This is a genomic window from Thermoactinomyces mirandus (assembly GCF_013868055.1).
In the GTDB taxonomy this organism is placed as follows: domain Bacteria; phylum Bacillota; class Bacilli; order Thermoactinomycetales; family Thermoactinomycetaceae; genus Thermoactinomyces; species Thermoactinomyces mirandus.
This window is the reverse complement of record NZ_JACEOL010000007.1, coordinates 1-57,671: the sequence shown is the minus strand read 5'-3', so window position 1 is coordinate 57,671 and position 57,671 is coordinate 1. Positions and strand designations below refer to the sequence as shown.

The following is a 57,671-nucleotide window of genomic DNA, read 5'->3' as shown; positions in this document are numbered from 1 at the left end:
ATAAAGACAACCAATAGTGATACAATCGGCAACAAATAGGCCGAATAGCGGGACTGGGCCACGGTGGCGTCAATGGTCTTGTGAATAATTTTTCTTTCTTCCATGGTATTGGCCATTTCGCTCAGGACTTTGGCCAAATCCCCGCCGGCACGCCGCTGAATGATCAGGGCATTGACAAAGACCTGCATATCGCGGGATGGAACCCGCTCAAGCATCTCTTTCAGTGATGTTTCGAGATTCCTTCCCAACTGCAATTCCTTAACAACGATACCAAGTTCCTCTTTGATGGGACCATGCATCTCTTTCTCAACCAGTTCCAAGCCCTGCGGAATAGACAAACCTGCACGCGCCGCACTGCTTAACAGGCGGCAGGCTTCGGACAAATGGTCTTCAATTTTTCGCACATAAAGGAATTTACGGGAATTAATCAGCATTTTCGACCCAAAAGGGACAAGGAAAGAAGCAATCAGTAAACTGAGGAAGAACGGGGCATCAAATCCTATAATCAATAAAAAGATCAGCCCGATTTCTGCAAGCAGCAAAAGTGCCCCATACTCCGACGGACGCAAGTTGATGCTTGCCCTTTTCAATTCCGGTTCCAGTTTTTTCGCCCAGGATTGTTGATCGAGGCGGTCTGCCAGGCGGTCCGACCAGCTGATTTCTTCCTTGTTTCCAATATATTTTTCAAGAACCTCCGCCGTTTGGCTTTTGGCGACTCTCATCTGCAGCCAGAAACAGATGGCAATCATGAAACAAAAAACAGCGGCTGTTCCAAAGATGGCTATAATCATAAATGTTCCCTCCCTGGTGAAACGGGACGGAAAATATCTTTATTTACACTGACACCATATGCCTTGAGCCGTTCATAACATCTGGGAATGGTTCCGGTAGCACTGAAATATCCTTCTACCTTCCCGTCAGGGGAAATGTTGGTCTGGACGAAACGGAAAATATCGTTCATCCGTACCATTCCGTCTTCCTTCTGCTCCATTTCGGAGATGGCCAACATTTTCCGTTTTCCATCTGGCAGACGGCCAATCTGCACAATATAGTCAACCGCCCCAACAATATACTGGCGAATCACTTCAGACGGAAGATCAAGACCCGACATCATGACCATTCCTTCCAGACGGCTCATCGCGTCAGAAGGGGAATTGGCGTGGACGGTGGTAATTGATCCTTCATGTCCGGTATTCATCGCCTGGAGCATGTCGAACGCTTCCGCCCCGCGAACTTCTCCCACAATAATCCGGTCGGGACGCATCCTGAGCGCATTTCTCACCAGTTGCCGGATGGAGACTTCCCCTTTTCCTTCGACGTTGGCCGGACGTCCTTCCATTCCCACCACGTGATTATGGGGAATACGCAGTTCCGCCATATCCTCAATCGTGATAATCCGCTCATCGGGCGGAATAAAACAGGCCAAGGCATTCAGCAGAGTCGTTTTTCCGCTTCCGGTTCCCCCGGAAATAATGATGTTTAACCTGGCATGAACCAGGCTTGTCAGGAACTGCCCCATTTCTTCTGTCAGACTTCCAAATGAAATTAAATCATTCAGGCGAATCGGTTCTTTGCGAAATTTCCGGATTGAAACTACGGACCCTTTTAAACTGATGGGGGGAATCACCGCGTTAACCCGGCTGCCATCAGGAAGGCGGGCATCCACCATTGGGGAACTCACGTCGATCCGCCGCCCAATCGGAGCGACAATCCGGTCGATGACATGACGAAGGGCTTCCTCATCCCGAAATTGAATATCCGTTTTGTGAAGTTTCCCGTTTTTCTCATAAAACACTTCATATGGACCATTGACCATGATTTCCGTTATTTCGTCATCATTCAGCAAAGCTTCCAGAGGCCCATACCCCACCGATTCGTTAATGATCCGGTTAATCACCCGGTTGCGTTCTTCATTTGTCAAAACCACCTGCTCATCAGCCAGGTACCGGCTGACCAAACGATCCAGCGTAATACGCAATTCAGATGAAGACATTCGGGTCAGTTTTTCCAAATCGGTTTCCCTGAGCAACCGCGCCTTGAAATGCTGGGCCAATTCATTGACACGATTGTTATCCACTGACTTCTTTTTCGCTGTCTCTTGCTCGTTTTTCCGTTTTATATGTTTTGTTAACCGCTTGTTTTGCGAAAAAATCGCCATAAAACCTCTCTCCCGATGATCGTTTTAATCTGCTATATTGGGGGCTTTCAAAATCCGGATACTTGCCGCAGTGTTTTGCAGGCTGACAAAATCGGCTGCCTGCTCAAGAGTCATTTCCAGTCCCAAACCGGTCACGGACTTGTCATCCTTCGCCAAAGACACAATGGGGATTCCTCTGTACTTATAAATATGTCCTTTCCCGTTTCGATCGACATAAACAATATCGACCCGGTCTCCGTAATTAAATACATCATCAAATCCCACCATATCGGAGCGGTAAATCATCACCATCCGTTTGTCGCCTGAGCCAAGCTCCATCCGGGGTTTGAGTATGTTTGTGGTCAGTGCCTCCCCTTCCCCCAAAGGAACTACGGAAACCAGATCAGCAATTTGATACCGTCTTCCTTCCAATTCAATCATGTTTAAATCCGTCACCGCAGATTTTTGGACATACTGCTTTGGAATTTCCACAACCTCAAAATCTTCCGGACTCAGTTCTTCCCGGGCATTAATCCCCTCCTTGGCAACATAGACCGGCTCAAAATTCCCCAATCTCGCATCAATCGCACTCACCTTCTGCATAAACAGGATTCCAGCCACCAGGGAAAGTATTAATGCAATTACCAGAAACAATATCGCTCTTCTTTTTGCATCTTGCATAAGTTCGAACACCTGCTTATAATTAGAGTTTTTTATCCCCCAAACGGGAATTTCCACAGATAACACACCAAAGTAGCAAGAAGGATAAAGGGTGCAAACGGAAATTCCGTATGCCAGCCAATCTTTTTCCATCGCACCAGTTTCAGGATCACCAGATATAGGGCCGCCAACATGTGTGAACCAAAATAAATTACTAAAAAAGGCTCAAAACCAACGGCCAGCCCCAACATGCCAAACAGCTTTACATCTCCGCCACCAATGGAACGTTCATTGGTCACAACCGCAATGACATACAGAAACAGAAAGGAGACAACCCCTGTCAGAAGGTAATTCCACCACGGTTCCGTTCGCTCAAAAAAGCGGACCAACACAGTAGCTGCAATTCCAATGACAATAAAGCGGTCATAAATCAAGCGTTCTCTTATGTCAGTTACCGCAGCGGCAATTAAAAGACCGATCAGGACTAAATATAAAATGGGTTCAAGTTCCACGTCTGATCATCCTTTTATGATTTGGCGGCTGCTATGCTTTTTGTTTTGCCTAGCATCATGCGGGCAAATTTTTGCACATCTTTGGCAAATGGCGAAATATTTCGTTCATTGCGGACTGTACGAAGCGGTTTGCCCCGGTTTACTGCCTGATCGATTTTTTTCAAATCATCTCGAAATTCCCCGGCAATTTCAAAAGCAAACCGCTGCCGAATTTCCCTGGCTCCTATTTCTGAATCGCGGTTCACACGATTTAACAGTAACTGGAGACGGTCCGTCGGGTCTATGCCAATCATGTTAAACGCCCCCAATACACGATTGAGAATACGTAAAGACAGTGCATCAGGTGTCAACAAGTAATAAATTTTATCTGCTTCTTCCAGGGTCGTATAGGTCAGATCGGTCATTTTCGAAGGCAAATCGACAAGTATGTAATCATAGTAAAGCCGGGCAGCCCGAAGCAAACGTTCCACATGTTCTTCCGTGATTTGCTCCGCAATTTCCAAGTCAGCCGGACTGGTTAAAACCTCTACTTGCGAATAGGGTTCTACCACCGTTACACTGCGGATGTGGTTATCATTCAGCTCACGCAAAACCGGAGTCAGATCATACAGGTTGCGATTGCTTTCCAATTGGAGATACGTCTCAATCCCCCCGTATTGAAGGTTGAGATCAACGAGCAACACACTGCAACTTGATTCCAGCTGCAGTGACTGGGCCAGGGTAGAGGCGATCAAACTTTTGCCTGCTCCGCCTTTCCCGCTATAAAAGGCAATCACCTGCCCCCGGCCCCATGTAAATTCAGCAATATCGCGATTCCGGGCACTCACCGCTTTCAGTGCCTTGACTGCACGGGACAATACGTCAACGATGGCATTGATTTCATCAGGAAAAAACAGCACGTCAAAGGCTCCGGCACGGCTCGCATCGCGTATGCGAATCGAATCTTTGGATTCCGTAAGGTAAATGATTTCAACATGGGTGACTTCCCTTGAAATGTATGGAATCAGCTGCATGCCAATTCCATCCGCTCCCTCGTGCAATAGAACGATATCCGGCTGAATACGAGAAATTTCACGTCGTACCTCTGAGGCAAAAATATGGGTGATTTGCGAGAACTGATGGCTTAGCCGGTCTTGTAAATCCGTTGCAATGGGCGCTTCTTCGGTGACAATCAAAACTTTGATGTCGGAATACATAAGTCCCGTACAGCCTCCTCTGTTTTTCATTAAAGAAACTAAAAAAACGAATCAAAATTAACAGAAATCTTTGTTGAGCTTCCATACATGTACAATAAAATTTGAGCTCAAATACTGTACCAAATTTACCAATTTGACATATTATTGGCAATAATACAAGTGGTTAAAAATAAGTAAAGAAAAAACCGATTATAATATAAACCAATCAAGGATTGATTGTAAAAGAATTATATCGGTTTCACCATATATTCACAACGTATGTAAAGAAAAAACCAGATAAATGCCACATTTCCCCATAAAAAAAGCTTGGTTTTCCAAGCTTTAACTGCAGATTTCATTGGAAGCGATTGCCAGGAAACCTGGTTGATTTCCACTCATAAAGGTCAAAACTCTTCTAAAAATCGCTCTCCAATTGCTGACTGGTTGAAGCCTGGTTCTCCCAAGCGATCACTTTAAATGAGGTTATAAAATAAATGCCGAATTCTTTTTACTGATGGCTCTCTTTTTTTCAGGTAATGGATTTCTAACCGATCGCCAGTTTGGTCATCCGTTCCTGTTTTTCCAATACTTCTTCTTCGGTCAGGTTGGATTTCCGTTCTATTTTCAATTCGCCCAACAGGCTTCCCGCGGTAGAATCGATAACTGAAATATGAATGATTCCGTCGCTGTCGTATTCAAAAATCACTTCAAGGGGAGCCCCTTTGGGATAATCCGGAAGGTCAATCATGCCTTCACCGACAATTTTCACATAATCGAGATCTACATCTTCTCCTTCAGTTATTTGCAGATGCAACTGGGACTGATGATCAACGGTGGTAGTGTAATATCCACTTACCTTACTGGGGATTACGGTATCTTTCCTGAGAACAATCGAATTAAATTCATGGCCGGATTCATCAAGTGCAACGACTCCCATGCTATGGGAGTTCACATCCTGAACCTCGACAATCGGGAAGGTTTGGCTGAGAGAAAGATCTGCTTTTCCTTCTTTGATCTGCAGGATTGCTCCTTGGATGGCAGCACCAAAGGCAACGACTTCATCGGGATTTACATCGAGGGATGGTTTAATGCCTGTCACACGTTCAATCATGGCCGGTACCTGTTTCATCCGGGTGGAACCGCCCACCAGGAGGACTTTGTCAATGTCTTTCCATTCTACATTGGCATCTTCCAGTACAAATTCCATGATCCTTTGCGTACGATTTAACAGGGTTTCCGTTAATTCATCAAATTTTTCCCTCGTCAGGGTGATCGATGCATTAACTCCTTCCGCGGATAAAAACACATTGGTGCGGTCCCGAACAGAAAGTGTTTTCTTTGCAATTTCCGCTTTATCGCGAAGGTCCTGTTCCAGCATGGGGTCCTCCAGTAAATCGACCCCTCCTTGTTTCTGGAATTCTTCATTTAAATAGTTCATTACGGCATTGTCCCAATCAAAACCGCCAAGGTTTTTCGCCCCGCCCGTTGACAGTACGCGCAAACCGCTTTCGGACAGGGACATGATGGTAACGTCAAAGGTACCTCCACCCAAGTCATACACAAGAATCTTTTCATTCATGTGCATTTTGTCCAGCCCGTAAGCGAGTGCGGCGGCCGTCGGTTCATTAATGATACGAAGAACATTAAGCCCGGCAATCCGGCCCGCGTCCTGTGTCGCTTTCCGCTGTGCATCATCAAAATAGGCCGGTACAGTGATTACAGCATCTTCCACTTTTTCGCCCAACAGGGTTTCCGCGTCTTCCTTGAGACGACGTATAATCATGGCTGAAATTTCTTCCGGGGTAAATTCGCCGCCATTTTCTGTATTGAATCTCCACGTTTTGTCACCAATCTGCCTTTTCACAAACTGGACAACATTGAATGGACTTGCAACGGCGGAACGCTTCGCAATGCTCCCTACAACAACCTCCTTGTCTTCAAAGAGAACGACAGAAGGAGTAATTCGTTCTCCTTCCCGATTTACAATAATTTCGGGTTTACCGTATTTATTGACGACAGAGATCGCCGAATAGGTTGTTCCCAGGTCGATCCCAACGACTCTTCCCATCTTTTTTTCACTCCTTCAATCACTTCTAACCAACGGGTTACGGGAGAATTTTTCCTCTTCGCTACCCTCTTTCACGAAATTTTTATGTAATTTGCTGGAAAAAATCAGATTTGACATGAATACGAAAAGATGGGAATCCCATCTCTCGTTTCCCGAGAAACTCCCACGATCAGGAAATCCCCAATGATGAAAGATTAGCCATAAAGTGGCTAATCCCTGGTCTCCCATACCAATTATTTAGGAATTATACTTTTTGATAATCACTTCTTCAGGTCTGAGAACCACATCTTTATATTTGAATCCATGGCGCACCATATGGACAACCATATTATCTTCCGCAGGGTTATTTGTAGGGATTACATCAACAACTTGCTGGATCTTTGGATCAAATTTGTTGGATGGGGCAACGATTAGTTCAACACCGCGACGGTACAGGATTTCCAGCACTTCATGGCTTAAGGTTTGCAGGACATTGATCAGTTCCGGATTGTGTTCTCCCAATTCCAGCTTATCGTTATATATATTGTTCATCCGGTCAATCAACAGAATCAGATCAATAAACAGGGGGCGAAATTGTTGAAGTTCCTGATCCTGCTTCAGTTCTTCCATCTCTTTGTAAAGTCGGTCAAAGGCCACCTCTTTGGTCTTGTCATAAGAAAGACGATTGGTAACCACATTTAATAACGAAGTGAAGTTTTGCTGCAAAGCATTCAGCATGCCCAATACCTGCTGATGGGCACGGGGTTCACTCTTATCTTCCCGGTAATTGACAGGGTTAAAAGTTTCTTTTTTCGTAAGTCCAAAACGTGCTTCAGGAAATGAAAGGTGGTTACCCTTTTCCAAGAATCTATGGTTCTCTTTCCTGGGACCCATAGCTTAACCTCCCTGGTGTTTTTCGATTTCTAATATATATAAAGGCTAAACTATCTATCATTCTCTCTAAATTTATTGGAATGATTTGCCTCGTTAATTAATCGGTCTAACAGTACTACTTCTATCATTTTACTCATAACCACGTTCATGTCGCAAGTACATGAAGAAAAAAGAACAATCTTCGTTTATGAAAGAGAATGCCTATATTTTTAAAGTTACGTGGGATAAATAAAAAATACGTGTAAAACAGAAATATCCTGTCAGTTGACAAAATCGCCAAAATGCAGTAATAACCTAGGGAAATTATAGTCGTTTTAAGATATCTACACAAGGCGATACCAGCAACAGTTGCAAAACATTTCCTGAATCCTTTCATATTATGAAGTTTGTTTGGATAAAATTGTGAACAATTTCTTTATTTGAACATTCCTTTACATTTTCGCAAAACACATTCCAAAATCCTTCCTAAAAGAAAAATGCCCTTTTCAGGGCATCCGGTGTATGGCTATATGGATGACTTTTTTACGGGCCTTTTGCAGTTGATCTGTATAGCACATCCGGCAATAATGTTTGCCATCAAGTTGAAAAAACTGAATATATAAGGACTTTGCACCACACTTTACGCATGTGCACTTATCATGCATAGGCGGCCCTCCCTCTTCAAAAAATTAAGGGTTGATTAGTTAATTCAATACAGACACTAAAAAACCTTTCTGATTCCCAAATATTTATAAATATTCTTTCGCACCCTTTTTCACAAGTTATCCACAATTCAGCCGTATTCTATGAATAACCTGTGTATAAAAAACAAATCGCTTCTAACCCTCAGGTTGAATTAGAAGCGATCTTGCCTGATATCTATTGTTCCTGCTGTCCACGCATGTGGGGGAACAGGAGCACATCGCGGATCGATGGGCTGTTGGTCAAAAGCATCACCAACCGGTCCACGCCAATTCCGAGTCCGCCGGTTGGTGGCATTCCATATTCCAGCGCTTCCAGAAAATCCTCATCCATCGGATGTGCTTCATCGTTTCCGGCCGCTCTTTCTTTCTGTTGCGCTTCAAAACGTTGGCGCTGGTCAATGGGATCATTCAATTCAGAGAAGGCATTGGCGTGTTCCCGTCCAACAATAAACAGCTCAAACCGGTCAGCAAACCTTGGATCTTTTTCGTTTTTCTTCGCCAGCGGGGAAATTTCCACGGGATGGCCATAGACAAAGGTCGGCTGAATCAATTTGTCTTCCACTTTTTGCTCAAAAAATTCATTTACAATATGGCCAAACGTCATAAACTCATTAATTTCTACCTTATGCTCTTTCGCCAGTTGGCATGCTTCTTCATCCGTCATTGGTCGGGTAAAATCAATCCCCGTTTCTTCCTCAATCAGTTCTGTCATCGATTTGCGGGCCCAGCCTGGTGAAAGATCCACTTCATGCTCCTGATACATAATTTTGGTTGTTCCCAACACCTCTTTGGCAACATGGGCGATCAGATTTTCCGTCAAGTCCATGATGTCATGAAAATCGGCGTATGCCTCATACAATTCCATCATGGTAAACTCTGGATTATGCCGGGTTGAAATTCCTTCATTCCGGTAAACGCGCCCAATTTCATAAACCTTTTCAATTCCGCCTACAATTAACCGTTTTAAATGGAGTTCCAGCGCAATCCGCAGGTATAAATCCATGTCCAACGCATTGTGATGGGTGATGAACGGACGTGCTGCACCACCGCCGGCAATTGCGTGCATGGTTGGGGTTTCCACTTCCAGGTAACCGCGCTGATCCAGATAACGGCGCATGGAGGCTATAATTCTGCTGCGTGTGATAAAGGTCTCCTTTACCTCGGGGTTCATGATGAGATCCAGATACCGTTTGCGATACCTGAGTTCCACATCTTTCAGCCCATGATATTTTTCCGGAAGCGGACGAAGCGATTTGCTCAAGAATGTTACCTGATCCGCCTTGACACTGATTTCCCCCCGGTTGGTCCTAAATACTTCTCCTTCTACGCCCAGGAAATCTCCCAAATCGGCAGCGGTAAACAGATCATACTGTTCTTCCCCCACCCGGTCCTTCCGTACGTAAATCTGGATACGTCCACTCATATCCTGAAGATGGGCAAAAGAGGCTTTTCCCTGTTTCCGTTTGGACATTAAACGACCGGCGATCAAAACCTTGGCGTTTTTTTCCTGCAATTCCTCTTTTGTCAGGGAATCATACTGTTCATGAATTTCCCCCGCAAGACGGGTACGTTCATATTTTTGTCCAAATGGGTTAATCCCTTTGTCCTTTAAGATTGAAAGTTTTTCCCGCCTGATTTGAAACAGGTTACTATGTTCTTCATGACTCATGTTCAGCACTCCTTCGTACATTTCATGCAGATTTTGGTTTATTGGTGTCTTGACTGGAAAGTTTCGCTTCCACCGTTTCAGCCACCTCCAACAGGAGATGAACCATGCCATCCCTCGTTTCCTGCTGGTTAACCAGGTTCTTGATCCGGCTGGCGCCTGGCAGGCCTTTCAAATACCATGTTGCATGTTTGCGCATTTCGCGAACAGCGACCTTTTCTCCACGCAGCTTCATGAGCCGATCCATATGCAAAATCGCAATATCCATTTTCTCACGAATGTCCGGTTCTGGAGGAAGTTCACCGGTCTCCAGATATTGAACGGTACGATATAACATCCATGGATTGCCTAAGGCCCCGCGCCCAATCATGACACCGTCGCAACCGGTAAGATCAAGCATCCTCTTCGCGTCTTCCGGTGAAAAGATGTCTCCGTTGCCAATGACCGGAATCCCGACCGACTCTTTCACTTTCCCAATCCATTTCCAATCGGCTTTTCCGGTATACATCTGTTGCCGCGTACGGCCATGCACAACCACAGCCTTTCCGCCAGCCCGTTCCACGGCCCTGGCATTTTCAACGACATAAATATGTTCTTCATCCCAACCGATTCGCATTTTTACGGTGACCGGTTTTTCCACCGCATCTACAACAGCGGCAACCATTTCTTCGATCTTTTCCGGATGGAGCAACCAGCGAGCTCCAGCATCACATCTGGTTACCTTGGGGACGGGACAACCCATATTGATATCTATAATATCAGCATTTGTCTGTTTGTCGACAACTTTGGCTGCTTCCGCCAATGAACTTTTGTCGCCACCAAAAATCTGCAAGCTTAACGGCTTTTCCCGTTCATCAACATATAACATTTCCCTCGTCCGCTTATTGCCGTGCAAAATCGCCTTGTCACTGACCATCTCGGCACAGACCAGTCCAACTCCAAATTCCTTGGCAATCAAACGAAACGCTGCATTGCTGATACCGGCCATGGGAGCAAGAATAACACGGTTCTTCAAAGCCACATCACCGATTTGAAGCATCTTTTGTCTAACCCTCCTTTCAACAGTTGGTTTTATATTGAAATTCGGTTGCTTCCAGTTTGCGCACATCCTGACGCCCAGGAAGTTCCGCGATCCACTCGGAAATTTTTTTATCTGTTCCCGGAATCAGCAGATCCCCGGCAATTTCCAACAGGGGAACCAGTACAAACGCCCGCTCTGTCATCCGCGGATGCGGAACAGTCAAATTTTCTTGCTGAATAATATAATCTTCATAGATCAGCAAATCAATATCAATCGTTCGGGGTCCCCAGCGAAATTGACGAACCCGATGCAACTCCCGTTCAATCAGCAGCAAATTTTCCAACAGCTCTTCAGGCATGAAGGTGGTTTGTATTTTGATAACCTGGTTGTAAAAAGGCGGTTGGTCCACATACCCGACCGGAGCCGTTTCATATAAAGAGGATCTTTGCTTCACACGGATTCCCCTGGTGTGGTTTAACCGTTCAATGGCCTGGTCCAGTTGCTTTTTCCGATCCCCCAGATTGGCCCCCAATCCAAGATAAGCCGTTACTTTACGATTCATGCCTTTTCCTCACGATTTCCACACCGACGGACTCAAAGTGACCAGGAATAGGCGGATTGGGTTTGGTGATTCGCACCATTACTTCCGCAATCGGAAAATCGGCCAATAAACGCCGGGCGATCTGTTCAGCAAGCCTCTCGATCAGTTTTACCCGGGTTTCGGTCATTTCTTGCCGGACCCTTTCATACACTTTTGTGTAATCCACGGTTTTTTCCAAATCATCTGTTGTTCCGGCCTGCCTCAAATCCAGGATCAATTCCAGATCGACATAAAAGCGCTGGCCCAAACGGTTCTCCTCAGGGAATGTCCCATGGTACGCATAGAATGACAGGCGATTCATAAAAATTTTATCCATTAGTCTTCCTCCTTGGGCTGGACACCGTAAAGCATGGCATCCATCATACGGCAAACCCGGCTCATCTCTTTTACATCATGAACACGGACAATCTGACAACCTTTGGCAATCCCAAGCGCTACAGTTGCTGCGGTTCCCTCCAGACGATCATCTGTCGGCAGGTTCAGGGCATGACCAATCATTGATTTCCTCGATGTTCCCAACAGTACAGGGTAACCCAACTCCACAATCCGTTCCAGATGGTGCATGACCGTCAGGTTTTCCTCAAAATTTTTTGCAAATCCGATTCCAGGATCCAGTATGATGTTTTCCTCTTTTACGCCGGCCTGTCTGACATTGCGAACCATTGCCAGCAAGTCCTTGCAAATATCATCCATCAATGAATCATACCTGGCTTCTTGCCGGTTATGCATCAAAATGATTGGCACATCCAGTTCAGCCGCAATCCTGGCCATGTCAGGGTCTTTAGTCGCTCCCCATACATCATTGATGATATGCGCTCCCGCCCGAATCGACCGAAGTGCCACTTCCGCTTTATACGTATCAACAGAAATTGGAACATCCAACTCTTGGTGCAAAATTTCAATCACCGGAATCAGACGCGCCAATTCCTCTTCAGCAGATACATATTTCGCCTGGGGGCGTGTGGATTCCCCGCCAATGTCGATAATTTCAGCGCCATCACGTACCAGTTTTTTGGCATGTGCAACCGCCCGTTCTACCTGATTGTACTTACCGCCATCAGAAAAGGAATCGGGAGTAACGTTAAGAATTCCCATCACCAAAGTATGTTTATCAAAGGAAAGAGTGTAAGACCCTGCTTTAATTACTGACTGATTCATCATCGTTGCTCCTCTCGCTCAATTCATGGATGTTTGAGGTGACATCTTTCATTTGAAACAGTTAGGGACATTTATTCTGTTCTGATCAACAGGACGGCGCTGATTTTTGATCTATAACAAAAAAGTTTGCTGACAATTTTTTGCCAGCAAGCCATCTTGAGTCAGTCTCCATCGTTATGCAGAAGGAAAACGTCAGATCCTCTCTGCCGAGTGACTGTTTAATTGGTTATTCTGGGTCTGATACTTTGGTGGAATGGCCCGGAAGATGCCATCCAGAATGATTACACAGTTGTCTTTACCTGAATAAAATTGGCGAGAATTTGCCGCCCATATTCGCTCAATATCGATTCCGGATGAAATTGTACCCCTTCAATCGGGAGATAACGATGGCGAATTGCCATAATCTCTCCCTGATCGGTTTCGGCACTGATCTCCAATTCATTGCTTAAGTGACGACTACTGACAATCAGGGAATGATAACGGGCCACCGTAATGGGTGAGGGAATTCCCTGAAAAATGCTGCGTCCGTCATGGCTTACCCGGGAGGTTTTTCCATGCATGAGCCGGTTCGCCTGAATCACTTTTCCTCCAAATGCCTGTGCAATCGCCTGATGTCCCAAGCAGACCCCCAAGATGGGAACTTGCCCGCTCAACGATTTGATTAAATCCAGACAAATCCCGGCTTGGTCAGGAGTTCCAGGACCGGGAGATAAAACAATCTTCTCTGGTTTTCTCTCATTTATTTCATCGACGGTAATTGTATCGTTGCGTACGACTTCGATCTCTTCACCTAGTTCACCCAAATACTGCACCAAGTTGTAAGTAAAAGAATCGTAATTATCTACGACCAGGATCACTCGTCTCATCTCCTCTCATTCTCATCAAACTAAGCTCTTCTAATCACATTATTTTAACACATGGGCATTGAATCTTCATCCCCATCATTGATCATGCCAAAAAAAGCTATCCTTGTTTAAAAGGATAGCTTAAGTACAGAAAAATTATATACTGAAAAACAATTTTCGGGACTTTTTTCGCCTCTGATCGCATAAGGAACTTGCCTTTGTAATCAGTTTTTTCCATCCTCGTCGATTACAACCTGCTCTCTGGCTCCGGAATTTGCTTGAATTTAATCGAACTGAAACAGGGGCGTGGTCAAATAACGTTCTCCACTGCTTGCCACGATCGCGAGCACTTTTTTGCCTTCACCCAGGCGGCGGGCAATTTTGATTGCAGCCGCGATGGTTGCTCCAGAGGAAATTCCGACAAGGATGCCTTCCTCCCGCGCCGCGCGACGTGCCCACTCAAACGCTTCTTCATTGCCGATTTTAAGAATTTCATCATATATTTCCGTATCGAGAATGCCAGGTACAAATCCTGCACCGATCCCCTGGATTTTGTGCGGTCCCGGTTTTCCACCAGATAAAACCGGAGAACTGGACGGTTCAACAGCGACAATATGAACATCACGATTGTTTTCCTTCAATACTCTGCCTACCCCTGTAATCGTACCACCTGTACCGATACCCGCAACAAACGCATCCAGTTCTCCACCGGTTTGTTCGACGATTTCCCTGGCCGTTGTTTCAAGATGCGCTTTTACGTTATCAGGATTTTCAAATTGCTGCGGGACAAAATAATCCGGATTCTGTTTCTTGATTTCCTCCGCTTTGTTAATTGCGCCTTTCATCCCTTCCGCACCCGGTGTAAGTACAAGTTCTGCCCCATAGGCTTTCAACAGGTTTCTCCGCTCCAAACTCATCGTATCCGGCATCACCAATATGGCCCGATACCCTTTTGCGGCTGCAACCATCGCCAACCCTATTCCTGTATTTCCACTGGTTGGTTCCAGGATTGTGGAACCCGGTTTCAGTTCTCCCCGTTTTTCGGCCCCTTCAATCATGCTAAGAGCAATCCTGTCCTTGACACTGCCACCCGGATTAAAATATTCCAGTTTCAAATAAACATCGGCATCCGATTTTCCAACAATCCTGTTCAACTTTACGAGAGGTGTTTCACCAATCAGTTCAAGAATATTGTTACCAACCCGCATTTGTAAAAGCCTCCTATTCCGAGTAAACTTATAGGATTTATTGATTACATAATATCAACAATGAATGGTAATTGTCAAACAATTTCTTTTAAAATACTTTTTATTTGGTCTTCATCAAACAAATATGTTTCATTGCAAAAGTGGCAGGTGACCTCCGCTTGTCCCAGTTCATCCAAAATGGATAGCAATTCCTCTTTGCCAAGTGACCGCAGCATCGCCCTGGATCGTTCCCGGGAACAATTGCATTGAAATCGAACCGGGATTTTGTCCAGGATTTCCATATCCTCCCCGATTAAAAAGCACAGCATTTCTTCGAGAGTTTTCCCGTTTTTTAACCGCTCCGATATCGAATCCAGTTTGGTAATTTGCCGTTCCAGACGTTGGATCTTTTCGTCCGTAATCCCGGGTATAACCTGAATCATATATCCACCTGCCGCAAGAATGTCTGCTCCTTTTACCAATACACCCAACCCGACAGAAGAAGGCGTTTGTTCCGATGTCGTAAAATAATAGGTGAAATCTTCCCCAAGTTCTCCCGAAATTATGGGTGAGACACCGCGGTATGGTTCTTTTAAACCAAGGTCTTTTACTACATAAAGCATCCCTTTGCCTACAGCTGAAGCCACATCCAGTTTATAATCCTGATTGCCCTCTACCTGCGGGTTATCTACAAATCCGCGCACATGCCCCTGACCATCTGCATCCACCATAATCTTTCCGATTGGCCCATCCCCTTCAATGCGAATAAGCACTTTATGCCTTTCCTCTTTCAAGGTAAGCCCCATTATTGCTCCCATGGTCGCCACCCTTCCCAGCGCGGCACTCACTACGGGGAAAGTATGATGGCGACGTTGCAATTCCTGAACCAGACTGGTGGTAAGTGCAGCAAAGCCACGCACTTGGCCATCTGCCGAAATTGCCCGAATTGCATAATCCTCCATATTCACCAATTCCCTCCTATTAAAAAAGGAACCCCTTGTCGCAAGAAGCCCCTTTTTTATCCTATTTATTTTACATTTCGTTCGTAAATCAATTTCAGCCCTTCAAGAGTTAAAAAAGGATTGACTTCATCAATTGTTTTCGTATCACCACTGATTAATGGAGCTAACCCTCCTGTAGCAATCACCTTGGGACGTTGGACAAACAGTTTTTCCATGCGGGAAACGATTTCATCAATAACTCCCACATAACCATAGTATATTCCGGCTTGCATCGATTGAATCGTATTTTTTCCAACCACTGAATCCGGCCTTGCAATTTCCACTCTTGTCAGTTTTGCCGCCCGCTGGTACAAGGCTTCCGCCGAAATGTTGATTCCGGGGGCTATGGCTCCGCCAAGATAGTTGCCGTCCTCATCGATATAACAGAAAGTAGTTGCGGTTCCAAAATCAACAATCACCAGCGGAGGACCATATATCTTAATGCCGGCAACAGCGTTGGCAATCCGGTCTGCCCCCACCTCCCGCGGATTATCGTATTTTATATTCAGACCGGTTTTTACTCCAGGCCCCAGGACGAGCGGAGTCCGATGGAAATATTTTTCAACCATTTTACGCAAAGCAAAGGTAAGCGGCGGGACAACCGATGACAGAATCACTCCCTCAATTTCTCCCGTTCTTACATTTTTATCTGACAACAAATTTTTCAACTGCATGCCATACTCATCTTCAGTCGCATTGCGGTCTGTATGCAAACGCCAGTGGTACAGGAGTTTTTGCTGATGATATACCCCCAACACAATATTCGTGTTTCCAACATCCATAACTAATAACAGTTTTCTGCCCAAGTTCTCCACCTGCTTCAACCATGTTTATGTTTTCCATTATACAACAGTCAATTCCTTTTACATGATCCTTTCATCTTTATTTTATTGAACTCCTGAAAAAAGAGGCGTCACCCGCCTCTTTTTTAACAGTGGTTTATTTTTTATCTTGGTCGTGATTTACCGGATCGTTGTCAATGAAAGGATTTATGGCGGAACCGGATTCCTCCTTGTTTAACCCGTTGCCGGAACTATTGGGAAGTACGTCAGATTGAGTCCGGGAAGTGTCATCCTGTTTTTCAGACTCTTTTGTATTGGTGGAAACATCTTCCTTGGATTGGATGTTTACTTTGACTTGATCTTTATCTTCTATTTTCCCATTCTCAATAAGCTGCTTAATCTGTTCCTCATCCAGAGTTTCCCGGTCCAGCAAAGTTTGAGCCAGCAGTTCCAGTTTGTCGCGATGTTCCAGGAGCAGGTTTTTCGCCCGATTGTAGCAGGAACGAACCAAATCCTGCATTTCGGAATCAATCTCATAAGCCACTTTGTCACTGTAATTGGACTCATGTCCAAGATCACGTCCCAGGAACACCTGTCCCTGAGAACGTCCAAATGTCATAGTAGCCAGCCGTTCGCTCATGCCATATTCGGTAATCATGGAACGGACAATTCCGGTCGCTTTTTCAAAGTCGTTGCTGGCACCCGTACTTACTTCACCAAAAACAATCTCTTCGGCAACGCGTCCTCCAAGCAGTCCGGTTACCCGGTCCAGCAATTCGTTTTTCGTTGCAAGATACCGGTCTTCTTTTGGCAGCATCATTGCATAGCCGCCAGCCTGACCACGTGGAATAATGGTAACTTTATGGACAATATCGGCATTAGCCAGATAATATCCGCAAAGCACATGCCCGGATTCATGGTAGGCGACAATTTTGCGTTCCTTCTGGCTAAAGACCCGGCTTTTCTTCTGGGGACCTGCAATCACACGATCAACTGCTTCATCGATTTCTTCCATCGAGATCTTCTTCTTATTATATCTTGCAGCAAGAAGTGCAGCTTCGTTTAACAGATTTTCCAGATCCGCCCCGGAGAATCCGGTCGTCCGCTGGGCAATGACTTTCAATTTCACATCATCTGCAAGCGGTTTGTTGCGTGCATGAACTTTTAATACCGCTTCCCGTCCTTTGACATCGGGCCGATTCACGAGAATCTGACGGTCAAAGCGGCCGGGACGCAACAGGGCAGGGTCAAGAATATCCGGTCTGTTTGTCGCAGCCATTATGATAATTCCGGCATTGACATCGAAACCGTCCATTTCCACAAGCAACTGGTTCAGTGTTTGTTCACGTTCATCGTGACCACCGCCAAGACCGGCACCGCGCTGACGTCCAACTGCATCAATCTCATCAATAAAGATTATACATGGTGCATTTTTCTTTGCCTGTTCAAACAAATCACGAACACGGGACGCCCCAACACCAACAAACATTTCCACAAAGTCGGAACCGCTGATGGAAAAGAAGGGAACTTTCGCTTCTCCTGCAACAGCCCTTGCCAAAAGTGTTTTCCCGGTTCCCGGAGGGCCGACCAAAAGCACCCCTTTCGGAATCCGCGCCCCCATCTGCGCATAACGCCGGTTATCTTTCAGGAAATCAACTATTTCAACAAGTTCAGCTTTTTCCTCATCTGCACCTGCCACATCATCAAAAGTAACCCGCCTTTTTTCTTCGTTATACAACTTGGCTTTGCTTTTGCCAAAGTTCATGACACGGCTTCCGCCGCCTTGCGCTTGATTCAACAGGAAGAAGAAAAGGAAAAGAATGACAACAAAAGGTATGATGTAAGTAAATAAGGTGATCCAGATCGAGTCACCTTTAGGCTTTTCATAAGTAACCTTTACATTTGCCTTTTGCAAATCAGTCAGAACCGTTGAACCATAGTCAGCTGGTCCGCGTGTTACAAAAGATTTATTGGGCTGGTTTTTAAACTTACCCTCGATATAATAAGTACCCCCATCCAATTGCACTTTGATGTCCGTCAGTTGATTGGCCATCAATTGTTTTCTGTACTGATCATAACTTAACTGGTTTGTATCTGTTGCCGGGTTGGCAAACATATTTACAACCGCGATGGTTACAAGGATGAGGATAATATATAATACTCCATTTCTGAGGAAGTAGTTTTTCATCCCTGGCCTCCTCTCAATCCACTTGTATCATTTTATCATAGCAAGCAAATAATTCTCAACAAAATCCAAAGGATCTAGCGTGTGTAAACCTCTTTCTTAAGAATGCCTATGTATGGGAGGTTTCGATATTTCTCCGCATAGTCCAAGCCATAACCGACGACAAAAGCATCAGGAATCGTAAAACCACTATAATCAGGCCTCAGGTCTACTTTACGGCGTTCCGGTTTATCCAGCATGGTAATGATTTTCACCGATGCCGCTTTCCTTCCTTTCAGCAATTCAACCAGGTAGCTGAGCGTCAAGCCGGAATCAATAATATCTTCGACAATCAGGACATGACGTCCTTCGATCGATGTCTCCAAATCTTTCATAATTCTTACAACGCCGGAAGATGTGGTAGAATTACCATAGCTTGAAACAGCCATAAAATCCACTTCAATCGGGATTGTCATTTCCCTGATCAAGTCTGCCATAAACGGGACAGCACCTTTTAACACACAGATGCATAGCGGGTTTAAGCCTTTATACTCCTCGGATACAATCCTCCCCAGTTCCTGTACCTTTTTCTGAATTTGCTCTTTTGTAAGCAGTGTTTCTGCAATATCTTCATACACAATGAATCCTCCTAACCTCCACAATTGATCCCATCAATTATTTCTGACGGAACCTCAAGATCCCATAACAAGTAAAGAAAACGTGAAGTCTTTGATGTAACGGGTGCCCTGTCTGACCTTTTCACTCCGGGAATCCAGATCAATTCATCTCCGGATCCCACAATCGGATATCTTGCTCTCAGCTTTCTGGGAATTTTTGCTTCCATCATTAAGCTTTTTACTTTTTTTCTTCCGCTCATACCTGAACAGCGCATTTTATCTCCAGGTTGCCGTACACGGACATAAAGCGGGTCCTTGAGGAGATCCAGGTCAAAAACGGCCTTGTCACAGGCATTCCTTAGTCTATGTATGGGTTGGTCAGACTCTATTATTTCCATTGTACCCAAGAATCCCGGCAATGAAGCTGTCCCGAAACGGGGTAACCAAATAAATTTCTGCATTTCATGCTTTAATTCAGCATCATCTGGCGTTAAAGACATTTTTTTGATAATCAGCTTGCCATACACCCGTTCAGCCACAATCTCTTTAAACAGATGGATCATCGCGGACGGATTTTGGTTTTTGGCCAGATTCCGAACTTGATCTACCTTGTCAAGAGAAAGTTCCGTTACTTCTTGATGGCAAAGATAACTTAATATTAGTTTAACCACTCTTCTTTGTAAAGCAACCGACAGGTGAAGAAAGCTTGAAAGGTCGAGAACGTAACTGTTTTCAGTTTTGCCTGCAACAACCTGGTTAAACGCCTGGTTTACCAGGTGTTCCCATTCTTTTTCTTCTTCGCGGATCAATTCAGATAACTTCAGGATCGCTTCTTCAACCCGGGGATTAAACGTCTTTAATAAAGGAATCAATTCCTGACGAATACGATTCCGTGTATAGACGGACGACCGGTTGCTGGAGTCTTCACGGTACATGATGCTGTTTTCTTTACAAAAAGCGATGATTTCTTCTTTGGTAAATTCAAGAAACGGACGGATTAACACATAATTCTCCCATCTTCTCACCCATTCCATACCGGCAAGCCCTTTTATGCCGGTTCCGCGGATCAGGCGCATCATGACCGTTTCCATTTGGTCGTCGGCGTGATGTGCCAATGCCAATCGGTTGACTTTTCTCTTATCCGCCACCTGTTTAAACGCCTGATAACGCAAACGGCGGGCAAGCGCCTGTTTGTTCCCCCCCTGCCGTTTCAATTCACCCGGCACATCCACATGAACCACATCGATGGAAATTCCCCAGTTTTGCGCACAAAGGGTTACATATTTCTCATCTTCATCACTTTCTTCGTCCCGCAAATGGTGATTGACATGAACTGCAAAAGCCCGAAAACCAAGAACCTGCTCCAACTGTTTCAGGGAATAGAGCAGAGCCATGGAATCCGGACCGCCGGAAACTCCAACCAATATGTGATCATTCTGTTTGATCAATCCTCTCGACTCAATTTCTTTTTGAAGCCGTTCCAGGAACAATATCATCTTCCCCTTATAAAAGAAAGGCCCGGGATGCCCCCCGGGTTTATTAATTATTCTACCCTCCTCCATCATATCCTTTTTTATGGAGGGAGGCAATTTTATAACACATATCGGAATTGCCCGCACAAGACTCAGACATTCCTGATTGCCTGCGGACGTACCAGTTTTTTTACTCCCGGCATACGAATCGTGGACCACTCAGGAGCATGCTTTTCAACTTTAGATACGACAATCGTCATATCATCCATAATCCGCCCTTCATGATACCGAACCATTTTCTCCAGCAGACAGTCGGCAAACCCCTGGGGATCCTTGGTATCTATTTCCCTGATCAGACGGATCATAAACGCGTCTTTATTTACTGCATGATGCGGGGCGTCATAAACACCGTCTGTCATCAGAATAATCATGTCCCCAGGCTGCAGTTGCATCTCGATCGGTTCAAATTCGATATTGTTCAGGATGCCGATCGGAGGGTTTGAAGCAGACAGGGTAAGCACTTTTTTGCCCCGCTTGATGAAACCCGGGGTCGAACCGATTTTCATGAATCGCCCTTTCGCTGAATTTAAATCGACCATTGCCAGATCAATCGTCGCGAACATTTCATCCGCTGAACGCAAACTTAATATGGAGTTGACCGTATCCACAGCCCGCTCTTCATTCATCCCGGCTAGCAGGAGACGGCGCAACAGTTTCAATGCCGCACTGCTTTCTTCCTGTGCCCGCTGTCCGTTCCCCATCCCGTCAGACAGTGCCACTGCGTATTTTCCCGTCCCCAAATTCATGTAGCAATAACTGTCTCCGGAAATAATGCCTCCACCTTTTGCAGCAAAAGAAGCACCGGTTTTCATCTCATAACGTTGTGCTGATCCCAGGGTAATCACCGCACCAGGCGACCCGTCCCTGACAACTTTCCGATAAACTGCAATGGGTTCTCCCAAAATCTCCGTAAGCAGTGGAGCAACCAGTTTTTTACACTCATCCAGTCCCCTGCGTTCAGGCATAATCACTTCAATTTCCACCTTGCCCTCTTCCAGGTTAATAATATCAACACGTTGAATGGAAAGGCCAAGTTCCTCCAGCGCTTCATGGATTTGCTCTTCGTGAGCTGTCAGGACCTGTGTTTCATGTCGAATCTCCCTGGTCAGCCTGGACATGACTTCCGCCATACCGGCAAGCTGGTCTGATACCAGACGCCTGGACTCATACATTTTTTCTTTCCAGTAGATGTTTTGCTCATATCGGGCATACTGCCGTTGAATCGAAGCCAGCACTTTTTCACTCCGCATACAGTAACTCTGCCATGCCTCCGGAATCGGAGCCGGCTTCTGTATTCCATTTTCCTCAACCTGGGCCATCAGGTTCATCATGCCCTGATATGTTTTTACCACCTTTTGCTCCCAGCATTGCGCAAACTTGCCGCATCCAGAACAAGCTTGATCCATAACTTCCGAGATAAAGAATTGGGCCTGATCCTCATCCTCTTTTTTGTACTTCGTCACATCTTTCCGGAAGCTCAGCGCCAGTTCCTGGAACAATTCGGTGAATTTCTCCATTTTGGATGCTGTAACATCCCTGAGCCGTTTGATATATTCCTGATGAGCCATATGATTTTCCAATGTACCGGGGACATAGCGGGCCAATGACTGAAACAGTCGATCCGGCGTCAGAAGAAACAGGACAATCGCCACTGCCGATTCCTGCATTGACAGCCACATGGCTGAAGTTCCGCCATCATACAATGTGAGAATTGCAGAACCCAGCAGAAATCCGATCGAAACACCAATCTTTTTCCCTTCTTTGAACAGACCGGCCAACAATCCGGCAAATGCCAGCAAACTGATTTGCAGAATGGCCTGCGTGTCAGACAAACTCAAAATAATACCCGTAACCACGCCCATTGAAGATCCCATCATGCCTCCGCCGACCAGTGCCAATATCAAAATCGCATACCGCGATATGATGTTAACAATGGTTAATTCTCCCGCTTCCCATCCCATTGTTCCAGTCATGACCGAACCCATCAATATAACGAGACAGACGAGTTCTTCCTGGCGCAGGGAGATCCGTTTTTTCTTTACGGTAAAGATGGGCAGGGATTGCACAAAAATAAACGTCAGGATAAAGCTGAGCAGCACTTCAACCCCTGCCAGCAGCACCTGGTATGAATTCCAGTCTCCCCACCACCACCCGGCCAGGTGGGCCACGATACTGCTGATCCCTACTGCAAAAGGGGAAAAACTGATTTGTCCTTTTCCCACGACATCAAAGCCTTTTTGAATAATGAGGTAGATCCCAAGACTTCCTGTCATTTTGGCCATTTCAAAGCTGCCAATTGTTGCAGCTCCTATAATCAGGGATAACATGACGACCGGCCACTGCTTTCTGGCCATATGATAGATCACCGCTAGATACGCAATCGCAAATGGTGAGACGGTATCAAGGATCGTTGCTCTCCCCAACAGTCCCCCCATCAGGATGATCGGGATATTCCACATCCTTGCCAAACGGTAAATGATCCGCTTTTGCCTGCTTTTCTGCAAACCAAACCAGTTGCCCACCGGACGAAACAGGTAATTTCGAAAATGCGTTCCTGTTTGCATGTTTCTCACCTCGCGATCAGATTGTGCCACCCATTATAGCGAGGAAACAACCGGAAAGTTTGTCACAATATCTGGAGAGACAAAATTTTTTTACGACATTTTTTCAAGTCATCTCTTCCCCTGCTGCTTTCTGATCCGCTCACAAATATTATCCGGAGAAATGCAAACAAATGAACCCCCGGTTTCCTCCAGGAGTTCACTCAGATCTCGTCATTCTTTGTCGTTATCTCTCAAGCCGGACATGGGAGCGACAAAACTTCCAACAACTTGCCATGCTGTCCGCAACCTTGTCGAAATCATCCTCTAGTGGTGCCGGGTTGGGGAATCCGTCAAAGGATACATGCTTGCCTTGCGAATAAACGAGGGAATGAGCTTGTGATTCCTATGCAGCCGAATCATTTGGTCCAGCGTTCTGAGCGCGTGTACCTGCTGTTTTCGTTTCAGCTGTCCGCGTTCAATGGAATCGGCAAATTCATCAACGTCAATCAGGTGATAATGGTCTTCCGGGTCAATGATCAGATCCAACAGCAGGTCTACCATTACGTAGCGCAAGCGTCCCACTTGATGCATTTGCATCACATCGCAATAATAATAGAGGAATTCCCCGGAGCGTCCAAACACCTTGGAAATGGTATACCCCTTGCGCACAAAATAATAAGTGAGGAAGATCCGCTTGCCATCGGGATTGGCATACTGTGTGGAAAAGCAATGGCGCCCGCGCCAATCGCGCACTTTTTCCGTATAGGTTTTATTTACGGTGGTAAACTTTATTTTCTTAATGACAACATTCACACAATCACTCCCATATGCTCATCACAAGCAGCTAAAAATAACACAAAAAAAAGGCGATGTCTACCCAATCGGGTCAGCTCGCCTTCTCCTTACACTTTTGGTAGCGGCGGAGGGCCTCGAACCCCCGACCTCACGGGTATGAACCGTACGCTCTAGCCTGCTGAGCTACGCCGCCACATTTTTGGTTGCGGGGACAGGATTTGAACCTGCGACCTTCGGGTTATGAGCCCGACGAGCTACCTGACTGCTCCACCCCGCGTCATTTTCCATTCGTTCAGCGTCGCGAACAGACTCTATTATACAAAGCAGCAGCGCAGTTGTCAACACCAAATTTATTTTTTATATCCGGGATTAACCGTCATTTGTAGAGAAGGTATCTTTTCCGGATCTCCTTAAATTTATTCAATTCATCATTCCACTGACGAACAATCTCTTTGGCGGATTTCCCCTCGCCAATGAGTAACCGTAATTGATCCGTCCCCGCCAAAAGGTCTATCCAATATCGTTCCCCGGATTTCACCCAGGCAAACTTGCCGGGGTACAACTTTCCCGTTTTCTCGATGATGGCAATTCCTGTCAATACGGGATCGAACCGGTCACAGTCGGTAATATGCAACTGTACGCCGCCAACTGTTTCTCCCTCATATTTTGAAAAAACAGGGGTAAAATATGCTTCCCGAAAAAAAACACCAGGCAAGCCTTCCTGATTTAAAGCAGCGGCCAATTCCCACCCCCGGATATAAGGCGCCCCGATCAATTCAAATGGACGGGTTGTTCCTCTGCCTTCCGACAAATTGGTTCCTTCAATCAATCCCAGGCCAGGATAGGCACAGGCCGTTAACAGAGTGGGTATATTGGGAGAAGGCATTATCCATGGCAACCCCGTTTCCTCATAAGTCTTGTCGCGCGTCCACCCTTTCATCCTGACTACATGCAGGTCTGCCTTGTTTTTTATCTGGTCATTAAACAGGAGCGCCAATTCTCCAACCGTCATGCCATGCCTGAGAGGAATCGGAAACCGCCCGACAGAGGATTCATACCCTTTTTTCAGTACCGGCCCCTCTACACGCTTGCCTCCAATCGGATTCGGACGATCCAGGACGTAAAACGGTTTGTGAGAAATGCCTGCTGCTTCCATCGCGTTTGCCATTGTATAAATATATGTATAATATCGGGTTCCGATATCCTGCAGATCAAAAACAAGCACATCAACTTCTCTGAAAAGGGGAACGATTTCTTCGGGCGTTTTTCCGTACAAATCCTCAAACCCGATCTTTGTTTTGGGATCGACCATGGAACCGGGCTTTTCTCCGGCCTGTTCCGTTCCGCGTATTCCATGTTCCGGACCGAATACTTTTGTAACCCGGATTCCCCTGGCCAGCAGCGCATCAAGTCCATGCCGGTAATCAGACGCAATGCCGGTCGGATTTGTAATAAGCCCCACACGCTTGCCCTGTAACTTTTCTGGATCAGCCAAAACCTGTTCCAGGCCGGTTACAACCGTTTTATCATTTTTGTCACTAAAACAGAAAAACAGAACTCCAGCCAAAACCATCCCTATAACCGGGAAAATACCCACTGCCCATTTTTTCACATGGAAAACCTCCCTGCTTTCAGGGTATTCCCTGCCGCGACATAAAAAGCCTCTTGTTCCCCTTTCAGAACAAGAGGGCGGTTTTTATTACTCGCTTTCCTTCTTCTCTAAGGAATAGATTTCTTCTCCCGGTTTGCCGTAACCCATTTTATGAGCCAGTTCCAACATATAATCTTCTGACTTCAATTTTTGGACTTCCTGCTTCAGTTCCTTCTGTTTCAACTGGAGTTGCGCCAACTGCTCCTGTTTGGCAGCCAATTCCTTTTCCTGTTCCCACACACGCAATTGCTGGATAAAACTTTGTATTACTGCCCAGCAGATAAATACAACCACGATGACCAACCAGATCATCCGGCGCCTCCGGACCGCCGGATGCAAAGGACGAACCGGTTTTGGTGAGGACTGTGGCTTTTGCTGTCTATCCGGATTGAGCGGGCGCTGAAATGTAAGGATTTTATCTTTGCCATGTTGAAAAGGCATGTTTATCCACCCTTATCTCTTCTTATTCCACCATGCTTTCACCTTTTGGCTTATCACTTTTCCTTTTTGGAACCAAGGCTTCCACCAGGGATGGACTCGCACAATAACCGGGCGAAACAGAAAAACAAGCGGAGACAACATCAATCTGACAACGGCATGAATTCCCTTCCAGAAGAAAAGAATAATCCGTTTGCTTACCGCCCAGACAGCATTGACGGGCACCCAACAACATAGATAAAGCAGTCGAAAAAGGAAAGACAGGATGCGTTCCACAAAATTTAACAGCATACGAATTCCGTAAATCACGTGACGGCTTGCCCACTTAAAATAGATGAAAAAGCCCGCACATACGGCAACGAAAAAATAAAAACGAAGTTCTCCCCAATTACTCCAAAACAACAATCCACACACCAGGGCAGCCGAAACAATCCAGTAAAGCAGGTCAATGAGGGAGACCAGCCAGCCACGCAGTCGGAAACGTGCCGTCAAAACCCGGTAAAAATCGAGAATGAGCCCGATAAAAAATCCGGACCCAAACATCAAAGCCATCGTAAGCCATTGTGCCTGCAACGTCACTTGAAGATCCTGCTCCAGACACTTTTAGCCTTCTCCTGCGCAGGCATGGATACATCCAAATAGCTCATATCCGCAATGTGGCCTTCTATGGAAACCCGCCCCTGATCCAGATCCAGTGTTTTTATATGCAAGTCCTGCCCCCTGATCCCCAGGTATCCATAATCCGTTTGAAGCAAAAACTCTTCACTGTCAAAACTCTCGACCCGGGTTACACCGCTGACTTCCAATGTGTTGCGGTTTGTCATCACAATTTCGTGCGGGTGACCACCAAATGTTTCTTCCATATCACGTACCTCCTCTCTTGGTACATGATATGGACAAAGTCTCTTTCATAGAACTGCTTTTCACAGCAGATAAAACGCAGAACCACCTATACTTCCTGTTCCCGGTTTGCCGCTTCTTCACGCAAAAGGGTATACAGTTGCCCTGCGTCCTCTTTGCGAACGGAATTCAGCAGCTTTTCCACACGTACCGTCACAATTTTTTGTCCGTAACGAATTGCAATCTCATCACCGACAGACACGGTTGTCCCCGCTTTTGCCGTTTTGCCATTGATTGTAACCCGTCCCTGGTCACACACTTCCTTGGCCAATGTCCGTCTTTTCACCAAAAAGGATACTTTTAAAAATTTATCCAAGCGCATGATGACACCTTCTGTCTTTTAACAATTCTTGGGCAACAAAAAAATCCCTGCCATTGACTCTTTATAAACCTGATTTTTTATTTCCCTTCTCCAGACGCTTGGCTTCATCCCACCACGCATCCAGATCCGCAAGAGAAAAATCTTCCCAGTTTTTCCGGGACATCTTCACTTTACTTTCAATATAACGAAAACGACGTTCAAATTTGTAACACGCATCCCTCAGGGCCAGTTCCGGCTGAACCCCGATAAAACGGGCAAAATTGACCAGGGCAAACAATATATCCCCCAGCTCCTCTTCCTTTTCTTCCTGCGTTTTGGCATTACCGATTTCTTTCAGTTCCTCCCGGACCTTTGCCAGAACCCCTTTGTGATCCTCCCAGTCAAATCCCACCTTGGCCGCCTTTTTCTGCTGTTCGTACGCCAGCATCAGGGCCGGAAAATTTTGGGGGATTCCATCAAGAATGGACACGGCTTCCTCTTTCTTTTCCCGAGCCTTGATCATGTCCCAGTTTTGTTTCACATCTTCCGCTGTCCCGGCTTCCGCTGTCCCGAACACATGCGGATGGCGACGAATCATTTTGTCGTTCAGATGGCGTATTACATCATGAATATCAAAAATTCCTTCTTCACTGGCAATCTGGGAATGTAACATCACCTGAAGCAATACATCTCCCAATTCATCCGCCATCGCCTCAGGATCCTTTTCTTCAATTGCCTGCAAAAACTCATACGCTTCCTCAATCAGGTAAGGGCGCAGGCTTTCATGTGTCTGTTTCCGATCCCACGGGCAACCCTCGGGGCTGCGTAACAAACGGATTACCTCTACCAGATAGTCAAACCGGGAATAAAAATCTGTATCTTTTTTCAGCGGAGGAACATAGACAGAAGTAAGATCGCTGAAATTCTCCTCGTGGTCCAGTTCATGAAGCGAAACGGTCATGATTTGTTCCCGACCTTCAATCCCGCAAGCAGTCGCAATCTTTACCATATGATCATCCGGATAGAGATCCATCAGTGTCAATTTGACTTCTGATGCCACAAACCGGCTGTAAACCTGTGCGACCAGCACATGGTTCCTTGGATCTATGCTGGAGGAGGAAAAACCGGTCCCGTCTACCAGCTGAAACCCCTCAATGGGATCGATTTGCAGGCGGGCAAAAAAGGCATCCAAAAAGCTGCCGCTTCCGCCCCGGACATCCACCTCAACCTTATATTCGGCTTCTTTTTCCAAAAGAAGCGAAACGGTGCGTTCGGCAACCATCGGATGGCCGGGAACAGCATAAACCACCGGGGAATCCCCTTTGGCGGCTTCCAGTAAACGCCGGACAATTTCCTGATAAACCGAAGCAAAATCATCTGCCGCTTCATAAACATCATCAAATGAGGTAAAGGAAATCCCTTCTTTCGCCAGCCAATCCGCCACTGGTGTCTTGATCGTCCTTAAAAATACGGCATCTGCTTTCCTTAACGTCTGCAAGGTTCCCAAAGAAAGGGAATTTTCATCACCAAACCCCAAACCGACAACGATAATTTTTGCTTCCATCTTTCTCCTCCTTAACCAGATTGGTCTCTTTATTCCCGGCTGTCAGGCAACCATCCCCACTTGTCCAGCAAAGGGACAAGTTTTCTTTGCAATTTCGGCACTTTTTCCAAATCTGCGCGACTCCATGCCCCAAATCTGAACAAAGCCCACAGGTAGACAATCATCCCAACCAGAACGGATGACAGGGCAGTAATCATCATGGCCAGCCTGAATTCCAACACTGGCAGCATCAACCGCTGGACTCCATATGACACGCCATAAACGGCAAACCCCATCCAGACTACCGCCCAGCTGCTTAACAGCATTTTCCTGTGAAACCATGTTTTCCAACGGAAAAGCTGCCTTAACTTAATGAACTGCAACAAGGCTGTAAAGGCAAAAGCAACCACTGTGGCCGCCGCCGCTCCCCGAATATCCCAGACGGGAATCAACAGAGCATTCAGACCTGTTTTTAATACAACACCGATCAACAAATAAATTGCCGGCAAATAAACTTTTCCCAATCCCTGCAAAATTCCTGCCGTTACCATGGCCAATGAGGAAAAAACGCCGGTGAAAGACAGGATGGCTAACGTATCAGAACCGTTCGCATCTTCAAACAGCATCACGTTGGTGGGTTCAGCAATGACCGCAAGCCCCACCGATGCCGGGAGTCCCAACCCCCATGTCAGTTGCAGGGCAAGGCGGGACTGATCCTCTACCTCTTTTTCCTGGCGTTTGGCTCTGGCTTCGGAAATCGCGGGAACGATCGACAGGGCAATGGCTGTTGCAAAAAATGTGGCTACCTGAATTAAAGGCTGCCCCCGGTCAAAAACTCCTTTCAGGCGAATCGCCCGTTCCATCTCCCATCCCAAATCGACCAGAAAATTGGCTACAGTAAAGGAATCCACCAGGGAAAACAGGGGGAGAATGAGGGAACCTATGCAAATAGGCAACGACAGGCGAAATACCGTTTCCATTACTTTTTGCGGAGGTTCAAGACCGGTTGTTCCCGTAGCATTGAACTGGTTTCTGTGGATCAACTGATTTTTGCGCCAATAATACAGTAACACAAATAATGCACCGATAGCTCCGGTCGTAGCCCCAAATACAGCGCCGGCGCCAGCAGATACAAATCCCAGGCCGGCATCCATAAAGTACCAGGCAAGAATCAGGATGGTTGCAACCCGGATCACCTGCTCAACCATCTGCGAAGCTGCGGTAGGGACCATGTTTTGCTGTCCCTGGAAAAATCCCCGCATCACAGCAAGAAACGGAACTACCAAAAGAGCAAACGACACAGTTTGGATCGGTAATGTCAGTAATTCCCGGTTTCCCATCCATTCAGCCAATTGTCCCGCTCCGAAAAAGAGCAGCAAAAAGAAGACCAAACCCAGGAAAAACAAAGAAATGGCCGAGATGCGAAAAATCTGCCGCACCCCTTCAAATTGGCCGCTGGACCATTTTTCAGACACCATTTTGGAGATTGCGGCAGGGAAACCGGCTGTAGCCAGAAGCAGCAAAACACTGTACAGAGGATATACCTGTTGATAAACATACATCCCCTCGTCTCCGGTAATATTTTGGTAAGGTACCTTGTAAACGGCACTCAGTATTTTCGTAAATAAGGCGGCCCCGCCCAGGATGACCGCACCGCGAATGAAAGACCGCCGGCTCTCTTCTATCATTTTCCAGAAAATCCCCTCTCCACACAACACTGCAATTGCTTTTCATTATACAAGAGTGTGGAAAGTTGGCAAAGAAAAAGCAGGTATATTCACCTGCCGGACAAAAATATCGTTAATTCTCCATCTGTTTCCCCAGGAAAGAAGCTGCGGTACTTGCCAGTTTCATTTCCAGTTCTCCCAGCTTTTCTCCCTCTTTCTTGTTCAGTACAATAACCGCCCCGATCGGATCACCGCCTGCATTGATGGGAACGATGATATACGACTGGTACACTTCCTGCATTCCCCTGAAGATCTCAACCGTTCCCGGCATGGTCTCCAAAATTGATCGCCGCCCGTCCATGCATGATTCGACAAGATCCCCGATCGACTTTTCCATATATTCTTTTTTGGATATGCCGGCTACAGCAATCACACTGTCCCGGTCACAAATCAGTGTAGGATATAACATATTTTCATATAGTGCTTCTGCATATTCCTGGGCAAAATCCCCTAACTCCCCGATGGGAGAATATTTTTTCAGAATAACTTCCCCTTCACGATCCACAAAAATCTCCAGAGGATCTCCTTCTCGAATACGCAATGTCCGCCGAATTTCTTTGGGAATTACCACACGTCCAAGATCGTCTATCCGACGAACGATGCCGGTTGCTTTCATAAAATAATTTCCTCTCTTTCTTCATATATTTTTATAATTGCTGGTTGAAATTTCTTTATCGACCATAGTATTAATCTTCTTCCAAAATATTATGCAATCGTTATTTACATAAAAAAAAGCCCTTTGGGGCTCTGAGCTTGTCGACCAAGTATGCGGATATGATTTTTTAGAGCGCAGGATGGTCAAGGCCGCCACAAATCAAATGCTGAAGCGCCTTAATCGTTCTCTTGCAAGGCGGAGACGGAACAGAGTTCTGAAAATCGTCTTCCTTGCAGTTCGTTTTACAAAAAAAAAACTGATTCCTTGAAGAATTCTTCAGAATTCATCTGTCTCCATCTGCAAGGAATCAGTCAGTGACACCAGGCCTGCCGAGGCCGAATTGTCACAATTGAATATTTCGCTCTGTTGGCAAAACCCGCTAACCTTTTTGGGGAACGGAAAGAAGTGATTTGAATTCCAGTTTCTCTTTGACGACCTGTTCATAAACTTCCTGCCGTTTTTGCATCTTCACTTGCTCATTAGCTTTTTCAACCGGTTTTTGACCACGATCCAACACTTTCACGATATGGTATCCATAATCTGTCTTGATGGGAGCGCTGACCTGATTTAATGGCAATTCTCTGCATGCCTTGGCAAATTCAGGAACAAACTGATCCGGTGTCCCTTCATAGATGCCATTTGTTTCTTTTGAACCCGGGTCATCCGTATACTCCTTTACCAGTTTGGAAAAGTCCTCACCAGCATTTAATTTTTTCTTTACCTCTTCAGCCCTTTTCTTCGCATCATCTGCTGTCCGCTTGGGCTGATCCTGCTGGCTTCCGTCATTAATCGCGACCAAAATATGCTGAACCTTCACGTAATCATAGGTTTTTCCTTTTAACTGATCGTCATAGTACCTGTTTACCCGGTGATATTCAATAAAAAACTGCCGCAGTTCATCACTGGTAAATCCTTTGCCCTTGATGGCTTCTTCAAGGGATTTGGGTGTATCCTGTCCCTGAGCCTGGGCCTGGGCAGCATTTCCCTTAATGCTTGCGTCCAATTCTTTCAGTGTCTGATCTGCCTGTTTAACATACGATGAATCGTTTTTGATCTGCGTCAGCATATATTGACGGGATGCATACTCCTTGGCCAGTTCCACCCTCAATTCCGTATTGCCTTCGGCAGAAGCAAGCATATATGCCAATTGGGGATCGAGAAATGCAATGATATTGATATAACGGTTCAAATCCCCCTCGATTACTTTTCCTCCCTTGTATTCAGCCATCACTTTCTTGCTTTCCGTGCTTAACGGCTTGAATTGCTGCATCTGGTTCTGCTCATTGTTTGCTTCTTCTTTTTTGTTCTCGTCGTTGCATCCAACAATGGCTACAGACAATAGTAACATCATTGTCAAAACCCCGGCGACCCATTTTTTAATCAGCTGCATGTTGAATGGCTCCTTTCGGTTTGGGAACGTCTTTATATTTTATCAGAAACTGTTCAATCATTTCTAATGCAAGTTTATGGGACAACTCTTTTGTCTTGAAAACAATCCCGATTTTTTTGCCTGTGGAAAAGCGGATTTTTCCCGGGAAGTCCTGTGCGATCTGAAACAGTTTTTGTCCGTCGATCTGTTGGGTCTGATCCGCTTTTAAAGTGATCACAATATCCCCGCTTTTCTGCTCGATGGATTCAATTCCGTAAGAAATGGCATACGCCTTGATTTTGGCAATTTTCAACAGTATTTGGACAGGCTCGGGCAAATCACCAAACCGATCTTCGATCTCCTCTTCCAGATCACTCACTTCATTTAACGAGGACACAGCGCGGATTTTTTTATAAAGCTCAATTTTTTGTTTTTCATCACCGATGTATTCCGTTGGCAGATACGCATCAACACTCAATTCAATAGCCGGTTCGGCGTTCTCCTCTTTCTTTTTGTCTCCCTTGAGTTCCTCGATCGCTTCCTTCAACATCTGGCTGTACAGCTCAAAACCGACGGTCGCAATGTGTCCATGTTGTTCTGCGCCCAAAATATTGCCGGCCCCCCGAATGGACAAGTCGCGCATTACGATCTTGAAACCCGAACCAAGCTCCGTAAACTCCTTGATCGCCTTTAAACGTTTTTCCGCCGTTTCCGTCAACACTTTATCCCGCTGATAAGTAAAATAGGCATAGGCAATGCGGTTGGAGCGTCCCACCCGGCCACGCAGCTGGTATAGCTGGGATAATCCCATTTTATCGGCATCGTAGATGATCAGCGTATTGACATTGGGAATGTCAACTCCTGTCTCAATAATGGTTGTGCTTACCAGCACATCATATTCTCCATCAAGAAAATCAAGCATAACTTTTTCCAGTTCCGATTCCGGCAACTGTCCATGAGCCACCGCAATGCGCGCTTCAGGAACCAAAACCCGGACCTGTTCGGCCATTTGCTCAATGTTCTGCACCTGATTGTAAAGGAAGTAAACTTGCCCTCCCCGTGCCAGTTCCCGCTCAACCGCTTCCCGCACCAGGGCCCCGGAATATTCGAGGACATAGGTTTGGACAGGGAACCGGTTTTCAGGAGGTGTCTCGATGACTGACAGGTCGCGGACTCCCATCATGGCCATGTGCAGTGTGCGCGGAATCGGAGTCGCCGACAGGGTAAGTACATCAATATTATGCTTCAGTTTTTTGATTTTCTCCTTATGCTTCACCCCAAAGCGCTGTTCTTCATCGATAATGAGCAGTCCCAAATCTTTAAAAACAATGTCTTTGGATAACAGCCTGTGTGTCCCTATGACAATATCGACAGTCCCGTTTTTTAACCCTTCGATCGTCTGTTTTTGCTGTTTGCGGGAACGAAAACGGCTTAACACGTCAATTTGTACCGGGAAGTCAATAAACCGCTCACGAAACGTCTCATAATGCTGTTGGGCGAGAATGGTAGTGGGAACCAGAATGGCAACCTGTTTTCCATCCATTGTTGCCTTGAACGTGGCGCGAATGGCCACTTCCGTCTTTCCATATCCTACATCTCCGCACAACAGCCGATCCATGGGCTGGCTTTTTTCCATATCCCTCTTTATTTCTTCCACAGAACGGAGTTGGTCAGGAGTCTCCTCATACGGAAACATGGCTTCAAATTCTTTTTGGTAAGGGGTGTCCTTAGAAAAAGCATATCCTTTGGCAAATTGCCGCTTCGCATACAATTCAATCAAATCCTGCGCAATATCCTGAACCGAAGAACGTACTTTATTCTTTACCTTACTCCATTCGCTACCGCCCAAACTGTAAATTTTCGGTGCTTTTTCCTCTCCGCCGATATATTTTTGAACTTGGTCAATCTGCTCTACAGGGACATACAGCTTGTCATTACCGGCATACTGTATATGCAGGTAATCTTTATGCATCCCCCTTACTTCCAGCGTTTCAATGCCAAGGTATTTCCCGATCCCGTGATTGACATGAACCACGTAATCACCGGGCTTCAACTCCTGGTAATCCTTGATTTTCTCCACATGGTCCAATTTTACATGACGTCTTGTCCGGCGTTGTTTCTGGGTGAACACTTCCCCTTCTGTGATCACCGCCAGACGAATTCCATTCATTTCAAATCCATTTTGCAGATTTCCCAGACAAATAGTTGGTTTGCCGGGAAGCGGAGCATGGCCCGACAAATTTTTCCCTGCTTCCATCCCATAATCGCTAAGAACCCGTTCGAGACGATTCATCCGCTCTTCATTGCTGGTCAGAAAAAGCACCCGGAAATGGGATTTTTTCCAACGTTCCCATTCCGTTTTCAGGACATGCATCTGTCCATGAAACTGTTGCATGCTTCGGCACATCATCTGAATCACGTTTTGCGGCTGGATCCCGTGAATCTGCCGCATAAACAGGGAAAGATGAATCCGCGGATTTTCCCTGTTCATAATTACTTCTTCAAAAGAAAGAGAAATTTTTAATTTAGGCAAAAATTCCCCTTGCTGCAGCAAGGCAACCTGCCATTCTCCTTCTTCTTTTTCCATCTGACGGGCACTTTCCATGATCCGGTTCGGTTCATCCAAAACCAGCAGGCTGTCTCTTGGCATATAATTTGACAAACTCTGGCAATCCTGATAAATTTGCGAGATATACTTGTATATTCCGGTAAAATATGTGCCGTTTTTCAACTGTTCAATCTCATATCCAATCGATTGGTTTAATTTTTCCTTCAATCCGGTGTCTTTGGTAACGCTTAACCGTTCAGCCAGCAGTTTTTCCACTTTTTCTCCCGCCTGGTATAACCGTTCCGGGGTGGCAAACAGTTCTTTGGCCGGAGGTATGACAACTTCTTTCCACTTGTCAAACGATCGTTGATCCGACACAGAAAAGGGGCGGATGGAGTCAACTTCATCATCAAACCATTCCATTCGAATCGGATTTTCAAAATTGACAGGGTAAATATCGACAATTCCTCCGCGCACACTAAATTCCCCGGGCTTTTCCACCATTTCGGTGCGTTGGTATCCGACACCGACAAATTGTTCGATCAATGGCTCGATTTTCTGCTCCTGACCCACTTCCAGAGAAATGAAACTGTCCCTGAATACTTTCTTCGGCAGGAACAGTTTGCGCATGCCTGAAAAAGGAACCACAAGGATTCCCATAAACCCTTGCACCAGACGGGTCAACACTTCAATTTTTTCTCCCAGAGTTTCCTGCCCGGCCAAGGCAACTTCCGTGGTTACCAATTCATTGGCCGGATACAGGAGCACCTCTTCCTTCGGCAAAATTTCCTGCAGGTCCTCAGTCGCTTTCTGTGCATGGTTTAAATTGTGACAGATCAGCAAAATCGGCCGCTTTACTTCCCGATACAAGGCCGCAGCATATAACATACGGGCCGTTCCAGTCAAACCGGCTACCATTTGCTCTTTCAGCCCGGCTTTCACCCCAGCCACTGTTGACTGAAAGTCCTGGTCCTGTTTGAGTATATGAATCAACGGTATCAACTGATGCTCCTCCCCTTTTTCTAAGTCCACAGATCAATAGAAAAGAAGCCTTAGCTAGCAACAGCCAAGGCCGTTTTTTCATTATAATCAGAAAAATAACAACCATATTTTCAATGAAAGAGTGACGGGTGTAAAAGCCGCTCGGGATCTTTTTCCAACACTTGCTGACATGTTTCACAGGTCACTCTGACCACTTGATTTCCTTCTGTATCATTGGTTATTATATCCTTCCGCTCCTCCGGGGTCAACTGATCAAACCCCAGTTGGGACTCGGTAACCAGCGGTGAATCAATTCTTCCGATCAATTTTTGACAATGTCGGCAAATATAATGTATGGCCATAAATAATGCCTCCTACTTTAACTTACTACTATTATCGGCATCTTTAAAAAAAATATTCGGCAAACCTCTATGGCCATACATGATCTTCAGACGATCATTTGCGCGAATTATACTGATTCATCGCCAGCAAAAAATTGGTTTCCAGCCACTTGTCCACTGCATCTGCCGCACGCCCGGCAGCATCGGCAATTTGTTCCAGCTCTTCCTTATCGAAGGAAGAAAGAACATAATTGATGACTGACATCTTTCCTGGCGGACGCCCGATTCCCAACTTGATCCGCTTGAACTGATCCGTCCCTAAATGGTGGATAATAGATTTCATTCCGTTATGGCCCCCTGAACTTCCTTTTAATCTTAACCGGATCTGTCCGGGGGGAAGATCGAGATCATCATAAATCACGCAGACCTCTTCCAGGTCGATCTTCAGGAAGTCTACCGCAGACCTTACCGATTCCCCCGACAAATTCATATAGGTCATCGGCTTTAACAAGACCACCTTTTCGCCATATACAAATCCTTCGCCGGTTTCACCCCGCCATTTTTCCTTGTTAACAGGGATTCCCCATTTTTCACTCAAACGGTCAATTACAAAAAATCCAATGTTGTGCCGCGTATTTGCATATTTCATACCAGGGTTTCCCAATCCTACAACCAGTTTCATGACTTACCTCCACTGCTTCTGATTTGCTTTTATTGTATTACGTTCAGGCTGTATTTGAGGTACAACAGACCGTAAAATAGCCCGGTTATATCAACCTTTCAGGCATAGAAGTGCCTAAACCAAACCGTTTGCAAAATGTATTGTTAAAATCTCCTGAAAAGCGGACAGTGCCCCGGTTAAAAATATACACCATTTATACCTTTCCGTTAACTGAACAGATTGCAGTTTGAAAGGCGCAACCGTCCGGATTGCGCCTTTTCCTTTACTCCGTTTTATCTGTATCTGAAAGTTCTTCAGTCTCTTCCGTTTCCTCCTCGGCCTTTGCCGGAGGTACCACAGAGGCAATTACGGTTTCGGGAGTGATATGGAGAAGTTCCACATCCTCCGGTATTTTCAAGTCCTCCACCGTGACAGAATCTCCAATTTGAAGTGACGATACATTTGCCTCCAAAACTTCCGGAATACTGGATGGCAATGCTTTCACAACAGCGGAACGCAATTGGTGCTGCAGGACGCCGCCCCCTTTCACACCAGGTGCTTCACCGGTCAGGCGAATCGAAACCTCCGCTTCCAAAGGATGATTCATTTCCACTTTCAAAAAATCAATATGCAACAGAGAGGACTTGATCGGATCTTTCTGGATGTCTCGAACCATTACTCGGTGGGTCTGACCATTCACTTTCAGATCAATGAAGCTGTTCAGTTCAATTCCCTTTTGCGCCTCATTTTCCCTGACAGTCAACAACTGCGGGGTGATCCCTTTTCCATACAAAACAGCAGGAATTTTCCCATCACGTCTCAAAGCATTGAGAGATCCTGTCTGTTCCCTTTTGCTGGCTGTAATGGCATTCGACATATTCATATATCCCCTTTCTTTAAAAGGGAATATATCCTTTTCTCGGAAAGTCTAAACCTTTTCCCTGTTATTTTTTTGAAAACCATTTTAACAGGGCCGTGAAAAAGATGAATTTCAGGACCCTGCCGTTCCCTTTAATCGAACAGTTTGCTGACCGACTGTTCAAAATGCACCCGTCTAATTGCTTCACCCATTAACTTGGCCACAGAGAGTACTTTCACCTTATCGATTTTTTTGCCATCCGACAGCGGAATTGTGTCCGTCACAACCATTTCTTTTATATGGGAATTGCGGATCCGTTCAATGGCCGGTCCGGAAAAGACAGGATGTGTACAGCATGCATATACTTCTTTTGCCCCATATTCAATCAACGCATTGGCAGCAAGAGTAATGGTGCCTGCTGTATCAATAATATCATCAATAATGATTGCCGTTTTCCCTTTGACATCCCCGACAATGTTCATCACTTCTGCCACATTTGGCTCAGGCCGCCTTTTATCTATAATCGCAATGGGGGATTCCAGCCGTTCCGCAAGCCGGCGTGCACGAATTACCCCACCGTGGTCGGGAGAAACCACGACAACGTTATCCAATCCTTTTTCCCGGAAATAATCGGCCAAAATCGGCACTCCCATGAGGTGGTCGACAGGAATGTTAAAGAAACCCTGGATTTGTGTAGCATGCAAGTCCATTGTGATAACCCGGTCTGCACCGGCCGTTTCAATCAGATTGGCGACCAGCTTTGCCGTAATCGGATCCCTGGCCCGGGTTTTGCGGTCCTGGCGTGCATAACCGTAATACGGGATGACGACATTGATCATCCCCGCGGAGGCTCGGCGCAACGCATCCACAAATACAAGCAGTTCCATCAGATGCTGATTGACCGGATCACAAGTGGACTGGATCACATAAACATCCGACCCCCGTACACTTTCATCCAGTTTTACATGAATTTCCCCGTCACTGAACTTGCCCACATGAGAATTACCCAGTGGAATTTCCAAATGATCACAGATTGCTTTTGCGAGTGCCGGATTGGAATTACAAGTAAATACCTGCAAACGAGAGTTCACCATAGACATAGAAATTTGTTCCTCCAATATGTTCATTTCTTTGCACGCTTATCCTTCATTTTTCCAACATAATCGGGCTTGTTTGTCTGGCGTTCCCGAGCGATCGCCAGCGCTTTCATGGGTACATCTTTGGTAATGGTGGATCCTGCAGCCACATAAGCCCCTTGCTCGACAGTCACCGGGGCAACCAAGTTTACATTGCACCCGACAAAGGCCTCGTCTTTTATGACTGTTTTATGTTTGTTGACGCCATCATAATTGACTGTAATCACGCCGCAGCCAATATTGACTTTTCTGCCAACCTCTGCATCCCCGACATAGGCAAGATGTGAGATCTTTGTCCCATCGCTGATTTTGGCTTTCTTCAAATCAATAAAACAGCCTACTTTCGTCTTGTTCCCCAGTTCCGTTTCAGGGCGAATCAGTACATAAGGACCTACTTTTGCTTCTTCTCCAATGACACTGTCCTCAATCACTGCATAGCGGATCCTCGTGCCGCTTTCCACCCTGACATCTTTCAAATCCGCCTGTGGACCTATTTTGCAGTTTTCTCCAATGACCGTTTTTCCCCGTAAAAAAACACCCGGTTCAATAACCGTATCAGCACCGATTTTTACATCGGCTTCAATATAGGTGTTTGCAGGGTCGACAATGGTCACGCCGTTTCGCATATGTTCCCGTAGCAAACGCTCCCGCATGATTTTGTCTGCTTCTGCAAGCTGGATACGATCATTAATCCCAAACGATTCCTGCAGATCCTGGATGATTTCCGCGCCAATCGCTTCTCCTTGCTCGCGTAAAATAGACAACACATCTGGCAAATAATATTCTCCCTGTGCATTGTCATTATTCACCAGCGCAAGAGCGGAGAACAGCTTTTGATTATCAAAACAATAAGTACCTGTATTTATTTCATGAATTTCTCTTTCTGCAGCAGTAGCATCCTTGTGTTCCACAATGCGATCTACTTGCCCGTTCTCTTGCCGGATTACCCGTCCATATCCTGTCGGATCATCCATGACCGCTGTTAATACCGTGGCAGTCGCCTTTGATTCCCGGTGTTTCTCAATCAGCCTCTGAAAGGTTTCAGCCGTAAACAGCGGATGGTCTCCATTCAGCACTAATGTAATGCCTTCCTTTTTTTCCAACAATGGTCCCGCTTGCATGACTGCATGGGCAGTCCCCAGCTGAACTTCCTGTTCTACAAATTCAACCTGGCCGCTCAGGTGCTCCTTGACTGCTTCTCCCTGATAGCCGACAACCAAAATTGTTTTTTCCGTCTGCAATTTTTTCAATTGACCGACGATATGGTCAATGATCGGTTTTCCGCAAATCGGGTGCAGAACTTTGTGTTTATTTGATTTCATACGATTACCTTTGCCCGCTGCCAAAATAACTGCATAAACGTTTTGTTGCATGACCCAAGCTCCCCCGTTTCTCCAAAACTTCCCCCCTGAATATATCCCAAACGTTTTGGGAATGCAACCAATCCCGCCTAAACACCACTTTCAAAAATAACCGTCATTATTTATTATAATAAAAATTCTCTAGCAGTCAGGGTTTAATTATGCTATCAAAAAAGCACCCATTCCTCTTGGAACGGGTGCATACCTTTTAAAGATCCATTTGTAAGGCTGTGTCCTGCTCAATCTGTGGAGATTCAAGCTCCCCGGCACGATAATATTCCTCCAAAACAGCCGCCTCGATCTTTTCACGGCTCACCGGGGAAATGGGATGGGCAATATCGCGAAACTCCCCATCTGGAGTACGTTTACTTGGCATCGCAACAAACATACCGTTATTTCCATCAATCACGCGGATATCATGCACAACAAATTCGCTGTCAATCGTTATCGAGGCAATCGCACGCATGCGACCTTCCCGATTCACCCTGCGAAGACGCACATCTGTAATTTCCACTAAATCCACCACCTATTTACAATGATGACTAAATTTGCTTATTTTTACTATTCTAGGCAGTGGGAATAATTCCTTCCAAAGACAGCTCAATTGACAAATTTTTCTTATTTATCATTTTTTCCTTGCAATCACTTCAATTTCTATCAGCACTTCTTTGGGCAAACGTGATACTTCTACACAGGAGCGAGCCGGTTGATGTTCCGAAAAATACTGGCCGTAAATTTCGTTAACCTGTTGGAAGTGATCGAAATCCTTAAGGAAGATGGTTGTTTTTACAACATGATTGAGATCGCTCCCCGCAGCATGCAAAATTCCCTGCACATTCTTCATGACTTGATGAGTCTGTTTTTCAATTCCGCCATCTACCAGCTCTCCACCGGGGGTTAGCGGAATCTGTCCGGAAATAAATACAAGTTCTCCCATTTCAATGGCTTGGGAATAAGGTCCAATCGCTTGGGGTGCATCTTTTGTCTGTACTTTTATAAACATTTTCATTTCTCCTCCCTGGATTTGAATACATTTCCCGAGTCAACACGGACTCTGCGCATTTTCACGTCAATTTCCGTCACTTTGGCCAACGAAACATATTGTTCAACGAGCCGATCCTGTGCCGGTGATTCCAACATAACTCCTACCCCTACAACTTCAGCCCGAAATTCATGCAACAAATCCATCAATCCCCGAACCGTGCCGCCCGCTTTCATAAAGTCATCAATGATCAGGACACGCGATCCTTCAGGCAAACTGCGCTTTGACAAGGATAACTGGCGTAACCGTTTGCTTGAGCCGGATATGGTATGCACCGTAACCACAGACCCTTCGGTTACACGATAATCATACCTGGCAATAACAACTGGCGCTCCCAGAAAAGAGGCCGTGGCATAAGCAATCGGAATTCCCTTGGTCTCTACCGTTAAAACAGCATCAATGTTTTGTTCGGCAAAAACCGTAGCAAAAATCCGTCCAATCTCACTCAATAAGGCAGGGTCTCCCAACAAATCGGAAAGATACAGAAAGCCTCCGGGCAAAATACGTTCCGGTTCTGACAACTTCTCGCACAATTCCTGCACAATGGCCCGGGACTGTTCTTCGCTGATCCTGGGAATATACCGCACGCCTCCCGCAGCACCTGCCACAGTAACGAGTTTTCCGTTCCCCTCCGAACGCAGCACTTCGTCAATGATATCCAGATCTTCACTGATTGAGGATTTGGCCGCCCTGTACTTCCTTGCAAAAGTCGTCAGCGGAATTAACTGATAAGGTTTAATCAACAATTGATGGATCATGTCAACCAATCGGGCACTCCGTTTCCATTTTTCCATTCATAACCTCCGAAAAATCGAATGATCATGACCGAAATATATCACTTTGTTCGCATTCCTTCAAGTATAAGCGGTTATCATTTCCCCAACATTCTTACAGCGAACACCTGCCGGCAAAATCCCTTCAGACTGTTTACAATCCGTTTGACCCGATACTCCTGTTTCACCAAGCCGAATACCGTTGGCCCACTACCGGACATCAACACTCCGTCCGCACCAAACAGCTGCATTTTTTCCTTCAGTTTCCTCACAGTATCATACATCTCCATTGTAACAGGTTCCAATACATTGCCCATATATTGGACAATCGATTCATAATCCTGTCCTTCAAGCGCGTTGATCATTTTTTCTGTCTGCGGATGTTTCTCGATTTGGTTAACCTGAAGGTGTCTAAATACATCTGCGGTCGATACGCCATGATCCGGCTTGGCCAGCACGACCCAACACGCCGGCGGGGATGGCAGCGGCGTCAGGATTTCACCCTTTCCCCTTGCAAAGGCCGTTTTGGAATAAATGCAAAATGGAACATCTGAACCAATTTCTGTTCCAATTACTGTCAGTTCCTCCAGGGACAGGCCAAGTTTCCACAATTGATTCAATCCGCGCAGCGTGGCCGCAGCATCACTGCTACCGCCAGCCAGTCCGGCGGCTACCGGAATATGTTTGTCAATATATATATGTACCCCGCGTTTAATGCCGGTCTTTTCCCGCAACAAGACAGCAGCACGGTAAGCAAGATTCCGCTCATCCTGGGGAACGAATCCCGAACTGGATTCCAGGGTAATCGCCGAATCCTCTCTGGCAGTAAGGTCGATCCGGTCATACAGATCAACCGTGGTCATGACCATTTCCAGTTCATGATAACCATCAGGACGTTTATATAGCGCATCCAATGTTAGATTGATTTTCGCTGGTGCTTTTACTGAGATAAACAAAATTCTTTCCCTCCAATTGTCACCCACTCGAACCAAAACCGGCGCCTCATGATTTTATTATTTTATCACGTTCTGACTGCCATCTAGAAGTTATGAAAAAGATTTTGCGGAATTGAAAAAGACTGCCGTCAAAAAAACGGCAGTCTTTCAACCAACCCTCTCCCCTGGGGGATAACCCTGTTTTTACTTTAAATCCTGCTTTGCCAAGTGTTCTTCCGCCAGTTGTATCGCTCTTTTGACCATGTTCCCAGCATCACGGGTGGTGATCCCGCCCCAGCCTTCGCGTTCTACCACATCGTAAAATCCAAGGTCTTTTGCCAATTCGTATTTGAGTCTTTCCGACATGACACCGCGTCGACGAGCCAAGCGATCTCCTCCTTTGATCCAAAGCAAAACACAGGGTTTTCTTATTATATGGAAACAGCAGCAAAATATGTAAGCGATTACAGGCCATTTGAAAAAAGAACACATGAAAAATGTGTTCACATCTATTGTGCAGACCTTACGTATTTTACCGGAATCTGTTCATTTTCCCCATTAAAAACAGTGAGTTCTACTGATTCTGTTAATATATCCGCATAACTGTATGAAACACGGTTAAAAGCGTGGTCTTCATCCAGTTTAACAACGAACACGGAAGGATATGTCTCTTCTAGGACCCCTGTTCGTTCAATGGTCTTGCGGCGTCCGCTATTGGCTTTCAGACGTATTTTTTGCCCAATGTATCCATCCAAGGTACATTTGATTTCAGATAATGCGTTTTTGCCCATTGTACGACCACCTCACTTATAGAAGATTATACTACAAGTGAGATTCAAAGTCAAATCAGGTATTATAGCAATTAGACAACATCTTTGTCAATGGTATTTTAGCATATTTTATATTGATTTGGCATTTTTTTTATTTGGTAAATCGATCAGCCACTGCGCTTGCCGCATAAGATTCTGGTTTGATTTTGGCTGTATAACCGACAGCCGTCACCCATCCGACCACTTCCTGAATCAACTTTCTCGTTTCTCCCTGTTGCCCGATATCCAAATGAATTTCCATGGGAATATTGACGGAGAAATCAAAGAATCCTTTTTTCTTGAGTAGTTCCACGGCTTCCAGACTGTATTCCGTTTCCTGATAAATGCGATAGCGCAAATTGCGAATTGCCTTGTGACGGTATTTCGTATAGAAGAAAATGGCTCCTTTCCCGATCCGTTGGATAATCAGCGCCGTCACAAAAATCGTTTCCTTTTCCCGGGTTTGAGAATCGGTTCCAATCACTACCTTATAACTCGCATCTGTATCTTCATGTACATACGCTTGAATGTCCATAATCATTTGTTTCAGGCTTCTTCTGCCTTTGCGCGGATGAATAAAGTTCACGAACAACCCCCACCAGTTTAGGAAATGGTAATCCGGAACTCCGGATCATGGATCAGGAAAAGCGGTTGCGATGAATCACTTCGGTTAAAGCAGCAAATTCCTGTAAACTGAGTGTCTCTCCACGTCGTTTCGGATCAATCCCCGCTTCAGCGATCCATCCTTCCACTTCCTTTTTCGAAAAAGCGGACAAAAGATTGGAATGAAGCGAATTTAGCAATGTTTTGCGACGCTGTGCAAACGCAGCCCGTACAATTTTAAAGAATTCATATTCATGAAGAACCTGTACTTCAGGTTTTTTCCGCAACGTCAAACAGACGACCGAGGAATCCACCTGCGGTCTCGGGACAAACACATGGCTTGGTACATGTGCCACTTCCCTTACTTCAGCATAATATTGCACAAGCACTGATAATGAACTGTAATCTTTGGTCCCCGGAGTTGCCTTTAAACGGTCAGCTACCTCTTTCTGGATCATGATTACAATATTTGTCAGCGACAGGCGCTGTTCCAACAAGCGAACCAGTATCGGCGAAGTGACGTAATACGGCAAATTGGCTACGACATGAAGCGTGTCCGCTCCCTGAAAATGCTCGTTGATGATATTATTCAGATCTACCTTCAAAGCATCTTCATTTATTATTTCCACTCGGGACTCGTTTTCAAACAATTTTTTCAATATCGGGATAAAACGGTTATCGATTTCGATGGCTACCACTTTTTGCGCAGTTTCAGCCAAACGTTCCGTCAACGCTCCGATCCCCGGCCCGATCTCTATGACACCCGACTTTTCGGTTAACAAAGCGGCTTGAATAATCTTGTCCAAAACATGGGGATCTGTCAGGAAATTTTGTCCCAGGCTTTTTTTCAATTGGATTCCGTATTGACTGAGCAGTTCCCTGGTTCTTACGGATATGGGCCTTTCCTTCATTGCATGCTTCCTTTCCTCAAATAATCCAGTGTCCGAAAAATCTCTTCCCTCGTAATTCGCAAAACATGAAGCCGGCGATAAAACTGTTTTGCGTTCCTATACCCAATGCCAAGCCGTTCTGACACCTGTTTGCGCAAATTACGCGAATTCCGGTCACCGACTAATCCCAGTTCCATATATTCCTCCCATGTCAGCGGAGGAACAGTTTCTTCCTCTGCTTCAGCAACACGAACAGACTGCAAGGCCTCTATAATATCCTCGCTGGAGGCATGCTCTATCCCGATTTTGTGATTTCCTTTCGCCTGCGTTTGCGTCAAAAATGCGTGTTTGGCATCCGGAACTTCTCTGGCTATGATTTCCCGAATCCTCTCACCTACATAATCCGGATCTGTAAATATAATCACTCCCCGTTCTTGTTGCGCCCGTTTGATTTCCTCCAGCACATGGGGTTCCAGTGCCGAACCGCGTGTCTCAATGGTATCGGCCTCCACGGCCTTGCGAATGGCGATCGTATCATTTTTTCCCTCCACGACAATCACTTCGTTTACTCTCACTGCAATCCTCCTTCCGTCTATCCCAAGAAAGGCCAATGAGGTGATCCAATCCTCATTGGCCCGCAACAAAAACGTTCTTTTTCAGTTTTCCTCACTTATCCCAAACAGACGAAATGCATTTTGCATGGTGGCCTGGGCAAGCTCTTCGAGAGACAGTCCTCTGATCCCGGCAATTTTTTCTGCAACCAACCGGACATATCCCGTCTCGTTTCGTTTCCCCCGATACGGATGAGGCGCCAGGTAGGGACAATCAGTCTCCAGCAACAACCGGTCCAAAGGAACATGAGCCGCGATTTCCTGTGCCAGTTTCCCGTTTTTGAAAGTGACCGGTCCCCCCAAGCCAATCATGAAATCAAGTTCGAGACATTCCTCCATCACGGTCAGGTCGCCACTGAAACAGTGCATGACGCCTCCCACTTCTTCGGCATGTTCTTCTTTCAGGATCCGCACTACATCATCATTTGCGTCCCGATTATGGACAATGATCGGCAATCCGGTTTCCTTGGCAATCGCAATCTGCCTGCGAAAAAGAACCGCCTGTTCTTCTTTGGGAGCAGTATTCCAATAATAATCCAGACCAATCTCCCCGATCGCCACAACCTTCGGGTGTGCTGCCAGCGAACGGATCCAGGCCAGGTCTTCTTCAGTACAATCTGTCGCATCTGTCGGATGCCAGCCAACTGAGGCATAAATAAAGGGATACTCCTCAGCAAGTTTCAGCGTCTGAAAAATCGTTTCCCGGTTAAAACCGACATTTAATATATATTTTACGCCGTACTCTTCTCTTGCCCGCTCGATCACCTGCTCACGGTCTTCGTCAAATTTTGGGTCATTCAAGTGGGTATGCGTGTCGAACAGGATCACACGTCTCATCCTTTCCTGCCGCTTACTTCCATAGTGCCAACAGATGAATCCGGTCCAGCGGCCAGACTACCAGATCCGCACGTCCCACCACCTTGTCGATCGGAATCGGCCCGATCCTGCGGCTGTCCTTGCTATTGTTCCGATTGTCCCCCATCACATATATTTGCGATAGAGGCACAATAATATCCTCTTCTGTGTTCGGGTTCATCTGTTCATAAATATAGGGCTCCACCAACAGTTTATCATTCCGGTATACCTTGCCGTTTCTGATCTCAATGTGATCACCGGGCAATCCGATCACACGCTTGATAAAATCCCGTTCTTCACTGGTATGGAAGACAACGATCTCCCCATAATCCGGCTCGTCCAAATGATAAACAAGCTTGTTGACAATCAAAAGTTCATCACCTTTTAATGTCGGTTCCATCGATGCCCCATGCACTTGATAAGGCACAAATAAAAATGTGCGGATGCCCACAGCGATAAAAACTGCCAAGGCGATGGCTACAAGCCATTCCAAAGCCTTGTACCAGTCTTTGGATGAGCTTTTTGGTTCCGCCATTTATAATCCTCCTATTTTGCCCCTTCACTGAAAGGAAGTTAATATAAACAAGCAATTTCTTACTTGACCCTCGTTCCGTTGGGGATTTCTCCGGAAACGGTGGCAAGTACGAGCCGGTCTCCTTCCGAGGCGGCCAAAATCATGCCTTCAGACAGCTCTCCGCGCAATTTCACCGGTTTCAGGTTTTTAACGCAGATCAGCTTCATTCCAACCAGATCTTCCGGCCTGTAATATTTTGCGATTCCTGAAACCACCTGCCGTTTTTCCGAACCCAGGTCAAGCTGCAATTTCAAAAGACGATCCGCCTTTTTCACCGGCTCTGCCTCAATGACTTCTGCCACATGAAGTTCAACCTTGAAGAAATCATCAATGGAAATGAGACCTTCTTTTTCTTTCGGTTCTGATTTGTTTTTTTCCTCTTTTTGTTGCGGCTTCCCAATCATATTATAGATTGCCTCCACTTCTTTTTTTACATCCAGGCGCGGGAAAATCGGCTGTCCTTTTTTTGTCCGGGTGCCGGGTCTGAGTGCGCCAAACATTTCCAGGCTGTTCCATGAGGTTAATAAGGGATCATCCTCAATTCCCAGCTGTGCTTGCATTTTCACCGGTACCTGTGTCAAAAAGGGCTGAATCAGGATGCTGATGATTCGCAGTTCTTCCAGCAAATGATACAGCATTGACCCCAGAATGTGCCGTTTTCCCTCATCCTTGGCCAGGTTCCATGGCTGAATCGCTTCAATATAGCGGTTGCCAAAACGTACCAGTTCCCAAATGGCTGTCAACGCTGTGGAAAACTGCAGTTCTTCCATGGATGATTCCACATTCCGGATTGTTTCGTTTATCTTCTCAATTAATCTCTGATCATATTTGGTGGCGTCTTCCACCCGTTCCGGCACGACACCATGGAAATACTTTTCAACCATTGTCAGGGTACGATGCAGCAAATTCCCCAGGTCATTGGCCAAGTCGGCATTTACACGTTCCACGAAAGCATCCGGGGTAAAAACACCATCAGTCCCAAACGGAACTTCACGAAGCAGATAATAGCGGACAGAATCGAGGCCGAACCGGTCAATCAGGGGTACCGGGTCAATAACATTCCCTTTTGATTTGGACATTTTTTCCCCCATGACCTGGAAAAATCCATGTCCAAATACTTTTTTAGGCAATGGCAAATCCAGGGACATGAGGAAGATTGGCCAGTAAATGGTATGGAAGCGTACAATATCTTTCCCCACCAGATGGACATCCGCCGGCCAATATTTGTCAAAACGGGCTTCCTGTTCCGTATCGTCTGCCATGTAACCAATCGCTGTAATATAATTGGTTAAAGCATCCAGCCATACATAAACCACATGTTCCGGGTCGCTTGGCACAGGAATTCCCCAGTCAAAGGTTGTCCGTGAAATGCTGAGATCTTCCAGCCCTGGCTTGATAAAGTTTTGGATCATCTCGTTTTTCCGGGACTCCGGCTGGATGAAGTCAGGGTTTTCATTGTAATAAGCAAGCAGACGATCAGCATATTTGCTCATGCGGAAAAAATAGCTTTTCTCCTTGATTTTCTGGATTGGCCGGCCACAATCCGGACATTTGCCATCCTTGGCCTGACGGTCGGTAAAAAAGGATTCGCAATCCACACAGTACCAGCCTTCATATTCACCCAGATAGATATCACCCTGGTCAAGGAGCTTTTGGAAAATCTTTTGTACAATTTTCGTATGGCGGGGCTGGGTGGTACGAATGAAATCATCATAAGAAATGTCCAGCTTCTTCCAAAGCTTTTGGATTCCCTCCACAATCTCGTCAACGAATGTTTGGGGATCTTTTCCCGCCACATTGGCGGATTTCTGGATTTTTTGTCCGTGTTCATCCGTTCCGGTCAAATACATGACATCATATCCACGCAGTCGTTTGTAACGTGCCATGGCGTCTCCCGCCACAGTGGTATATGCATGACCAATATGCAAATTACTGTTTGGATAATATATGGGTGTCGTAATGTAAAATGTTTTTTTCTCTTCTCCCATATTCAAATCTCCTTTCCATAAAATAAAACATTACATAAAAAACCAATAAAAAATCCCGTCCCCTTTGGGACGAGATTTTCTCACGCGGTACCACCCAAATTGGCATCATGGCCTTTTTAAGGCGATGATCCCACTTTCTGCCCATAACGCGGCGTTACGTTCTCTCCTACTTTTGACATCGGTCAGGTTCAAAGAGAATGCTCGGGGGCCATGTTCATCGGTTTCCACTATGCTGGCTTTCACCTTTTCCAGCTCTCTGGAAATAGCTTTCACCAACTACTCTTCCCCGTCATCAGCTTACAATTTCGCACATTTATATTTTTTAATTATACATCACAAAAAAGGGAATGAAAAGCTCGGACTTCATTTGTAATTAGTCTGGACAAGTGTCATTTGTTTTAAACTTTCATGTTTTTGCCGCGATCATAACGGACGGCGAAAGGGGTCTCATGCTTGGTCAGTTTTCCAGACCTCGCCATTCGTTCCAGTTCTTCTTTCAGACGGTTCAGATCCCAGCCAAGCCCGCATTCCCGGTTAACCTGTTTTAGTACCTGGATCAGGTCGGTATCAAAAATCGGCAAAGTTTTTAAAAGTGTATCCAGCAATTTTTCGTCCTGCTGTTCAGAGAAACGTTTCAATTCATCAAACGGATTTGTCAGGTGGGGACTTTTCGTATAGGCCGAACGGATCCGGATAAAAATGGTCCGCCCGTAAGCCGCCGACGATACAAAGGTATCCCCGGAACGCAAATAGGGAAGCCGCTTGCCTTCTTCAGCAGTCAAATCCGTTTCTTCGCGCAGAGTCGCAATATCGGTTGCCCGCACGGTTCGGAATACAAATTTGGTATTCAGCTGCGCAGTAATCGTTTCATCCAAAAGAGTGGGCCGTTGTGTGGCCAAGAACAGAAAAACACCGTATTTCCTTCCCTCCTGGGCAATTTCCTTTAAAATTGCCTTGGCCGGAGATTCCAGGGCCTTGGGAGCAAAATTGTGGGCTTCATCGGTTACAACAACGAATGGAGGGAAATAATGTTCTTCTTCCCCGTTCATTTGTGCATCTTTATATTCCCGGCGTTTCCGGTAAAGAGTTCCGATGACATAAGTGGCAAATACCTGCAAAACCCATGCACTTCCCTGTACTACGACCAGACGTCCCTGTTCCAGTCCCCGCTCGATCGCCCGGATATCCTGCTGGAACAAACCGGCTTTCTCCAGTCGCTGCAGGCGCCAGTGTACTCCTTTCACCGACGAAGAAGGTAACGATCCATATTGCTGCAACAGTTGTTTTAAGTCCTGGATGCGCTGTACATCCACCGGGGTGAGATCCGGATTTTTCAACTGCTTTTCAAGGCCCTGTTTTCCTTCATCCAATGCTTGTACAAGATTGCTGACCCGATCGCTGAACGAAGTAAAGTTGTCACGGCGCCGATGCAACATTTGGATCACATTGACCATGGATTCGGACAACTGTCCTCCTGCTGCCCCCAACAATGCAACGACATCCCGTGTTGATAAGTCGGAAAATGAAATCCCCACTTCTTTTCCAATCTGAACACTTGTAAACAGATCGCGGAAATCAGGTGCCCTCTCTTCAAGACCTGAGGCAGTTTCCCTGAAATCCATTTCAAAATGGGGATCAAAAACCAGGGTTGGAATATGGAGTTGCATCAATTCTTCCAACATAACCCGCAGGCCAAATGATTTCCCCGATCCGGACCCGCCAAAAATCCCGACATGCGGATATTGCTGCATCGATTTTATATCAAAAATAAACGGGACTCCCCGCTGCGGCCTTAATTCCCCCCGCTCCATTATCACCACGCGATCTTTCAGATCTTCATCAATCGTATTTGCCATCGACTCTGTACCGCGGATTTCCCCAAGCATCATGCCATCGTCCGGAGATGCCTTGACCAAAAGATGACGAACTTCGTGGAAAGAGGGCAAACGAACCGGACAACCTGTCCTGACCGGATGCGGGGCTTCCTCATATAACCGCAGTTTGGCCAGATTCACCTCATCTGACTCGATATCATAGCCGATTTGTTCCAGTGTCTGAATAACCTGTGCATCGACCAGCGACTTATCCAGCCCCATCGGAATCAACCGGTTATAAGATAAAGTCTCCACAACTTCTCCACGCGGATTATCGAGTGCCGGATCTTCAATCACAAGTATTTCATTGATATGAAATTTTCGTTCCCTTGATGCAATATATACTTCCTGTTGGGTAGTTACTCCTACAACCTGCATGATAACCTCTCCTATTCAGCCAATGTGAATGATCATCCAATCTCTAAATCATCCGGTCGCTTCTTTTGGAAGACAGCAGTCGGTAGCGGATCTCCGGATCAATATACTGGTCGACCATTGTTTCCACCAAAGGATCGGTAACCCGTACCTGCCTGTCAACAATATCCAGCCAATAAGGAATCCCCCGGCCCTGTTCGGGAGTCAGGCTGTACACCAGTTTTGCCAGTTGCAACCGTTCTCCATGCTGGGAAGAAAGCCCATCCAGTCCAATCGGCTGGGGACTCCTTGATGTACGGAAAACCAACTTCCACATGCTGTTTCCTGCCTGATTCCTGCCGTCTGCCCGGCTCCAGCCTTCCCACTCGTAGGCTTCTCCCATTTTCAGGACGCCATATAACAGATCCCGGTCTGTCCAGGCCCGATATTCCGGAAAAAGCTCCTTGACCAACGTCCGGGATCCAATCTCTTCCGAAACACCAACCAACAAGCTATCCTTCATTTCGGCCAAGCGGGCCAGTTGCTCCCAAACCTCATTATCATCAATCGAATAATGCAATAAGGATCCATCCGCCATGACTACCCGTGGCGCCCAATCCTGAATCGCTTCAATGGTAACCTTCATCTCAAGACGCGACAAAAAGGCACCTCTTTTTCGAGCCTCCCTGGCAGCACTCCCGTCTTTTCCACCCTCATCCTCCAGCAGCGGAGTATAAACATCTGCCGCCCATTTTTCCTCTCCCTGCGTCCCCTTGGCCAAAGCCTGAAAAACCGACAAGGTACGATCCTGGGAACCCTTGGTTGAATTGACGGAACCATCCACTCCTACAAGCAGTCCGTCCTGCAACCAATCCCTGATTTCCGCACCGCTCAATTTGTTTAGTTGATAAAAAGTCCCTGCTTCCTGCAGGCGCTCCCTGATATTTGCTTCATCAAATGAACGGGATGGATAGACCTGCTTTAATGACTCGTTCAGTTGCTTCAGCTTGTTTTTTAATTCTACAGACACTGGCAGCAAAGAAAATCCCCTCCTGTTATACTACTACCTATTTTTTCAGATTGGGAGAAAAAAGCAAAATGTTTTTCTTGAAATCTTTGAAATCGAAATACTTTTTATGAATACCATAAATATTATTATGATAAATATTTATTAGTAGGGAGTAGAATTTTTTTCTATATTAATCTATTTTATCCTTGACTTGATCAAGGGATTTTCTATAAAAATCCTCTAATTATATTGACTGATTTGGGAATCGTTGGTATGATGAATTTAACATCGATGTCGAAATTTGACGTCAATTTAAAGAAAAAAAAAACCCAAAACCATAGCATATTGAGAGGAGATTCGGAAAATGTTGAAATCTACAGGCATTGTACGCAAGGTAGACGAACTTGGCCGAGTAGTCATCCCGATCGAATTGCGCCGAACATTGGGAATTGGCGAAAAAGACGCCCTTGAAATCTATGTGGACGGCGAACGCATTGTTCTGAAAAAATATGAACCCGCTTGCATTTTTAGTGGCGAAGTTGATGAAACCATTCGTTACAGAAATAAGGTAGTCAGCAGAAAATGTATTGAAGAAATGTACCAAATGATTCATGGCGACAAAGTCACCGTTGACTAAGTATAAACCCGTTACCTAAAAATTATTTCCAACCCTTTTTGTAATATGATTTTACCTTATGGATATATAGAAGTTCACCCGGTTAATATAGATTGACGAATAACTATTCACCGATACACATACATACTCACTGCAATAAGGGACCGGAAATATTTTTTATTCCAGCAAAAACGGCAAATTCCAGTGTACTTTTTCAATTTTTCACTTTTCTGTGCTTTCTTTCTTGAAAAGCGAGGCTCGTAAAGAACCCCGCTTTTTTTATATGCGTTTCATCAATCAACCTTTTCCTGATCTTCATCCATCAATTGCAGAATCCGGTCTTTCAGCTGTTCAGACTTCGTTCCGAAAACTGCCTGGAAGTTTCCGGAACCAACCTTGATCACACCGGATGCCCCCAGTTTTTTCAATTGCTTGCTGTCCAGTTTTGATTCATCCCTTACCGTCATGCGCAAACGGGTAATACATGCATCCAGTTTGTCAATGTTGCCATTCCCGCCTATGGCAGCTAGCACCTTGACTGCCAAATCATCCTCACCTGATGTTCCTGGTTTCCTTACTGTTTCCCCACCGGTTTCTTCATCCTCACGTCCCGGTGTTTTTAAATGGAGCACCCGGATCAGAAAGCGGAACAGAACATAATAGATTACGGCATACACCATGCCAACCAGGACCAGCAACCAGGGTTTGGTAGCCAGATGCATATTGAGGAAGAAATCGATTCCCCCGGCTGAAAAAGCAAACCCATGCCTGATTCCCAACAGATAGACAATCGCCATCGATGTCCCGGTCAGGATGGCATGAACGGCATAGAGAAGCGGAGTGACAAACATAAATGAAAACTCAATCGGTTCCGTAATCCCCGTGATAAATGCCGTTAACGCCGCACTGATCAAAATCCCGGAAACATATTTGCGCCGGGATGGTTTGGCTTCATGAACCATGGCTAAACAGGCTGCAGGAAGCGCAAACATCATAATCGGGAAAAATCCGGTCATAAATAATCCGGCTGACGGATCCTGGGCAAAGAAACGGGGAATATCCCCAGTTACAACCTGGCCGGCTGCAGTGGTAAATTCACCAATATTAAACCAGACCAGGGTATTTAAAATATGATGCAACCCAAAAGGAATCAGCAGCCGGTTAAACAGACCGTACAGGAAAAGCCCGACCGCTCCCTGATGAATGATCCAGTTACCGCCGGCATTGATTGCCTGCTGGACTGGCGGCCAGATCACCAGAAAAATCATGCCGACAAAAACCATGACCAGGGAAGTAACGATTGGCACAAACCTTCTGCCACCAAAAAACTGCAGCCAATCCGGCAGTTTTATGTCATGGTAGCGATTATACATGACAGCCGCAATGGCACCGGCGATAATCCCTCCCAGTACGCCTGTATTCAACTCCATCGCTTCGGTACTGCCCAAGGAAACCACTTTTACCATCAGCACATAACCGACAACAGCAGCTAAAGCTGAGGCTCCTGCATTTGCGGCCAATCCGAGGGAAACCCCAATGGCAAACAGCAATGGCAAATTGTCAAAGATGGCTCCAGCTCCGGCATTTAATACTTCCCCAATAAAAAATGGAATAGACCCTTCAACAAAGTACTGTTTGTTTGTCAGTAAAAAACCAATCCCCAATAAAATCCCGGCTGCAGGAAGCACAGCGATTGGCAGCATGAATGATTTACCGATCCGTTGCAAAGCACCCAAAAATGAACCTATTATTCTCAACGATGACACCTCCCAATCTGGAATTCCGGAAAAAGACAACATCTTCCTTTAGCATTGGCCCCTGAAATAATCCTGACTTTTTCATCATTTTGTATAATTCTTATTCTATCACAAAGAAAGGTTTCTTTTCCTATTCCTTGTGATAGGCATTATACACTTCCCGCTTGGGGAGAGAACGGTCTTTTGCTGCTTGCAAAATGGCTTCCTTTTTCCTCAATCCCTGCTCCATATATTGGTTAACATGCTGCCGGATGGAAATCGCACTCCAATCGGTGCCTGCTTCTGTTTCTTTCAAATCAGCCTCTGACAAATCCGCGCCCTCTACAACAATGGTAAATTCCCCTCTGCCTTTATGGTTTTGGAAATACATGAGGCATTCACTCAAAGATCCGCGCAGCCATTCTTCATGCCTTTTTGTCAGTTCCCGGCATATGGCAACCCGTCGATCTCCCAGAACCTCCATTACGTCTTCCAACATTTCAATCAAACGATGGGGAGCTTCATAAAAAATCAATGTCGCAGACACAGATTGCCAGCGTTCCAACTCTTTTCTCCGATCTTTTTTTACACGCGGCAAAAAACCGATAAATACAAACGGTTGTGTTGGAAGACCAGAAGCCACTAAAGTGGCCAAGGCTGCATTCGGTCCCGGAACAGGAATGACAGGGATTTTCCGAAGTGTTGCCTTTTGAATCAACGATTCCCCCGGATCCGAAATACCGGGCATTCCTGCGTCACTGACCAGGGCAATCGTTTGTCCGTCTGCCAATTTTTCAATTAATTCCGGTTCTCTCGCCTTTTGATTATGTTCATGGTAACTGATCAGGGAAGCCTTAATTCCAAACGCATTCAACAGTTTAAGCGTGTGGCGCGTATCTTCGGCCGCAATCAGATCAGCCTCACTCAAAATTTCCCTGGCTCGCGGACTTAAGTCCTGCAAGTTGCCTATGGGAGTCCCGACGACATAAAGGGTTCCTTCTTTCCGGTCATTCACAAAGCTTTTCTGCTTCTCCATCAGGAATCTCTCCTTCACGTATCAATTGCCTTTTTTTCTGTCTGGGCAGTCTTTTTATCTCTCTCTCCCGTCTCAAGGCCCATGATTTGCCTTCACCCATTTCCACATATCTTAACCGGACCGGCAAACGCCCGCGTGTATACTTTGCTCCCTTGCCTGCCTGGTGCATTTTGACCCTTTGCTTCAGATTGTTTGTCATTCCGGTATAAAGTGATCCATCTCCACATTCCAGTATGTAAACGACATAAGTATCTGCCATTTTGTCTCCTTCCATACAACAAAAAACGCCGGAATCTCAACTTACCCTACGTTAAATGCTCTTGCCTGCCCCTGTCAAGAAGACAGGCACAAAAAATACATTTTCCCCCGAATAAATGACAGAAGGGATCTTAACGGGGCCAGGCAATTTTATTTCATTTAGTGAACGGTTTCCATTACCCTTAGGGGATCAGGGAGTATATCTGAGCATGAAGAAACGAAGGCGAAAAAATTTCAATTTCTCTACTACAGCTATGACAAAGAAATCTGGTGACCTGAGGTTCAACTTTTTGTTTTTCTTCACAATAGGAATTAGGACAAGTAACGGTAATAACGGGATAACGGAGTTGAGCAAAGAAACTGATAAAGAATAATATGGCAAAAACAGGAACTATAACTAATCCAACGATGGTAATTGCTGAAATAAATGTAAGACCCCCAAACAGCCAGGCTCTTTTTTCCCATTTCCATCTGTTCGGCAGACACAACTCCAATTTTTTCCCAGAGTTCCATATTTGTATCTCCCTCAATAAATTAAGTTTTTCTCACTCAATCTCTCGTTTTCTCCAATTTTGAAAAATAAATCAAGCATTTAGAACGGATACATTTTGAATAGATGTATAGAAAAGGAATTAAGGGCTTCACTTAAATAGAGGCAAGCCTCTATTTGTAAAAATATGTGAGCGCTAGTGGATCTCCACAATGACCCAAGGGGTTTACCCTCCCATGTCTCACAGGATCCAAGTCCGTAAATTCCTTCGTTCTACCTGCCTTGGAGTGGAGGCTGAAAAAGCTCCTTTGCAGGGTCTATGCCCAAATGGAATCAATTAGCTCAGCTTCTCCGCGCTTCATCCTTTTGAAGAAAACAAGAAAAGTGAAGTTAAGCTACTTTCTGTAATTGAGCCTGTTGCAAAGCTTCTTGTAGCTTTGCAGGATCATAGGGGATTTGTTTGCGTCCGAGTACGAACAAAATACGAATGAGCTTACAACATAAAGCAATTAATGACTGCTTTCTATGCAATGGGTTGTTTGCACGCTTTGTAAAATAAGCATGAAGAGCTTTAAACTCTGGATTTTTGGCTACAAGTGGCAAAGCGCATCGAAACAGTAATGCTAAGCGTGGGCGACCTCTTTTCGTGATCCGGGTTCTGCCCTTGCGCTTACCTGAGCTATTTTCTTTCAGACTCAACCCTGCTGACTTTTGGATTTGGCGGGAA

At 45.7% G+C, this 57,671-nt stretch carries 56 protein-coding genes, 2 tRNA genes and 1 other annotated feature (1 of these 59 running past the window's edge); of the genes, 1 reads left to right on the top strand and 57 read right to left on the bottom strand.

What is annotated here, in order from left to right; all coding sequences use genetic code 11:
- The 52 genes from H2C83_RS02905 to H2C83_RS02650 form a co-directional block, all read right to left on the bottom strand.
- On the bottom strand, nt 1-791 hold the 5' portion of the coding sequence (locus tag H2C83_RS02905) for a type II secretion system F family protein (RefSeq protein WP_181737586.1). Its footprint begins 133 nt before the window's first position; the window shows 791 of its 924 coding nt (coding positions 1-791); its start codon is at nt 789-791; the stop codon falls past the left edge of the window.
- The gene (locus tag H2C83_RS02900) at nt 788-2,158 is read right to left on the bottom strand and encodes a TadA family conjugal transfer-associated ATPase (RefSeq protein ID WP_181737584.1); all 1,371 of its coding nucleotides are present in this window, start codon (nt 2,156-2,158) and stop codon (nt 788-790) included. Before H2C83_RS02900 ends, H2C83_RS02905 begins: the two co-directional genes overlap by 4 nt.
- Before the next feature lie 24 nt (nt 2,159-2,182).
- The gene (locus H2C83_RS02895) at nt 2,183-2,818 is read right to left on the bottom strand and encodes a CpaB family protein (protein ID WP_181737582.1); all 636 of its coding nucleotides are present in this window, start codon (nt 2,816-2,818) and stop codon (nt 2,183-2,185) included.
- 32 nt (nt 2,819-2,850) lie between these two features.
- Entirely contained in the window at nt 2,851-3,309 is a 459-nt protein-coding gene (locus tag H2C83_RS02890; protein WP_181737580.1) for a prepilin peptidase, read from the bottom strand.
- Nucleotides 3,310-3,323: 14 nt separating this feature from the next.
- Complete coding sequence (locus H2C83_RS02885; protein ID WP_181737579.1) at nt 3,324-4,505, bottom strand: CpaE/TadZ family protein; 1,182 nt, start codon at nt 4,503-4,505, stop codon at nt 3,324-3,326.
- Between the two features lie 523 nt (nt 4,506-5,028).
- Nucleotides 5,029-6,552 carry an Hsp70 family protein gene (locus H2C83_RS02880; protein WP_181737577.1) on the bottom strand — a complete coding sequence of 508 codons (1,524 nt, stop codon included), beginning with the start codon at nt 6,550-6,552 and terminating at the stop codon, nt 5,029-5,031.
- Between the two features lie 237 nt (nt 6,553-6,789).
- Nucleotides 6,790-7,395 (bottom strand): nucleotide exchange factor GrpE, encoded by a 606-nt coding sequence (locus H2C83_RS02875; RefSeq protein ID WP_181737575.1) that lies wholly within the window; start codon nt 7,393-7,395, stop codon nt 6,790-6,792.
- A gap of 888 nt (nt 7,396-8,283) precedes the next feature.
- Nucleotides 8,284-9,777, bottom strand: coding sequence for a lysine--tRNA ligase (gene lysS / locus H2C83_RS02870; RefSeq protein WP_181737573.1), 1,494 nt, complete (start codon nt 9,775-9,777; stop codon nt 8,284-8,286).
- Between the two features lie 22 nt (nt 9,778-9,799).
- The gene (gene dusB / locus H2C83_RS02865) at nt 9,800-10,813 is read right to left on the bottom strand and encodes a tRNA dihydrouridine synthase DusB (protein WP_181737570.1); all 1,014 of its coding nucleotides are present in this window, start codon (nt 10,811-10,813) and stop codon (nt 9,800-9,802) included.
- A gap of 19 nt (nt 10,814-10,832) precedes the next feature.
- Nucleotides 10,833-11,357, bottom strand: coding sequence for a 2-amino-4-hydroxy-6-hydroxymethyldihydropteridine diphosphokinase (folK, locus tag H2C83_RS02860; RefSeq protein ID WP_181737568.1), 525 nt, complete (start codon nt 11,355-11,357; stop codon nt 10,833-10,835).
- Complete coding sequence (gene folB, locus H2C83_RS02855; RefSeq protein WP_181737566.1) at nt 11,347-11,712, bottom strand: dihydroneopterin aldolase; 366 nt, start codon at nt 11,710-11,712, stop codon at nt 11,347-11,349. The genes folK and folB overlap by 11 nt, the downstream gene beginning before the upstream one ends.
- Nucleotides 11,712-12,554 (bottom strand): dihydropteroate synthase, encoded by an 843-nt coding sequence (folP, locus tag H2C83_RS02850; protein ID WP_181737616.1) that lies wholly within the window; start codon nt 12,552-12,554, stop codon nt 11,712-11,714. The genes folB and folP overlap by 1 nt, the downstream gene beginning before the upstream one ends.
- Nucleotides 12,555-12,835: 281 nt before the next feature.
- Entirely contained in the window at nt 12,836-13,411 is a 576-nt protein-coding gene (locus H2C83_RS02845; RefSeq protein WP_181737565.1) for an anthranilate synthase component II, read from the bottom strand.
- Nucleotides 13,412-13,683: 272 nt separating this feature from the next.
- Nucleotides 13,684-14,607, bottom strand: coding sequence for a cysteine synthase A (cysK, locus tag H2C83_RS02840; RefSeq protein ID WP_181737563.1), 924 nt, complete (start codon nt 14,605-14,607; stop codon nt 13,684-13,686).
- A gap of 74 nt (nt 14,608-14,681) precedes the next feature.
- Nucleotides 14,682-15,548, bottom strand: coding sequence for an Hsp33 family molecular chaperone HslO (gene hslO, locus H2C83_RS02835; RefSeq protein ID WP_181737614.1), 867 nt, complete (start codon nt 15,546-15,548; stop codon nt 14,682-14,684).
- A 65-nt stretch (nt 15,549-15,613) separates the two neighbouring features.
- Nucleotides 15,614-16,381: a type III pantothenate kinase gene (locus tag H2C83_RS02830; protein WP_181737612.1), complete on the bottom strand. Its 768-nt coding sequence runs from the start codon at nt 16,379-16,381 to the stop codon at nt 15,614-15,616.
- Between the two features lie 145 nt (nt 16,382-16,526).
- Nucleotides 16,527-18,557, bottom strand: a complete 2,031-nt coding sequence (ftsH, locus tag H2C83_RS02825) for an ATP-dependent zinc metalloprotease FtsH (RefSeq protein WP_181737561.1) — start codon at nt 18,555-18,557, stop codon at nt 16,527-16,529.
- A 74-nt stretch (nt 18,558-18,631) separates the two neighbouring features.
- On the bottom strand, nt 18,632-19,171 hold the full coding sequence (hpt, locus tag H2C83_RS02820) for a hypoxanthine phosphoribosyltransferase (protein ID WP_181737559.1): 540 nt from the start codon (nt 19,169-19,171) through the stop codon (nt 18,632-18,634).
- An 11-nt stretch (nt 19,172-19,182) separates the two neighbouring features.
- Nucleotides 19,183-20,640, bottom strand: a complete 1,458-nt coding sequence (gene tilS / locus H2C83_RS02815; protein ID WP_220183968.1) for a tRNA lysidine(34) synthetase TilS — start codon at nt 20,638-20,640, stop codon at nt 19,183-19,185.
- 134 nt (nt 20,641-20,774) lie between these two features.
- Nucleotides 20,775-23,246 (bottom strand): stage II sporulation protein E, encoded by a 2,472-nt coding sequence (gene spoIIE / locus H2C83_RS02810; protein WP_181737555.1) that lies wholly within the window; start codon nt 23,244-23,246, stop codon nt 20,775-20,777.
- A 303-nt stretch (nt 23,247-23,549) separates the two neighbouring features.
- On the bottom strand, nt 23,550-24,038 hold the full coding sequence (locus tag H2C83_RS17585; protein ID WP_181737553.1) for a ribonuclease FAU-1 family protein: 489 nt from the start codon (nt 24,036-24,038) through the stop codon (nt 23,550-23,552).
- A gap of 98 nt (nt 24,039-24,136) precedes the next feature.
- Nucleotides 24,137-24,213: transfer RNA gene (locus tag H2C83_RS02800), tRNA-Met, on the bottom strand.
- A gap of 7 nt (nt 24,214-24,220) precedes the next feature.
- Nucleotides 24,221-24,297: transfer RNA gene (locus tag H2C83_RS02795), tRNA-Met, on the bottom strand.
- A 99-nt stretch (nt 24,298-24,396) separates the two neighbouring features.
- Nucleotides 24,397-25,632, bottom strand: a complete 1,236-nt coding sequence (locus tag H2C83_RS02790) for an exo-beta-N-acetylmuramidase NamZ family protein (protein WP_312853833.1) — start codon at nt 25,630-25,632, stop codon at nt 24,397-24,399.
- Between the two features lie 87 nt (nt 25,633-25,719).
- Entirely contained in the window at nt 25,720-26,112 is a 393-nt protein-coding gene (locus H2C83_RS02785; RefSeq protein ID WP_181737551.1) for an FtsB family cell division protein, read from the bottom strand.
- Between the two features lie 12 nt (nt 26,113-26,124).
- The gene (gene yabQ / locus H2C83_RS02780; RefSeq protein ID WP_181737549.1) at nt 26,125-26,688 is read right to left on the bottom strand and encodes a spore cortex biosynthesis protein YabQ; all 564 of its coding nucleotides are present in this window, start codon (nt 26,686-26,688) and stop codon (nt 26,125-26,127) included.
- Nucleotides 26,685-26,972, bottom strand: coding sequence for a sporulation protein YabP (yabP, locus tag H2C83_RS02775; protein ID WP_181737547.1), 288 nt, complete (start codon nt 26,970-26,972; stop codon nt 26,685-26,687). Before yabP ends, yabQ begins: the two co-directional genes overlap by 4 nt.
- Nucleotides 26,973-27,058: 86 nt before the next feature.
- On the bottom strand, nt 27,059-27,331 hold the full coding sequence (locus tag H2C83_RS02770; protein WP_181737545.1) for an RNA-binding S4 domain-containing protein: 273 nt from the start codon (nt 27,329-27,331) through the stop codon (nt 27,059-27,061).
- A 61-nt stretch (nt 27,332-27,392) separates the two neighbouring features.
- Nucleotides 27,393-28,874 carry a bifunctional methyltransferase/pyrophosphohydrolase YabN gene (gene yabN, locus H2C83_RS02765; protein WP_181737544.1) on the bottom strand — a complete coding sequence of 494 codons (1,482 nt, stop codon included), beginning with the start codon at nt 28,872-28,874 and terminating at the stop codon, nt 27,393-27,395.
- A 29-nt stretch (nt 28,875-28,903) separates the two neighbouring features.
- Complete coding sequence (locus tag H2C83_RS02760; protein ID WP_181737542.1) at nt 28,904-30,541, bottom strand: putative polysaccharide biosynthesis protein; 1,638 nt, start codon at nt 30,539-30,541, stop codon at nt 28,904-28,906.
- A gap of 112 nt (nt 30,542-30,653) precedes the next feature.
- Complete coding sequence (spoVT, locus tag H2C83_RS02755) at nt 30,654-31,196, bottom strand: stage V sporulation protein T (protein ID WP_181737540.1); 543 nt, start codon at nt 31,194-31,196, stop codon at nt 30,654-30,656.
- Between the two features lie 418 nt (nt 31,197-31,614).
- Entirely contained in the window at nt 31,615-32,625 is a 1,011-nt protein-coding gene (locus tag H2C83_RS02750; protein WP_181737538.1) for a peptidylprolyl isomerase, read from the bottom strand.
- Complete coding sequence (gene mfd / locus H2C83_RS02745; RefSeq protein ID WP_181737537.1) at nt 32,612-36,154, bottom strand: transcription-repair coupling factor; 3,543 nt, start codon at nt 36,152-36,154, stop codon at nt 32,612-32,614. The genes H2C83_RS02750 and mfd overlap by 14 nt, the downstream gene beginning before the upstream one ends.
- A gap of 110 nt (nt 36,155-36,264) precedes the next feature.
- Nucleotides 36,265-36,495, bottom strand: coding sequence for an anti-sigma-F factor Fin (locus tag H2C83_RS02740; protein ID WP_181737535.1), 231 nt, complete (start codon nt 36,493-36,495; stop codon nt 36,265-36,267).
- 94 nt (nt 36,496-36,589) lie between these two features.
- Nucleotides 36,590-37,156, bottom strand: a complete 567-nt coding sequence (pth, locus tag H2C83_RS02735; protein WP_181737533.1) for an aminoacyl-tRNA hydrolase — start codon at nt 37,154-37,156, stop codon at nt 36,590-36,592.
- 262 nt (nt 37,157-37,418) lie between these two features.
- Entirely contained in the window at nt 37,419-38,012 is a 594-nt protein-coding gene (locus H2C83_RS02730) for a 50S ribosomal protein L25 (RefSeq protein WP_181737531.1), read from the bottom strand.
- 134 nt (nt 38,013-38,146) lie between these two features.
- A complete protein-coding gene (locus tag H2C83_RS02725) occupies nt 38,147-39,094 on the bottom strand; it encodes a ribose-phosphate diphosphokinase (RefSeq protein ID WP_181737529.1) in 948 nt (315 codons plus the stop codon).
- Between the two features lie 23 nt (nt 39,095-39,117).
- Nucleotides 39,118-40,503 (bottom strand): bifunctional UDP-N-acetylglucosamine diphosphorylase/glucosamine-1-phosphate N-acetyltransferase GlmU, encoded by a 1,386-nt coding sequence (gene glmU, locus H2C83_RS02720; protein WP_181737527.1) that lies wholly within the window; start codon nt 40,501-40,503, stop codon nt 39,118-39,120.
- A 196-nt stretch (nt 40,504-40,699) separates the two neighbouring features.
- Entirely contained in the window at nt 40,700-41,005 is a 306-nt protein-coding gene (spoVG, locus tag H2C83_RS02715) for a septation regulator SpoVG (protein ID WP_181737525.1), read from the bottom strand.
- A gap of 111 nt (nt 41,006-41,116) precedes the next feature.
- A complete protein-coding gene (locus H2C83_RS02710) occupies nt 41,117-41,494 on the bottom strand; it encodes a RidA family protein (protein ID WP_246333700.1) in 378 nt (125 codons plus the stop codon).
- A gap of 2 nt (nt 41,495-41,496) precedes the next feature.
- Entirely contained in the window at nt 41,497-42,327 is an 831-nt protein-coding gene (gene purR, locus H2C83_RS02705) for a pur operon repressor (protein WP_181737521.1), read from the bottom strand.
- Between the two features lie 77 nt (nt 42,328-42,404).
- A complete protein-coding gene (ispE, locus tag H2C83_RS02700; protein ID WP_181737519.1) occupies nt 42,405-43,262 on the bottom strand; it encodes a 4-(cytidine 5'-diphospho)-2-C-methyl-D-erythritol kinase in 858 nt (285 codons plus the stop codon).
- Between the two features lie 183 nt (nt 43,263-43,445).
- A complete protein-coding gene (locus H2C83_RS02695; protein WP_181737517.1) occupies nt 43,446-43,628 on the bottom strand; it encodes a small, acid-soluble spore protein, alpha/beta type in 183 nt (60 codons plus the stop codon).
- A gap of 122 nt (nt 43,629-43,750) precedes the next feature.
- On the bottom strand, nt 43,751-44,032 hold the full coding sequence (gene veg / locus H2C83_RS02690; protein ID WP_181737515.1) for a biofilm formation stimulator Veg: 282 nt from the start codon (nt 44,030-44,032) through the stop codon (nt 43,751-43,753).
- A 130-nt stretch (nt 44,033-44,162) separates the two neighbouring features.
- Nucleotides 44,163-44,636, bottom strand: coding sequence for a ribonuclease H-like YkuK family protein (locus tag H2C83_RS02685; RefSeq protein ID WP_181737513.1), 474 nt, complete (start codon nt 44,634-44,636; stop codon nt 44,163-44,165).
- A gap of 52 nt (nt 44,637-44,688) precedes the next feature.
- The gene (gene rsmA / locus H2C83_RS02680; RefSeq protein ID WP_181737511.1) at nt 44,689-45,564 is read right to left on the bottom strand and encodes a 16S rRNA (adenine(1518)-N(6)/adenine(1519)-N(6))-dimethyltransferase RsmA; all 876 of its coding nucleotides are present in this window, start codon (nt 45,562-45,564) and stop codon (nt 44,689-44,691) included.
- Nucleotides 45,561-46,118 (bottom strand): ribonuclease M5, encoded by a 558-nt coding sequence (rnmV, locus tag H2C83_RS02675; RefSeq protein WP_181737509.1) that lies wholly within the window; start codon nt 46,116-46,118, stop codon nt 45,561-45,563. The genes rsmA and rnmV overlap by 4 nt, the downstream gene beginning before the upstream one ends.
- Nucleotides 46,119-46,199: 81 nt before the next feature.
- A complete protein-coding gene (locus H2C83_RS02670) occupies nt 46,200-46,979 on the bottom strand; it encodes a TatD family hydrolase (RefSeq protein ID WP_181737607.1) in 780 nt (259 codons plus the stop codon).
- Between the two features lie 25 nt (nt 46,980-47,004).
- Nucleotides 47,005-47,544: a signal peptidase I gene (gene lepB / locus H2C83_RS02665; RefSeq protein ID WP_181737508.1), complete on the bottom strand. Its 540-nt coding sequence runs from the start codon at nt 47,542-47,544 to the stop codon at nt 47,005-47,007.
- Nucleotides 47,545-47,603: 59 nt separating this feature from the next.
- A complete protein-coding gene (metG, locus tag H2C83_RS02660; protein ID WP_181737506.1) occupies nt 47,604-49,571 on the bottom strand; it encodes a methionine--tRNA ligase in 1,968 nt (655 codons plus the stop codon).
- Between the two features lie 62 nt (nt 49,572-49,633).
- Nucleotides 49,634-49,874, bottom strand: a binding site (T-box leader).
- A gap of 95 nt (nt 49,875-49,969) precedes the next feature.
- Nucleotides 49,970-51,823 (bottom strand): ATP-binding protein, encoded by a 1,854-nt coding sequence (locus H2C83_RS02655; protein ID WP_181737504.1) that lies wholly within the window; start codon nt 51,821-51,823, stop codon nt 49,970-49,972.
- Between the two features lie 43 nt (nt 51,824-51,866).
- Nucleotides 51,867-52,829, bottom strand: coding sequence for a DNA double-strand break repair nuclease NurA (locus H2C83_RS02650; RefSeq protein WP_312853834.1), 963 nt, complete (start codon nt 52,827-52,829; stop codon nt 51,867-51,869).
- A gap of 343 nt (nt 52,830-53,172) precedes the next feature.
- Here H2C83_RS02650 and H2C83_RS02645 point away from each other — a divergent pair, with 343 nt between their 5' ends.
- Nucleotides 53,173-53,445, top strand: coding sequence for an AbrB/MazE/SpoVT family DNA-binding domain-containing protein (locus H2C83_RS02645; protein WP_181737499.1), 273 nt, complete (start codon nt 53,173-53,175; stop codon nt 53,443-53,445).
- A gap of 272 nt (nt 53,446-53,717) precedes the next feature.
- Here the strand turns inward: H2C83_RS02645 and H2C83_RS02640 are convergent, their stop codons facing one another.
- The 5 genes from H2C83_RS02640 to H2C83_RS02620 form a co-directional block, all read right to left on the bottom strand.
- Nucleotides 53,718-55,127, bottom strand: coding sequence for a PTS transporter subunit EIIC (locus H2C83_RS02640; protein WP_246333701.1), 1,410 nt, complete (start codon nt 55,125-55,127; stop codon nt 53,718-53,720).
- Nucleotides 55,128-55,311: 184 nt separating this feature from the next.
- Nucleotides 55,312-56,196 carry a 16S rRNA (cytidine(1402)-2'-O)-methyltransferase gene (gene rsmI / locus H2C83_RS02635; protein WP_181737495.1) on the bottom strand — a complete coding sequence of 295 codons (885 nt, stop codon included), beginning with the start codon at nt 56,194-56,196 and terminating at the stop codon, nt 55,312-55,314.
- Nucleotides 56,168-56,455 carry a GIY-YIG nuclease family protein gene (locus H2C83_RS02630; protein WP_181737493.1) on the bottom strand — a complete coding sequence of 96 codons (288 nt, stop codon included), beginning with the start codon at nt 56,453-56,455 and terminating at the stop codon, nt 56,168-56,170. The genes rsmI and H2C83_RS02630 overlap by 29 nt, the downstream gene beginning before the upstream one ends.
- A gap of 311 nt (nt 56,456-56,766) precedes the next feature.
- Entirely contained in the window at nt 56,767-56,967 is a 201-nt protein-coding gene (locus tag H2C83_RS02625; protein WP_181737491.1) for a hypothetical protein, read from the bottom strand.
- Between the two features lie 367 nt (nt 56,968-57,334).
- On the bottom strand, nt 57,335-57,671 hold a 337-nt coding region (locus H2C83_RS02620), incomplete at its 5' end, for a transposase (protein WP_181737489.1).

What these genes read in the sequence shown, in the direction of transcription:
- H2C83_RS02750 (WP_181737538.1), bottom strand. Translation starts at nt 32,625, where the DNA reads ATGCAGCTGATTAAAAAATGGGTCGCCGGGGTTTTGACAATGATGTTA.
- H2C83_RS02625 (WP_181737491.1), bottom strand. Translation starts at nt 56,967, where the DNA reads ATGGAACTCTGGGAAAAAATTGGAGTTGTGTCTGCCGAACAGATGGAA.
- H2C83_RS02885 (WP_181737579.1), bottom strand. Translation starts at nt 4,505, where the DNA reads ATGTATTCCGACATCAAAGTTTTGATTGTCACCGAAGAAGCGCCCATT.
- veg (WP_181737515.1), bottom strand. Translation starts at nt 44,032, where the DNA reads ATGGGCAAAAACGCATTATCTGAAATCAAATGTACCTTGGATGGATAC.
- hslO (WP_181737614.1), bottom strand. Translation starts at nt 15,548, where the DNA reads ATGGAGGATTATGCAATTCGGGCAATTTCGGCAGATGGCCAAGTGCGT.
- H2C83_RS02655 (WP_181737504.1), bottom strand. Translation starts at nt 51,823, where the DNA reads ATGCAGGTTGTAGGAGTAACTACCCAACAGGAAGTATATATTGCATCA.
- pth (WP_181737533.1), bottom strand. Translation starts at nt 37,156, where the DNA reads ATGAAACTGGTTGTAGGATTGGGAAACCCTGGTATGAAATATGCAAAT.
- glmU (WP_181737527.1), bottom strand. Translation starts at nt 40,503, where the DNA reads ATGCAACAAAACGTTTATGCAGTTATTTTGGCAGCGGGCAAAGGTAAT.
- rsmA (WP_181737511.1), bottom strand. Translation starts at nt 45,564, where the DNA reads ATGAAGGAAAGGCCCATATCCGTAAGAACCAGGGAACTGCTCAGTCAA.
- H2C83_RS02645 (WP_181737499.1), top strand. Translation starts at nt 53,173, where the DNA reads ATGTTGAAATCTACAGGCATTGTACGCAAGGTAGACGAACTTGGCCGA.
- spoVT (WP_181737540.1), bottom strand. Translation starts at nt 31,196, where the DNA reads ATGAAAGCAACCGGCATCGTTCGTCGGATAGACGATCTTGGACGTGTG.
- H2C83_RS02710 (WP_246333700.1), bottom strand. Translation starts at nt 41,494, where the DNA reads ATGTTTATAAAAGTACAGACAAAAGATGCACCCCAAGCGATTGGACCT.
- metG (WP_181737506.1), bottom strand. Translation starts at nt 49,571, where the DNA reads ATGGGAGAAGAGAAAAAAACATTTTACATTACGACACCCATATATTAT.
- lepB (WP_181737508.1), bottom strand. Translation starts at nt 47,544, where the DNA reads ATGGCGGAACCAAAAAGCTCATCCAAAGACTGGTACAAGGCTTTGGAA.
- rsmI (WP_181737495.1), bottom strand. Translation starts at nt 56,196, where the DNA reads ATGGAGAAGCAGAAAAGCTTTGTGAATGACCGGAAAGAAGGAACCCTT.
- cysK (WP_181737563.1), bottom strand. Translation starts at nt 14,607, where the DNA reads ATGCGGGTTGGTAACAATATTCTTGAACTGATTGGTGAAACACCTCTC.
- H2C83_RS02785 (WP_181737551.1), bottom strand. Translation starts at nt 26,112, where the DNA reads ATGCCTTTTCAACATGGCAAAGATAAAATCCTTACATTTCAGCGCCCG.
- lysS (WP_181737573.1), bottom strand. Translation starts at nt 9,777, where the DNA reads ATGAGTCATGAAGAACATAGTAACCTGTTTCAAATCAGGCGGGAAAAA.
- H2C83_RS02740 (WP_181737535.1), bottom strand. Translation starts at nt 36,495, where the DNA reads ATGGCCATACATTATATTTGCCGACATTGTCAAAAATTGATCGGAAGA.
- H2C83_RS02895 (WP_181737582.1), bottom strand. Translation starts at nt 2,818, where the DNA reads ATGCAAGATGCAAAAAGAAGAGCGATATTGTTTCTGGTAATTGCATTA.
- H2C83_RS02725 (WP_181737529.1), bottom strand. Translation starts at nt 39,094, where the DNA reads ATGTCTATGGTGAACTCTCGTTTGCAGGTATTTACTTGTAATTCCAAT.
- yabN (WP_181737544.1), bottom strand. Translation starts at nt 28,874, where the DNA reads ATGGAAGCAAAAATTATCGTTGTCGGTTTGGGGTTTGGTGATGAAAAT.
- ftsH (WP_181737561.1), bottom strand. Translation starts at nt 18,557, where the DNA reads ATGAAAAACTACTTCCTCAGAAATGGAGTATTATATATTATCCTCATC.
- H2C83_RS02730 (WP_181737531.1), bottom strand. Translation starts at nt 38,012, where the DNA reads ATGTCGAATGCCATTACAGCCAGCAAAAGGGAACAGACAGGATCTCTC.
- purR (WP_181737521.1), bottom strand. Translation starts at nt 42,327, where the DNA reads ATGGAAAAATGGAAACGGAGTGCCCGATTGGTTGACATGATCCATCAA.
- H2C83_RS02630 (WP_181737493.1), bottom strand. Translation starts at nt 56,455, where the DNA reads ATGGCAGATACTTATGTCGTTTACATACTGGAATGTGGAGATGGATCA.
- folP (WP_181737616.1), bottom strand. Translation starts at nt 12,554, where the DNA reads ATGAATCAGTCAGTAATTAAAGCAGGGTCTTACACTCTTTCCTTTGAT.
- H2C83_RS02640 (WP_246333701.1), bottom strand. Translation starts at nt 55,127, where the DNA reads ATGCTGCCAATCGCTGTGCTTCCTGCAGCCGGGATTTTATTGGGGATT.
- H2C83_RS02900 (WP_181737584.1), bottom strand. Translation starts at nt 2,158, where the DNA reads ATGGCGATTTTTTCGCAAAACAAGCGGTTAACAAAACATATAAAACGG.
- H2C83_RS02770 (WP_181737545.1), bottom strand. Translation starts at nt 27,331, where the DNA reads ATGCGCTTGGATAAATTTTTAAAAGTATCCTTTTTGGTGAAAAGACGG.
- spoIIE (WP_181737555.1), bottom strand. Translation starts at nt 23,246, where the DNA reads ATGCAAACAGGAACGCATTTTCGAAATTACCTGTTTCGTCCGGTGGGC.
- H2C83_RS02760 (WP_181737542.1), bottom strand. Translation starts at nt 30,541, where the DNA reads ATGATAGAAGAGAGCCGGCGGTCTTTCATTCGCGGTGCGGTCATCCTG.
- folK (WP_181737568.1), bottom strand. Translation starts at nt 11,357, where the DNA reads ATGAATCGTAAAGTAACGGCTTATCTTGGATTGGGGGCCAATCTGGGG.
- yabP (WP_181737547.1), bottom strand. Translation starts at nt 26,972, where the DNA reads ATGGAAGAAACATTTGGTGGTCACCCGCACGAAATTGTGATGACAAAC.
- H2C83_RS02880 (WP_181737577.1), bottom strand. Translation starts at nt 6,552, where the DNA reads ATGGGAAGAGTCGTTGGGATCGACCTGGGAACAACCTATTCGGCGATC.
- folB (WP_181737566.1), bottom strand. Translation starts at nt 11,712, where the DNA reads ATGGATAAAATTTTTATGAATCGCCTGTCATTCTATGCGTACCATGGG.
- dusB (WP_181737570.1), bottom strand. Translation starts at nt 10,813, where the DNA reads ATGCTTCAAATCGGTGATGTGGCTTTGAAGAACCGTGTTATTCTTGCT.